At 36.6% G+C, this 49,269-nt stretch carries 43 protein-coding genes and 1 pseudogene (1 of these 44 running past the window's edge); 29 read left to right on the top strand and 15 right to left on the bottom strand.

The window, feature by feature from the left end:
• The 9 genes and pseudogenes from EGI24_RS18375 to EGI24_RS18335 form a co-directional block, all read left to right on the top strand.
• Positions 1-371, top strand: a pseudogene (locus EGI24_RS18375) (hypothetical protein); the annotation flags it as partial.
• A 97-nt stretch (positions 372-468) separates the two neighbouring features.
• Positions 469-1,149 carry a hypothetical protein gene (locus EGI24_RS18370; protein ID WP_255050021.1) on the top strand — a complete coding sequence of 227 codons (681 nt, stop codon included), beginning with the start codon at positions 469-471 and terminating at the stop codon, positions 1,147-1,149.
• Entirely contained in the window at positions 1,150-2,256 is a 1,107-nt protein-coding gene (locus tag EGI24_RS18365) for a lactonase family protein (RefSeq protein WP_255050020.1), read from the top strand.
• A 151-nt stretch (positions 2,257-2,407) separates the two neighbouring features.
• Entirely contained in the window at positions 2,408-3,763 is a 1,356-nt protein-coding gene (locus tag EGI24_RS18360) for an FGGY-family carbohydrate kinase (protein WP_255050019.1), read from the top strand.
• 133 nt (positions 3,764-3,896) lie between these two features.
• Positions 3,897-4,466 carry an RNA polymerase sigma factor gene (locus EGI24_RS18355; RefSeq protein WP_255050017.1) on the top strand — a complete coding sequence of 190 codons (570 nt, stop codon included), beginning with the start codon at positions 3,897-3,899 and terminating at the stop codon, positions 4,464-4,466.
• Entirely contained in the window at positions 4,463-5,893 is a 1,431-nt protein-coding gene (locus EGI24_RS18350; protein ID WP_255050016.1) for a PorT family protein, read from the top strand. Before EGI24_RS18355 ends, EGI24_RS18350 begins: the two co-directional genes overlap by 4 nt.
• Positions 5,894-5,952: 59 nt before the next feature.
• A complete protein-coding gene (locus tag EGI24_RS18345; protein ID WP_310586105.1) occupies positions 5,953-6,447 on the top strand; it encodes a Rieske 2Fe-2S domain-containing protein in 495 nt (164 codons plus the stop codon).
• 85 nt (positions 6,448-6,532) lie between these two features.
• The gene (locus tag EGI24_RS18340; protein WP_255050013.1) at positions 6,533-7,156 is read left to right on the top strand and encodes a hypothetical protein; all 624 of its coding nucleotides are present in this window, start codon (positions 6,533-6,535) and stop codon (positions 7,154-7,156) included.
• Positions 7,157-7,225: 69 nt separating this feature from the next.
• Positions 7,226-7,771 carry a YceI family protein gene (locus tag EGI24_RS18335; RefSeq protein ID WP_255050012.1) on the top strand — a complete coding sequence of 182 codons (546 nt, stop codon included), beginning with the start codon at positions 7,226-7,228 and terminating at the stop codon, positions 7,769-7,771.
• 4 nt (positions 7,772-7,775) lie between these two features.
• Here the strand turns inward: EGI24_RS18335 and gatC are convergent, their stop codons facing one another.
• From gatC to EGI24_RS18310, 5 genes are all read right to left on the bottom strand, one after another.
• Positions 7,776-8,063 carry an Asp-tRNA(Asn)/Glu-tRNA(Gln) amidotransferase subunit GatC gene (gene gatC / locus EGI24_RS18330; RefSeq protein ID WP_255050011.1) on the bottom strand — a complete coding sequence of 96 codons (288 nt, stop codon included), beginning with the start codon at positions 8,061-8,063 and terminating at the stop codon, positions 7,776-7,778.
• A complete protein-coding gene (locus tag EGI24_RS18325; protein WP_255050010.1) occupies positions 8,053-8,799 on the bottom strand; it encodes a 1-acyl-sn-glycerol-3-phosphate acyltransferase in 747 nt (248 codons plus the stop codon). Before EGI24_RS18325 ends, gatC begins: the two co-directional genes overlap by 11 nt.
• 1 nt (position 8,800) lies before the next feature.
• On the bottom strand, positions 8,801-9,568 hold the full coding sequence (locus EGI24_RS18320; RefSeq protein ID WP_255050009.1) for a TerC family protein: 768 nt from the start codon (positions 9,566-9,568) through the stop codon (positions 8,801-8,803).
• 70 nt (positions 9,569-9,638) lie between these two features.
• Entirely contained in the window at positions 9,639-10,673 is a 1,035-nt protein-coding gene (locus tag EGI24_RS18315; RefSeq protein ID WP_255050008.1) for a PmoA family protein, read from the bottom strand.
• 103 nt (positions 10,674-10,776) lie between these two features.
• A complete protein-coding gene (locus EGI24_RS18310; protein ID WP_255050007.1) occupies positions 10,777-11,727 on the bottom strand; it encodes a hypothetical protein in 951 nt (316 codons plus the stop codon).
• Between the two features lie 426 nt (positions 11,728-12,153).
• Here EGI24_RS18310 and EGI24_RS18305 point away from each other — a divergent pair, with 426 nt between their 5' ends.
• Positions 12,154-13,176, top strand: a complete 1,023-nt coding sequence (locus EGI24_RS18305; protein ID WP_255050006.1) for a hypothetical protein — start codon at positions 12,154-12,156, stop codon at positions 13,174-13,176.
• Here the strand turns inward: EGI24_RS18305 and EGI24_RS18300 are convergent.
• Together EGI24_RS18300 and EGI24_RS18295 are read right to left on the bottom strand one after the other, a co-directional pair.
• On the bottom strand, positions 13,173-15,248 hold the full coding sequence (locus EGI24_RS18300) for a BatA domain-containing protein (protein ID WP_255050005.1): 2,076 nt from the start codon (positions 15,246-15,248) through the stop codon (positions 13,173-13,175). The genes EGI24_RS18305 and EGI24_RS18300 overlap by 4 nt on opposite strands.
• A 222-nt stretch (positions 15,249-15,470) precedes the next feature.
• Positions 15,471-15,761 (bottom strand): hypothetical protein, encoded by a 291-nt coding sequence (locus EGI24_RS18295; RefSeq protein WP_255050004.1) that lies wholly within the window; start codon positions 15,759-15,761, stop codon positions 15,471-15,473.
• A 127-nt stretch (positions 15,762-15,888) separates the two neighbouring features.
• On the opposite strand from EGI24_RS18295, the gene lhgO reads away from it, so the two are divergent.
• From lhgO to EGI24_RS18275, 4 genes are all read left to right on the top strand, one after another.
• Positions 15,889-17,091 carry an L-2-hydroxyglutarate oxidase gene (gene lhgO / locus EGI24_RS18290; RefSeq protein ID WP_255050003.1) on the top strand — a complete coding sequence of 401 codons (1,203 nt, stop codon included), beginning with the start codon at positions 15,889-15,891 and terminating at the stop codon, positions 17,089-17,091.
• Positions 17,092-17,175: 84 nt separating this feature from the next.
• On the top strand, positions 17,176-19,317 hold the full coding sequence (locus EGI24_RS18285; protein WP_255050002.1) for an NADH-quinone oxidoreductase subunit L: 2,142 nt from the start codon (positions 17,176-17,178) through the stop codon (positions 19,315-19,317).
• Position 19,318: 1 nt separating this feature from the next.
• A complete protein-coding gene (locus EGI24_RS18280) occupies positions 19,319-20,887 on the top strand; it encodes a NuoM family protein (RefSeq protein WP_255050001.1) in 1,569 nt (522 codons plus the stop codon).
• The gene (locus EGI24_RS18275) at positions 20,887-22,332 is read left to right on the top strand and encodes an NADH-quinone oxidoreductase subunit N (protein WP_255050000.1); all 1,446 of its coding nucleotides are present in this window, start codon (positions 20,887-20,889) and stop codon (positions 22,330-22,332) included. Before EGI24_RS18280 ends, EGI24_RS18275 begins: the two co-directional genes overlap by 1 nt.
• 279 nt (positions 22,333-22,611) lie before the next feature.
• On the opposite strand, the gene EGI24_RS18270 is transcribed toward EGI24_RS18275, so the two are convergent.
• Genes EGI24_RS18270 through EGI24_RS18260 form a run of 3 tightly spaced genes read right to left on the bottom strand, consistent with a single transcriptional unit; the run spans position 22,612 to position 25,923 of the window.
• Positions 22,612-24,159: a S10 family peptidase gene (locus EGI24_RS18270; RefSeq protein WP_255049999.1), complete on the bottom strand. Its 1,548-nt coding sequence runs from the start codon at positions 24,157-24,159 to the stop codon at positions 22,612-22,614.
• Positions 24,160-24,162: 3 nt separating this feature from the next.
• Positions 24,163-24,876, bottom strand: coding sequence for a LytTR family DNA-binding domain-containing protein (locus tag EGI24_RS18265; RefSeq protein ID WP_255049998.1), 714 nt, complete (start codon positions 24,874-24,876; stop codon positions 24,163-24,165).
• A 3-nt stretch (positions 24,877-24,879) separates the two neighbouring features.
• The gene (locus tag EGI24_RS18260; RefSeq protein ID WP_255049997.1) at positions 24,880-25,923 is read right to left on the bottom strand and encodes a sensor histidine kinase; all 1,044 of its coding nucleotides are present in this window, start codon (positions 25,921-25,923) and stop codon (positions 24,880-24,882) included.
• Between the two features lie 221 nt (positions 25,924-26,144).
• Between EGI24_RS18260 and EGI24_RS18255 the strand changes: the two genes are divergently transcribed.
• On the top strand, positions 26,145-28,649 hold the full coding sequence (locus tag EGI24_RS18255) for a TonB-dependent receptor domain-containing protein (RefSeq protein ID WP_255049996.1): 2,505 nt from the start codon (positions 26,145-26,147) through the stop codon (positions 28,647-28,649).
• 69 nt (positions 28,650-28,718) lie between these two features.
• Here the strand turns inward: EGI24_RS18255 and EGI24_RS18250 are convergent, their stop codons facing one another.
• On the bottom strand, positions 28,719-29,159 hold the full coding sequence (locus EGI24_RS18250) for a hypothetical protein (RefSeq protein WP_255049995.1): 441 nt from the start codon (positions 29,157-29,159) through the stop codon (positions 28,719-28,721).
• A gap of 169 nt (positions 29,160-29,328) precedes the next feature.
• On the opposite strand from EGI24_RS18250, the gene EGI24_RS18245 reads away from it, so the two are divergent.
• From EGI24_RS18245 to EGI24_RS18190, 12 genes are all read left to right on the top strand, one after another.
• Entirely contained in the window at positions 29,329-29,664 is a 336-nt protein-coding gene (locus EGI24_RS18245; RefSeq protein ID WP_255049994.1) for a PadR family transcriptional regulator, read from the top strand.
• A 6-nt stretch (positions 29,665-29,670) separates the two neighbouring features.
• Entirely contained in the window at positions 29,671-32,100 is a 2,430-nt protein-coding gene (locus tag EGI24_RS18240) for a PspC domain-containing protein (protein WP_255049993.1), read from the top strand.
• 149 nt (positions 32,101-32,249) lie between these two features.
• A complete protein-coding gene (locus EGI24_RS18235) occupies positions 32,250-32,684 on the top strand; it encodes a nuclear transport factor 2 family protein (RefSeq protein WP_255049992.1) in 435 nt (144 codons plus the stop codon).
• A 212-nt stretch (positions 32,685-32,896) separates the two neighbouring features.
• Complete coding sequence (locus EGI24_RS18230) at positions 32,897-34,546, top strand: UxaA family hydrolase (protein WP_255049991.1); 1,650 nt, start codon at positions 32,897-32,899, stop codon at positions 34,544-34,546.
• A 20-nt stretch (positions 34,547-34,566) separates the two neighbouring features.
• Positions 34,567-35,985: a glucuronate isomerase gene (uxaC, locus tag EGI24_RS18225; RefSeq protein ID WP_255049990.1), complete on the top strand. Its 1,419-nt coding sequence runs from the start codon at positions 34,567-34,569 to the stop codon at positions 35,983-35,985.
• Between the two features lie 3 nt (positions 35,986-35,988).
• A complete protein-coding gene (locus EGI24_RS18220) occupies positions 35,989-37,023 on the top strand; it encodes a sugar kinase (protein WP_255049989.1) in 1,035 nt (344 codons plus the stop codon).
• 2 nt (positions 37,024-37,025) lie between these two features.
• Positions 37,026-37,664: a bifunctional 4-hydroxy-2-oxoglutarate aldolase/2-dehydro-3-deoxy-phosphogluconate aldolase gene (locus EGI24_RS18215; RefSeq protein WP_255049988.1), complete on the top strand. Its 639-nt coding sequence runs from the start codon at positions 37,026-37,028 to the stop codon at positions 37,662-37,664.
• Positions 37,665-37,674: 10 nt separating this feature from the next.
• Positions 37,675-38,976 carry an MFS transporter gene (locus EGI24_RS18210; RefSeq protein WP_255049987.1) on the top strand — a complete coding sequence of 434 codons (1,302 nt, stop codon included), beginning with the start codon at positions 37,675-37,677 and terminating at the stop codon, positions 38,974-38,976.
• 221 nt (positions 38,977-39,197) lie between these two features.
• Positions 39,198-39,563, top strand: a complete 366-nt coding sequence (locus EGI24_RS18205) for a hypothetical protein (RefSeq protein WP_255049986.1) — start codon at positions 39,198-39,200, stop codon at positions 39,561-39,563.
• Positions 39,560-40,810, top strand: a complete 1,251-nt coding sequence (locus EGI24_RS18200; RefSeq protein WP_255049985.1) for a hypothetical protein — start codon at positions 39,560-39,562, stop codon at positions 40,808-40,810. The genes EGI24_RS18205 and EGI24_RS18200 overlap by 4 nt, the downstream gene beginning before the upstream one ends.
• A gap of 178 nt (positions 40,811-40,988) precedes the next feature.
• The gene (locus EGI24_RS18195) at positions 40,989-41,348 is read left to right on the top strand and encodes a hypothetical protein (protein WP_255049984.1); all 360 of its coding nucleotides are present in this window, start codon (positions 40,989-40,991) and stop codon (positions 41,346-41,348) included.
• A 2-nt stretch (positions 41,349-41,350) separates the two neighbouring features.
• On the top strand, positions 41,351-42,592 hold the full coding sequence (locus tag EGI24_RS18190; protein WP_255049983.1) for a hypothetical protein: 1,242 nt from the start codon (positions 41,351-41,353) through the stop codon (positions 42,590-42,592).
• Between the two features lie 2 nt (positions 42,593-42,594).
• On the opposite strand, the gene EGI24_RS18185 is transcribed toward EGI24_RS18190, so the two are convergent.
• The gene (locus tag EGI24_RS18185) at positions 42,595-43,362 is read right to left on the bottom strand and encodes a LexA family transcriptional regulator (RefSeq protein WP_255049982.1); all 768 of its coding nucleotides are present in this window, start codon (positions 43,360-43,362) and stop codon (positions 42,595-42,597) included.
• Between the two features lie 270 nt (positions 43,363-43,632).
• Here EGI24_RS18185 and EGI24_RS18180 point away from each other — a divergent pair, with 270 nt between their 5' ends.
• Entirely contained in the window at positions 43,633-45,357 is a 1,725-nt protein-coding gene (locus EGI24_RS18180; protein WP_255049981.1) for a GMC oxidoreductase, read from the top strand.
• 2 nt (positions 45,358-45,359) lie between these two features.
• On the opposite strand, the gene EGI24_RS18175 is transcribed toward EGI24_RS18180, so the two are convergent.
• Positions 45,360-45,704, bottom strand: a complete 345-nt coding sequence (locus EGI24_RS18175; protein ID WP_255049980.1) for a Spx/MgsR family RNA polymerase-binding regulatory protein — start codon at positions 45,702-45,704, stop codon at positions 45,360-45,362.
• 194 nt (positions 45,705-45,898) lie between these two features.
• Between EGI24_RS18175 and EGI24_RS18170 the strand changes: the two genes are divergently transcribed.
• A complete protein-coding gene (locus tag EGI24_RS18170) occupies positions 45,899-47,164 on the top strand; it encodes a thioredoxin family protein (protein WP_255049979.1) in 1,266 nt (421 codons plus the stop codon).
• Between the two features lie 137 nt (positions 47,165-47,301).
• Here the strand turns inward: EGI24_RS18170 and EGI24_RS18165 are convergent, their stop codons facing one another.
• A complete protein-coding gene (locus EGI24_RS18165; RefSeq protein ID WP_255049977.1) occupies positions 47,302-47,772 on the bottom strand; it encodes a gliding motility lipoprotein GldH in 471 nt (156 codons plus the stop codon).
• Positions 47,769-49,269: the 3' portion of a stage 0 sporulation family protein gene (locus EGI24_RS18160; protein WP_409035491.1), read on the bottom strand. It continues 5 nt past the right edge of the window; 1,501 of the gene's 1,506 nt are visible here — the last part of the coding sequence; the start codon falls outside the window, past its right edge — the gene reads right to left on this strand; it ends in the stop codon at positions 47,769-47,771. The genes EGI24_RS18165 and EGI24_RS18160 overlap by 4 nt, the downstream gene beginning before the upstream one ends.

Below are 49,269 nucleotides of genomic sequence, written 5' to 3'. Positions count from 1 at the left end.
CTAAAACAGTTTTTGCCAAACAAATCATTGCCACTTCCAACATCGGTAATGTCCCATTCAACCAAATGGCTTACTTGGGAGGTCAACAAAAAATGCGGGGCATCTACGAGGGCTATTTTAGAGATAAAAACGCCATGATCCTACAGACTGAAATCAGGCAAGAAGTCTGGAAAATGTTCGGAGTAGTGGGCTTTGGTTCCATGGCATTTCTTGGAGACCAAAACGATTTATTGAGATTCAAATACCCAAAATACACCTACGGTCTAGGACTAAGAATAGCCACCAAAAATCACCTAAACTTAAGAATTGATTACGCACTTTCTCCCTACACTTCTGGCAATTTTTATGCAACTGTGGGTGAGGCGTTTTGAGGAAATTGTTGGTAAAATGACCAAATGACTTTAAATTAATTACGGAAAATCTATCATATTTTATAAATTGCATCCTTAATTCAACCTTCCTCAAATTATGAAGAACCTTCTTTTTATAGCTTACTCTTTTATCATCCTTTCCTGCTCCCCTACCCGAAAATTTCAGGAAGCAGCAAAAAGCTGGGAACCAGAAATACAGAAACTCGAAGCCAAAGACAAAGTCGAAAAAGACCCTGAAAATGCTATATTGTATGTAGGAAGCTCGAGCATAAGACTTTGGAAAAACATAGAAAAAGACATGGCACCCTACCCAGCCATTCAACGCGGTTATGGAGGTGCTAAGTTTACCGATTTATTAGTCTATGCCAAACGCATTATTTATCCACATGAGTTCAGAGCTTTGGTAGTATTTGTTGCCAATGACATCACTGGTGGAAAGGAGGACAAAACACCAAGACAAGTATTAGGTATGTTTAAATCGCTAGAAAAAATAGTCAGAAAAAAATACAAAAATCAACCTATCTATTTTATTGCCATTACACCTAACAAGTCTCGTTGGAAAGTTTGGCCACAAGCACGAGAAGCAAATGCATTGATTCAGGCTTATTGCAAAACCAAAAAGAACTTACAATTTATCGAGACTGAAGCTCAATATTTAGGTGCTGATGGTTTGCCTATAGATGAGTATTTCATCAGCGACAAACTCCACCAAACCCAAAAAGGTTACGACGTGTGGGCTTCCATAATTAAAAGTAAACTAAACGAGACACTGAAATAAATGAAAAAATCATTCGGTATTTTAATTTTAACCTTATTTTGCTCGGGTCAGCTTTTGGCTCAAAAAAGTAATGCTTATAATATATTGGTCGGAACGTATACCCAAAAGACTTCTGAAGGTGTGTATTATGTTTCTATTGATAAAGAAACGCTTTCATCAACTATAATCAGTCATTCTGACAAAATAGACAACCCATCGTTTTTGGATATTTCGAAAGACAATAAATATATATACACTGTCTGCGAAACCGATGGTGGAAGTGTACAAGTTTTAAACTTCAATCAGGATACTGGACAATTCAAACATTCAAATATTGTTAACTCCGGCGGAGCACATCCTTGTCATATAGCATTGGATAAGACAGGCAAATGGATTTTTACAGGAAATTATACCGGAGGCAGTTTGGCCGTTTTGCCTGTAAAAGCTGATGGTAAATTGGGTGAACCAAAGCAAATTATTCAACATTACGGAACTGGCCCAAATAAAGACCGTCAAGAAAAACCCCATGTACATTCGGTAAATATTTCGCCAGATAACAAAAACCTATTCGTTGCAGATTTAGGAATTGACGAAGTAGTAAACTATGCTTTTGATGCGAAAAATGGAAAACTAAAAGAGGCCCAAAGGATAAAGTTAACTGCAGGCTCTGGTCCAAGGCATTTCACTTTTCATCCAAGCTTGCCTTATGCCTATGTTATTCAAGAACTTACAGGAAAAGTCACTTTGTTTTCATACAAAAATGGGCTACTCAAGACGCTAGAAGAAGTCAGTACACTCCCCGAAGGATCTAAAGTAAACAATGCTTGTGCTGATATACACATTTCACCCGATGGCAAATTCCTTTATGGCTCCAATCGCTTTTACGATACCATTGTGACCTTTGCCATAAACCCAAAAACAGGAAAATTAAAGCAGTTAGATCAAACACCTGTGGGAGGAAAAGTACCTAGAAATTTCGCAATTTCGCCAGATGGCAAATACGTTTTTGTAGCAAACCAAAACACCGATAACATCGTGATTTTCGAGAGAAATGCATCTACAGGTTTGCTAAAAAACACTTTAAAAGAAATAAATATTTCGATGCCGGTATGTATTAAATTTCTTTGATTATTTTCACAGAAATATCTAAGGCTACAAAACGCTTTTCGAAGTTAAAAACCTAATTTATGACAAAACAAGAGAGTCAGGGTGACTATTAAAAATAGTTTTGAGCATTTTTGTATCTTGAAGTGTTTTTGAAAGAAAGTCTAAAAAATATATGCAGAACATTTGTGTTGTATTTGATATCGGTAAAACCAATAAAAAAATATTGGCTTTTAATGAAAATTATGAAGTGGTATATGAAAAAACAAAATCATTTCCTGAAATTCTAGATGACGATGGCGAAGCATGTGACGACCTGCATTCTTTGAACAATTGGCTTAAATCAGAATTTGAATTAGTAAAAAACAATCCCGAGTTCAGCATCAAAGGCCTTAATTTTTCAGGCTATGGAGCCAGTTTGGTCCATTTAGACCACCAAGGCAAAACCATAGCTCCTTTGTACAACTATCTCAAGGCATTTCCTAAAGAACTCAAAAAGACTTTTGAAGAAAAATATGGCCCATTGTCCACATTTTTTAGCGATACTGCCTCCCCAGACTTAGGCATGCTAAACTCAGGCATGCAATTGTACTGGCTGAAATATCAAAAAACTGAAGTTTTCAAAAATACCAAATATAGTCTTCATTTTCCACAATATTTGAGCTATGTGTTCAGCCAAATTCCGCAGTCGGAGTTTACAAGTGTGGGCTGCCATACCGCCATGTGGGATTTCACGAAGCAAGCCTACCACCATTGGCTCGAGAATGAACACCTCGAATCAGGACTTTTGCCGTCAGTTTCAGCCAGCCAAGCGGTTATCAAAGACGGAATACCCATTGGCCCGGGTATTCATGATAGCTCTTCGGCCTTGGTTCCATACATGAAAACCATCAAAGAGCCTTTTGTACTAATTTCAACCGGTACTTGGTGCATTAGTATCAATCCTTTCAATGAGGAACCGTTAAGCCAACGTGAACTCGAGAGTGACTGTCTCAACTTCTTGAGCTATGAAGGAAAGTCCGTTAGAGCGTCTCGCTTGTTTTCGGGCAATGAACACGAAAGACAGATCAAACATCTTTCAAGTTATTTTGAAGTAGATTGGGAATATTATAAAACCGTAAAGTTTGATTACAAGATCATTCAAATATTAAGAAAAACGCACACACAGGCCACACCAGACAAAACTGACTTGGGCCAACTCCGTGAATGCCCGTTTGTAGAGCGGAATCTCAACCAATTCAAAAGTTTCGAACAAGCCTATCATCAGTTTATTATGGACTTGGTAGCCCAACAGGTGGCTTCTACGAAGTTGGTTTTTGGAAAAAATATACCAAAGAAAATATTTGTTGATGGCGGATTCTCAAAAAACCCCATTTTTATGAATCTTCTTTCTGAAGCTTTTTTTAACTCCGAAATTTATGCTTCAGAAGTAGCCCAAGCTTCTGCACTGGGAGCAGCATTGGTGATATCAGCGTATTGGTCAGACAAAATTTTTGATGATTCTAAATTGAAATTAAGTAGATTTTTCTAAAAAAAAGACCTAAAAACTAAGCTTTTTAAATAATTATCACAAGCCATTATTTGAAAATCCAATTAATGTAACTACATTGGTATTACGGAAATTGCAACCCATTACAATTCTACTCCGTAACTATTGATGTACTATGAATCCAATTCCAGAGTCTGAAAAGCTCAGATACTTACTTGAAGGATGCCTTAAAGCAGACCGAAAGAGTCAAGAATTGCTTTATAAGCAATACTTTGGATTTGTGATGAGTATATGTTTGCGTTATTCAAAGTCAAAAGACGAAGCTCTGGAAGTTCTGAACGATGCATTCCTAAAGGTATTCCTAAAAATAAACACTTATGATTTTACGAGGCCATTCAATGTGTGGCTAAAAAGAATTGTGGTAAATACAGCAATAGACGCATATAGAAGTCAAAACAAGCACTATCATCATCTGGATATTGAGAGTGTTTACTCATTTCCGAATGAGGAAGTTAATCCTATTCAAAAAATGGGATACGAAGAGTTGTTGTTGATTGCGAAAAAACTTCCTAAAAACTATCAAATAAACTTCAACCTATATGTTGTTGAGGGATATTCGCATGAAGAAATTGCCAAAATGATGAATATTTCGGTGGGAACTTCAAAATCAAACCTGTCTAGAGCACGAGAAATGCTGCGAAATTTCCTGAAAGTTATAGAATCCCACAAAATAAAACAGCAATGAAAGATTGGAACGACATATCAGATGAGGAATTCGACGATGCATTGAGGGATATTTCCTTAAATCATAAGGAGGAAGTATGGCCCGATGCTTGGCCACTCATGGAAGAAAAACTGGAAGAAGAAAATCGTAAAAGACGTTTTTTGATTTTTTGGAGATCAGCGGCTGCCTTACTCATATTTGGAGCATTGGGGATTATTTCTACTTTATATTTTAAGAAAGAAAACCTAGAGACTAAGCATACAAATTTTGAAAATAAAAACAAAAAAAATATACCTTTAGCAGAAAATAAAACCCAAAAACAAATTGCTCAAGCGGAAAATACAAAACAAAAAAGTGTTACAAACCAAGTTGACTATTCCAAGGATTCGAATTCAATAAAAATACAAACAGGAATAAAGACAGAAGAAAAGAAGAAGACTAATTTCGCCAAAAAATACGACACTAACTCTGCCCCGATACAAGTTTTGGCAAAAGATAATTTAAAGCCTGAATTTACCCAAAACAACCAAATTCCTAATAGTACAATTCCTAATGATGAATTGTTGTCCCAAAAAATCAATAACGAGACTCAATCAACCCAAAAACCTGATTTAGAGCGAACTGAAGAAAAGACCCAAGTAGCGATATCTGAGAAAAAATCTGAGATTGGCAGTGCCAAGGAAATAGCTGCCATAAAAGCTGAACCTCAGCCACAAGAAGCTTATTTCAAGGAGGACACTGTGGTAATTTTAACTAACCAATCAAATCAAAACGTCAATCAGACGGCTTCTAACGAAATTTCAGCCGTACTCCCTTCAGAGAAAACAAACACATTCCAAAAATTCGCTTTAAATCTCGGGTTTTCGCCAGATTATAGCAAAGTGGTTGCAAGCGAATTTGGACCTTTGGGTTATAACCTCCAAGTTATTTTAGATTATAAAATAAGTCAGAAATGGGCTTTGAGAGCTGGAGTTATAAAATCTCTTAAACTTTATGATGCATACCCCGAAGACTACGCCTGGCCAGTAAAATGGGGAAAACCGTCGTCTCCACTAAGAGAAGTAGAAGCCACATGTGACATGTTAGATATCCCTATTTCACTTTCTTATCAAATCCTAAAAAAAGGTTCTAACCAACTCTACACCACATTGGGCATTACCAATTACAAAATGATCAATGAGAAATACGAATATTTCTATGAAAACGACGCCGACCCTAATTTAAAATGGCGAAAATGGGAAGGAAGTTCCGGTTTTTTTGGTGCAGGAGTAGTAAATATGTCTCTTGGTATAGAAAGAAAACTTACCAATTTCCTGAGCGTTCAACTTGAACCATTTGTAAAAATTCCCATAAAAAATGTTGGTTTTGGTAATGTTAAATTGCTAACCACTGGCCTATTTTTAAATATAAAAACACAGGCACCCAAAAAAATAATGCAACCAAAATGAATGGTTTTCCGTAGATAGATTCATAAAAATCTAAAAACTATAATTGTTGAACTATGGAAATGAACAAACAATCTAGAGGCCAGTTTCTGAAAACTTTGGGTTTATCTTCAAAAGCATTAATGGCTGTTTATTGCATTGGGCTAGTAAGTGCATGTAGCTCTGAAGAAGAGACAGTTACACCTGACCCAAACACTGGTAATACTGGAAACAACACTTCCTCCGGTGTAACTGGAACAACTACAGGAGCTTCTATTGATTTTACAATTGATCTAAAAAATGCCACCTATTCTAAATTGACTACCGACGGTGAATTTGCAGTGATTGGTGCAGTGATTGTCGCAAATGCTGGGGGGACCTATGTTGCACTCTCTAAAGCTTGTACACACGAAGGAACTACATTGGCTTACAGAAAGGACCAAAAAGACTTCTTTTGTAGCAACCACGGATCAGAGTTTGGAATTGACGGGTCTGTTCAAATATCTCCTGCAACATCTTCTCTAAAAGTTTACAAGGCCTCGTTTGATGCCACTGCCAATACTTTAAAGATAAGCTGAGGATAATTCATAAATATAAGGTGTACATTTGATGCATTAACATACCATAATCATGTTTAAATATTTCTTTTGCACAATTCTCATAGTGTGTTCTATAGTATCGCATGCTCAAAATACAGCTGCTGATAGTCTACTATTAGACCTCACAAGAGATGAAAGCTCCACTACTGAAAGTCTTTTGCCAGACAGAATGCTAATTACCCAGCGTATGCTTTGGGGTGAGCACGGATTGTATAGAAAGGTAGGTATTGCTCCAAAAGTTTTAACAAACGAAACACGTGAGCATGAATTAAAAATACGACGAACTATGTTTAGAATACATCAGGCAGTAGGTTTAGCCACAGCAGCCGGTATGTTGGCACAAGGCATTGTTGGTTCGAGACTTTACAAACCGGGTAATTATACCGACAAACTCAAAAACACGCATGAAGGAATAGCTACAGGTATAAACATCGGATACATCACCACCGCATTGATGAGCTTCACTGCACCACCTCCTATGGTTAATCGCAAAAAATTCGATAATATTAAGCTGCACAAAATATTATCCTATGTGCATCTTTCAGGTATGATTGCCACGAATGTGTTAAGCCAACAAATAGACGGCAACTCAAACCCAGCAAACATAAAAAAATGGCATCGGGCAGCTGCTTTTACTACTTTTGGTGCATATACTGCCGCTATTGCAACCATTAAGTTTGAGTTTTGAGAACACACTTTACATCTTTTATTCTTTAAAAGTCGTAAATACAATTAAGGTTAAAATAAAGATACAATAATGAAAAAAACAGTCATATTCCTTGGCTTAATTCTGATTTCTTTGGTAACAAAAGCCCAAGAAAAAAAGAAAATTGAAGCTGATAAAAAGACATCCTATGTGCAATATGCCATGAAACACCCCATGCACGACTGGGATGCTAAATCTACTGCGAATAAATGTATTATAGTCTATAACGACAAAACCTCAGCAATAGAAGCTGTGGCAGTTGTAGTACCTGTAAAATCATTTGATAGTGGCAATTCAAACCGTGACTCTCATGCCTTAGAAGCACTAGAAGCTCTTAAATTTCCAAATGTGTCCTTTTCTGCTAATAATATCCAAGAGGCAAATAACCTGCTTACTATCAAAGGAAATTTAACTTTTCATGGCGTTACTAAGCCCATAGAAGTAAAAGCAAAGAAAGCTGCATCAGGTGACAATTTAAAAATTGAAGGCAAATTTGAAATTAACATGAAAGACTACGGGGTAGAACCTCCAGGCTTGATGGGTGTTAAAGCAGACGAAAAAATAAGTCTAAGCTTCAATATGGTATTCAACTTGTAAGGGATTATTCCATCACCTTAGGTACCATTATATAATCGTCATTTTTTAGAGGGGCATTTACAAGTCCCTCTTTTTTTGTCAATTCGTTTTTGGCAATGTCTTTTCTGAAAACGTTTACTCCTTGATGCATGTGCATCAGTGGATCTACATTACTCGTATCCAGTTCATTCAACTGATTCATCCAATCCAATATCTTGGCAAAATCGCCTGACATCTGCTCTTCTTCTTCCGGCTTAAGTTCGAGCCTAGCCAAATGAGCAATTTTTCGTATCGTTTCTAAGTCAATTTCCATTTTTATAAGCGTCTAGCTCGTTTTGAATAACCTCATGAACCCGTGTTTTGAGCTCCTCTAAGTTTTCTTTTGAATAAATAGAAGTATCAATAGGCTCATGCACAATCACTTTGGGTAAACCCCAAAATATCGTTTTATCAGGCATTATTTCGTACAAATTTAAGAAAGTAATCGGAACAATCGGAACTTTAGAACCAATTGCCAACAAAAAAGCCCCGTCTTTAAAGGGCTGATGCATTTTCGGAATTTCATGACTAATGATTCCGCCCTCCGGCATTATAAAAAGACTTCTGCCTGTATCCAAAGCCCTCTTTGACCGCATCATGGATTTAGAACGACTCTCTTTATCGCTCCTGTCTACTTGAATGTGCAGTTTGGCAAACATATAACCCAGTAAAGGGATATTTTTTACAGAACTTTTGCCCATGTAAGAAAAATAGTTTCTGACTACTTTCATTCCTACCGCAACATCCAAATAAGAAAAATGGTTAGCTACAAAAACATAAGTATTATTTGCATCAGGCTTAAATCTATGCTCTATTTGAACGGGCATTCCTGAAATCAAGAAAAAAACATCTGCCCAAATATTGGTGAGTTTTGTGCCGTATCTGTTTAGCCTTTTTATTTTTATACAAGCAAAAATAAAAGGGAATAATGCCACAAAGATAATTATTAGCCAAGCAATACACCAGAAATTAAAAAGGTAGGTAAAAACACCCATACGCCTTTTTTGCATATTAATCTTCTTTCACATGGGTGTGCAACTTCACCGGCTTTTTGGAGTTTGTCCGCATTTTGATATTGAGCATTTCTACTAAAAAAGAAAACGCCATAGCAAAATAAACATAACCCTTAGGTACATGCACGTGGAAGGCTTCTGCCACCAACAAAGTACCGATCATCACCAAAAACGATAAGGCCAAAACTTTTACTGTTGGGTGCTTATCTACAAACTCTCCGACATTTTTAGCAAAAAGCAACATGGCCACTGTTGATAACACTACTGAGACAGCCATAACAGAAATAATTTGTGTCATACCGATGGCTGTTATTATCGAGTCTATAGAAAAAATTATGTTTATGACAGAAATATCGATAACTGCCTTGGTCAAACTAGAAGTAACTTTTTTAGAATTTCCTAAATCATCCTCTTTGCCTTCTAATTTGTGGTGAATCTCTGAGGTAGATTTATACAACAAAAACAAACCTCCACCGAGCAAAATCAAATCCTTACCGGTCATGCCTTCGTCTATAGGTAATCCAAAATCCGAAATATTAAAAAGCTCTTTTTCTAAACCTAAAATAAAACCCAATACAAATAAGAGGCCTATGCGAATAAACATAGCTGAAATTAGACCAATATTTCTTGCTTTAGATTGCTCTTCAGCTGGTAGTTTTCCCGAAATTATAGAAATAAAAATAATATTGTCAACACCCAATATTATCTCCAAAACAGTAAGGGTAAACACACTAGTTAGTGCTGCGGTAGTTAATAGTTCTTGCATTGTAGTTCAGTGAGTAATTTTTTTACAAAATTACCAAATTTTCAATATCTATTCTACCACTTACATATTTTTAATACCTTTTAGCGAAGTTTTGCGACATAAGCTCTATTTCCGCAGGGCTCAATTTGGTTGAACTGATGGCCAAACGATACTTAAAAGTAATGCTTTCCCCATTTGAAATTGTCTTATTGGTCTCTTTTGCTCCGTTAGTAAATGCTTTTTCGCCCAAAGGATTTACGCTGAACAGACCATAACCTCTTGAGTGCCAATATGAAGGATAATTGATATTCGTTGGGTGATCTATGATGGTTACCGAAATATCCTCTTTCTCTATATTACCTTGCAGCGTGACCCACTCTGAGCGTTTGCTCCATGTATCTTCCCCTTTTATTCCTTGTGCATTGAGGTAATTGCCAGTTACGCCATCATTATTCATAACTGGCACTTTGGTAGCCAACCCAGCAGCATCGGTAAAAACCTCAGGTTTATTACTTGGCAATTCCAATTCTCTAGCCAGACGAATCGCAAACAGACCGTCTTTTACATCTTTAAAAACTACCTTATCCACGACAGCTTTCAGAGTGGTAATTCTATCCACAATGTTAGATGTTCCGTTTCCTTCAAACACAAAATGGGTCGTTTCTTCCAGCATCTTATTGCCGTTTTTATCTAACCAATCAGCGGTAACGACCAACTCCCCTTTCTTTTTACCGGACTTTATCTTTGTTATACCCGTATGTACGATGGTTCCAAAAGTTCTTGGATCTTTGGCTTTTTCTACTTCTATGGAGTTATTCCAAAAATCATGACCATTGGCCGACTCATAATTTAGCCATACGCCCACATGATGCGGATGGTCTATACGTTCGTTTTTACGGGGATTTAAAGGCCAGCCTCTCGTGATTAAGGTTCCTTTTGGACTCAAAACAGGGTAAAGAACAGCTTTCTTAAGCACATCTTTGCCAGGATAGAAATAATTGGTAAACAAACTACCACCTATTTTTACTTCTACTTTTTTCTCCTCAGGCAATGAGGTGATTTTTACTGATTTTTGAGCAAAAGCCGTTACAGATATTAAACAAAAAACAAATGCGTATTTTTTCATAAAATTTTGGTTGAAATATGACCCAAATTTACTCCATTTAAACACAAAAAAAGCGACCCTAAGACCGCTTTTTTTAATACTTTTATTGCTAAATAACTGAAAATTACTTGATATTAAAGCTTGTTTGTCCTATTCTGAAGCCATCTGCGTAAAGTTCAATTTTGTATGCTCCTTTTTCGTAATTAGCACCTCTGTTGTAAATGTACTCTACAGTTTGACCGGAGTTGGAATACATAACAGTCTGCTTGGCAGTATAAATAGTCTCTCTTCCACCAAAACTAAACGCTCCAGAGCCAGTAGCCATATCAGAGATAACATTGCCGGTTGGGTCTATCATTCTCATGTAAATGGTTTTATTTTCCTTTTTCGTCAGAGGGTTTTCAGCCAATTTGAAAGCGATTTTCACCCTATCCACTTTACGAGCCTTAAACTCTTCTCCATCTCTTTCCTTTCCTCTAGAGTTTATAGCGGCCACCGTATAATTCATGGGTCTTAAAGCCGATGCTAAAGTAACTTTTTCTGATAACTCTCTATTCTGCACCGTAGTTTTATACACTGAATCTGAAAGTGCTTCTTTGGCTGTTCTCAAATCCGTATTTGTAGATTTCAGACCTGTATTCTCAGAATTCAATACCTGATTTTGGTTGTTCAAAACAGCATTCTCTTCTTTAAGCTTAGCTATTTCGGCATCTTTTTCAAGCAACATAGCCTCATAAGTCTTTATTTTATTTTGATACTCTTTGGCATCAAAACTCTTAGAAGACATCAAAGCCTTTTTATCTTTTTGCAATGCCGCCTTCAAAGCCTCCAACTCTTCTACTTGGCCTCCCAATGCTGAAATTTCGGCTATTTTAGCATCTAATTGGGCTGAAATAGAATCCAATTTGGTATTGGTTCTTAAAAGCTCGTTTGTTTTTTCAGTAATAGATACATTGTTTTGAGAATTCTCTTGTTTCTCATTAAAATACAAGTATCCAAAAATTGCCGCCACTGCTAAAGCCAATACAAGGCCTGCTTTTATGATTGAATTACTTCCGTTATTTGATTCTTCCATAATGTTATTTTTATAGGTATTAATGATACAAAAATATATTTTTATTTTTGTATTCAAAGCTTATTGTGGCTAATATTCAGCATTCAACCATTAAATACTAATAAAACACCCATGGTTCAATGTACAATTTATATAACGGTGATTGTTCAATTATCATATTTTATTAAAAGAATTAAGAGCAGTTTGCTTAGACTTTATAATTATATTTATCAAAAATAAAATCCCTGAAAAAGAATAAAAATAATCATTTGCAAATATTAATATATTTTAATCCATTACTAGAGGGTACATTTAGATGCAATTAAATTTCTTATCATTATTTTTACTTTTATACGCATTTTTTTATGACGTAGAAAAGCAATTATGAATCCTGATTTGAAATAAACAATATCAATTTAATCAAAAAATCTAAGCTCAGACAAACTTATGGCACTCATATCAAAGAAAAAAATACCTTTCAAAATATCCCCACTTCTCCGAAAATACCTTCGAGATACAGGCCGTGAGATAGATTCGCCACTCAAATACAGCGACCTTTTGAGATATGATAACAAAATAACGCTGTATGATAAAAATGGCAACGATACGCTTTGGGAAACGGTGTTTTATTCTCAAACCGACCTTGTAGAGATATACGAAAATCTCAAAAATATCTACGCAGACCTCAAAACCGATGGCGATGAATCTGTAATTAAACACTTGGTAGTGGACCGAGTGGATATTTGTACCTATGCCAATACGCTGCCGTTTAGAATCCGAATTAGCAACAAAGTAAACGACAACTACGACTATTTTTATATAAAAAAAGCCGATGCTTCCAGAATTTATGGACTTGAACTTGAGCATCTTTTGTCGCCCAATGTAATGTCTTATTTCACTTGTGAGGAAACTTTGATAGAAGAACACATTGCTGGTATTACGGGTGACCTTTTTATGCAAAACCACCTCAATGACATTAATCTAAATCCTATTAGGCTCACCAAAGAGTTTATAAAATTTAATGAACGTTGCTTTGTAAGGCTTTTAGGTGACATGCATTCGTCCAATTTTGTGATTATCGTAACGCCAGATTTTGAAGATTTTCACTACCGAATTCGAGCCATAGATTTTGACCAACAGTCATATGAAGCCTCCAAGTCGGTGTATATGCCGCAGTATTTTAAACAAAACAATGCCATCATAGAAATGGGGATGAAATACATGACTTCGGAGTCGGTGAAGCAATATCAAATTGAAGAAAGGTCGCTGATTGCCCACCGAATGAAAGACGAAAAAGTAAAACTACATGACCTACTAGAATGTATGAAAACAGACAAAATACACCTAGACGAAAACTTGGGTCAGTTGAGAAAAGAACTCTCCCAACATTACAAAAACAAGGCTTTTTTGGCTTGTGAGTCGATGGGCGAAGTAGTAGAAATGAGTTTGAAGATGGTCACAGCGTTTTAAGATTTCAAAAAACGAATCAGCAGAATTTCTACCAATAAAAAAACCAAGGCAGCAACTATAAAGTATTTCCAGAGTGGTTTGCCTAATGATGTGTCTCTAAAGGCTTCTATGAAACTACCGTCAAAGATATCGTCGTAAACTTCCACGTTTTTTTGATTTTCAAAAATATCTCGGAGGTTTTCAGAACTGTAATTGTCGAGTTTAGACTCTAAATGATCATGATTAAGAGCAAGCGTTTTTTCCACTTTTCCGTTTATTACCAAATCATAAAAACCTGAGCCAAAAAGTTGTCCTTCGCTAAGTTCAGAAGATTTTGGAAGTGTAAGATTGAGTGTTTTTCCCAATAACCTTTGTACCGGAATAATCTCTAACTTATCATTTTTGAGTTTATACGTTGCATTTTTAGGTGCATTTGGCATAAAAAAACTTATAGATGATTCGCTGAAATTGTATGCCAACCTATCTGATTTGCTACTCAAATAGGCCATTTTGTAAAATGTTGGCACAAAAAAAGCATGTTCTACAAAATTTCCAAATTTGGAATTGAGCGGGCTAGCTAATAAATATAATACCCCATCTCCCACTTTAGTTCTGGTAAGAAAAGCCTTCCCATTTCTGAAACTCAGTAGTTTTTCGGCTGCACCACCCCACTGCATCTTAGGCATAGACTTGGGCAAACTCACCAAACTATTGAAAGAACTTCGCTCAAAAACATCTGCATAAAAAGGGGAGGATTTATCAGGTTCGTTGATATCTACAAAGTTTTCAGGACTCGGGACTTCATTCATGACCTCAATATTTTGAAAACCATATTTACCCAAAAATGCAAGATAACTGGCAGCTTCTGGATTTTCAGAAGGACTAATAACCACACTTCCGCCAGAAGAAAGGAAATTTTCGAGTGTCAATTTTGTTTCTCCATCAATTGTAGATACGCCCTCCAAAACCACGATGTCAGCATTTTGTACCTGACCTGGGTCAAAATTGCTTATTGAATATGCATTATACTTAAACAGACTGTCGTTAGCGTACATTTTGGAAAGGTAGTTTTGGGGACTACGCTGCCCAAAAAGATGCAAAACACGAATAGTTGGCGATGCGTTTAAAACAAAATAGTAGTCGTTGTCAAATGTTATAGGCTGATCATCAAATAAAATTTTGCCTTTGTGAACACCTCGCTCCTTAACCGTAAAATTAAAAGTAGCTGTTGCTGAGCTATTAGAAGAAATATTTACCGATGAAGTTGACGCTTGCACATTGTCAATAAACAATTTTAGCGGCAATTTCTCAACTCCCTTATTTCCTGAATTATAGACTTTTACATTCAATACATTGTTCTGCATTTCTCTCACAACAGGCAAACTCAACCAAACTGAATCAACAAAAACGTTTTGAGAAGCCTTGCCAATCACCGGTATCAAATGCAGTTTATCGTTAGAATCTATCTTCACGTTTTCTAACTTACCAACTGTAGATTTCTGAAAATCAGAAAACCAAAAAAAATGATTTTGAGCAGAGGGATTATGTTTTTCTGCAATAGATTTTTGTCTTTTATATACCTGCTCAAGCGTACGAGGAATCTCAGAAAAATCCGTAGTGGTAAGTCTGTCTTTGACTTTTGAGGCGTTTGTCACAAACTGGTCTTGCCCGTCAAAATCGTTTGTGGTCATCTGTACATTAGATGATCTATTGAAAATCGAAAGCAGTTCATCAATTTTTATGATGGCCAGGTCTAAAAATCGTTTGCTTTCTGTGGTGTTTTGCATACTCAACGAATTGTCGAGATAAATACCATTAATGCCCACTGGCCTTGCATCAATGTTTGCTTTGTTTTTAAAAAATATTGGCTGAGCAAAAGCAATAATTAAACACGCTAAAAATAACATTCTAACCGCCATGATGAGCAGTTGCTTTAGTTTTCTGAAAGCTGAAGATTTTGTTTCAACAGTTTTGAGAAGAGCTACATTAGAAAAAAATACTTTTTTAGTTCTTCGAAAATTGAAAAGATGCACAATGAGTGGAATACTCAAAGCTAATAATCCCCACAAAACACTTGGAAACAAAAACTGCATATTTTCTAAAATTCAGATTTATAGCGTATCAAATGTACAATAATATTGACCAAATTAAACTCCCAAAGCCACAAATACAATCGCAGAGCGTGTTATTCATCATATAACGACAAAACTGAACTCAAAATGCGAAAGAAACCAGACTTTACAAAAAACAAAAAGTGATTTTACAAAAATCATTGTAGAATTCCTGTAAAATCACTTTGAGAAAAATATTGTCAATTAAGCACCAACCTTAGTGCTGTCTGCTACTGGAGCGGCTGCTGTAGTTTCTGCGGTTGAAGCTGGAGTAGCTGGACCGTAAAGTTTTTCACGGATCGCTGCTGTACGGGCTTCTAACTCAGGCTTAGCTGTATAGGTTACATTTAATTGTCTAGCTACTGAATCTGGGTGAACGCCATAAACGTATTCGTTGCCCTCATTTACATCATCCTGCTCAATTCGGTTGTTTTTCTGATATCCACAAGAGGCCAAAGCCACTAAACAGAAAATGAATACTATGTTCTTTTTCATTATGAAACTTATATCATTTAAATTTGCACAAATTTAAAATGAGCAATCCAAAAAGCCAAAGTTTATTTTAATTATTCGGTCCTTATTTTCAAATAGCCCTTATTAAGGGTTTTAAAGCTGTTTTTATATGCATTATGACGTGGTGGTAATTGGTGGAGGTATTGTCGGGCTGGCTACAGCTCTAAATCTAAAAAAAGCCAAACCGAGTTTGCGATTATTGTTGCTAGAGAAAGAAAATAGCCTTGCTGCACACCAAACAGGCCATAATAGTGGCGTAATCCATTCAGGATTGTACTATAAACCAGGAAGTTTGAAAGCCAAAAACTGCATAGAAGGCTACCACATGTTGATAGACTTTTGTAATGAGAATAACATAAAATACGAACTCTGCGGCAAAATAGTGGTTGCTACCAGTGAAGATCAGCTCGCAAGCCTTGAGACCCTCTATGAAAGAGGGATTCAAAATGGTCTGAAAGGTTTAGAAAAGTTGAACAAAGAACAAATGCAAGCCATAGAGCCTCATGTGGCAGGCATAGCAGGAATAAAAGTACCTCAAACAGGTATCATTAACTACACCGCTGTTTCTGAAAAATACGCCGAAAACATTAAAAACATGGGCGGAGAAATTCGTCTAGGAGAAAAAGTAAGTTCTATTTCTGAAATAAATGGAGTTTCTACCGTGGTAACAACAAAAGGAAGTTACAATACCACTTTAGTAATAAATTGTGCTGGCCTTTACTCCGACAAAGTGGCACAGTTTACGGAAAAAGAGCAAGTTAAGGTAAGAATTATTCCTTTTAGAGGAGAGTATTATGAAATAAAACCTGAGAAACAATATTTAGTAAAACACCTTATTTATCCAGTTCCTGATCCAAACTTTCCATTCTTAGGTGTACATTTTACACGTATGGTTGACGGGGGCGTTGAAGCTGGGCCAAATGCTGTGTTGGCATTCAGGAGAGAGGGTTACAAAAAGCTTTCTGTTGATTTTTCGGAATTTGGAGAGACATTGGCCTGGCCGGGATTCAGAAAAGTAGCGGCTAAATATTGGAAAACAGGATTAGGTGAATATTATCGTTCATTTTCAAAATCGGCCTTTACAAAAGCTCTTCAAGCTTTAATTCCAGAAATCCAAAAGGAAGACCTCGTGCCGGGTGGTGCGGGTGTACGGGCTCAGGCATGTGACTATGACGGTGGACTTCTCGATGATTTTGCGATTATAGAAAATAAGCAAGCTATCAATGTTTTGAATGCTCCGTCTCCAGCAGCCACTTCATCGCTTTCGATAGGTAAAACCGTAGCTGAGATGGCATTAAAGCGACTGAATTAAAGAATTTGCCTTTTAAATTTTCATTATTCCATTTTTCTGAATTATAATATTTAGTTTTGCCTTTTTAAAGCCCTCTGAAAATACATGAATCCAGAGTCTATAATTTTCTATAATTTATTCATTTATTTGGTCGGCTTTGTGTTGCTACTCAGTCTGAACAATTCTGTGTTTAAGCAGCTATCGGGTTGGATTTCAATTGTAATAAGTGTTTTGGGCATTATTTTTTCCTCAAGTTTACAAGTTCCCTCTACAGAAAACTTTAGTATCTCCTATAATTGGTTACACCTTGGTGATACCCATATAAATTTCAAAATCCTGATAGACAATCAAACCTACTTTATGTACATTTTGGTTCAGATTATTGCTTTTTTTGTAAAGCTTTTCTCTACTAAGTATCTAGAGCATGACGACGGTATCAATCGGTACTTTGCATTTTTAAACCTGTTTGTTTTTTCAATGTTAGGTTTGGTACTGGCTGGCAATCTACTTCAACTGTATCTATTTTGGGAACTCGTTGGATTTTGCTCTTACTTACTCATCGGATTTTGGTATACCAAAAAAGCTGCTAATTCAGCAGCCATCAAGGCCTTTTTAATCAATAGATTAGGAGATGCCTTTCTAATGGTAGGTATATTTATTCTCTTTTTAATTTACGGAAATCTAGATTTTGATGCTTTTACACCAGAAAACCTTAATAAATCTGCATTCGGTTTTCCATTCTTAACCATCGAAGGACTTCAAACTTTGGCTGTTTTGATGGTTTTTGGTGGAGTTGCCGCCAAATCTGCTCAATTACCATTACAAATTTGGCTTCCCGACGCTATGGAGGGTCCAACGCCAGCTTCGGCCCTTATACATGCAGCCACTATGGTGGTTGCTGGTGTATTTTTATTAGGCAGAATTTCACCCATCATCACACCCGATGCGGGTTTGGTAATTGCACTTATTGGTGGACTAACCAGTGTTTTGGCAGCAATTTCTGCAGTTTTTCAATATGATATTAAGAAGGTTTTGGCCTACTCAACCATATCGCAATTGGGTTTTATGGTAGCTGGCATGGGTATGGGAGCAGTTGGAGCATCGTTTTTTCATCTTACCACGCATGCATTTTTCAAGGCAGGATTGTTTTTGTGTGCTGGAGCAATCATCAACTATATGCATCACGAGCAAGATATGCGAAAGATGGGTAATTTATTATTAAAAATTCCTGTGGTTTTTTATGCTTATTTAATCTGTGCTGCCTCTCTAATTGGACTTCCTTTTACTTCAGGTTTCTTGTCTAAAGATTCACTGCTTAATGCTGCGGTAGCTTTCGGCACAAAAGATGGATATACAAATATAAAAATATTGGTGCCATTTATGATGGGCATTACCTCATTTCTAACTTCTTTTTACATGGTTAGGCAGTTAGTAATGGTATTCTTTCAAAGACAAGAAAGTCCGGTCGATAAAATAATAAGTTCCACAAAAAGAACATTTGATGGTGCCATAAAGTCTTTTCAAGATATCTTAAACGCCGATAACGAATCTTTGGGTGAGGAAAAAGTTATCAATTTTGTAAGAAATTTAGGCGTATTTGACGTTTCTGTTCTTGGCTTAGCCATATGTTCCACTTGGTTTTTATTCAGCTCAAATCCCTTTTCTTTTGAAGAAGTATGGTTTCTTGAAGTTTTCCCAAAAGATGAGACCCACTTTCCATGGATTCCATTGGCTGTTGGATTCTTGTTTATTGTTGCACTTTTGATAAGTTACAATGCCACTTATGAAGAACTGAGAAGATATTATCTTGGCGAAAGAAAGAGTGGTTGGCAAAGGAATATTTTCAGGATGGCTAAATCTCATTTTTATATAGATAGTTTTTATAAAAAAACATTTTTTTTGTTAATAAAAAGCAACCAATCTATTGATTCACAAAAATATAGCAATGAAATTAAGACTTCAACAATTACAAAAAGCTTGGAAATTTCGAATTTCTTTCAAAAAATCGAAAGCAATTATGTCGACAAATTGATAAAAAAAATCTCTACATTAGTTATATCTTTGTCTGAATATAGCTCTAAAATTGACGACAAAATAGTGGATGGTTTAGTCTTGAAAATTTCTTTTGGCCTTAAAAACTTAGGAAACAATATTCGAAAATCGCAGTCTGGCCAAATTCAACTGTATGTTTTAGGTATGGCAATTATCATTTTATTTATTGTTTTAGTCAAAATTATAATTTTTTAAAATGCAATCTGGCTTATTAAGTTCTCTCATAATATTACCTCTGATTGCATCAATTGTCATTTTGTTGCTACCGGAAAGCTATAAGGGTTCATACAGATGGATAGCCTTAATAGTGCAAATATTATTATTGATAAACACAGGCACATTGATTGGTGGCTTTGAAGCTAATCACACTGGATACCAGTTTTTGGAGCATTTTGAATGGATCAGACTTACTTTAGGCAAAACTTCGATACTATCCATAGACTACATAGTGGGTATTGATGGCCTCAGTCTGTCCATGGTGGCGTTGTCGGTGATTGTTTTCTTTGTTGCTAACATTTCTTCTTTCTCTATAAACAAAAAAGAAAAGGCATATTACAGTCTATTTTTGTTATTAACAGCTTCGGTAATTGGTTGTTTTATAGCAGTAGATTTCTTTTTGTTCTTTATTTTCTTCGAGTTCATGCTGCTTCCTATGTACTTTTTAATTGGTATCTGGGGTGGGCCAAACAAAGCTTATGCATCGCTCAAATTTATCATTTACACCTTAGTGGGCTCAGTTATGATTTTGGTGGTGATGATCGCCTTAGCCATGTCCAGCGTCGATGAATTTTTTACAAGTGAATATAAAAGGACGGTATTTAGTTTCGATTTCAGAATACTCAGCGACCAAGCCAATTTGCTGAAAGGCTCATTACTAAACATAGTAAATCCGATTAAAATCTTTGGTGTAAATGCCCGAGATTTTATGTTTATTTTATTGTTTATAGGTTTTGGAATAAAACTACCGATGGTTCCTTTCCATACTTGGCTACCAGATGCTCACGTGGAAGCACCGACGCCCATATCAGTTGTACTAGCTGGAATTCTTCTTAAAATTGGAGGTTATGGACTCATTAGAATAGCATTTGGTTTTTTCCCAGATGTCGCTGTTAACTATGGCTTATCAATTAACATAATGGGCTTGACTTCAATACTTTATGGAGGATTCAATGCCTTAGCACAGAAAGATTTAAAAAAACTTATAGCTTATTCTTCTATATCCCATATGGGTTTTGTTTTGCTGGGTATTGGTGCATTTAATATTGAAGGCTTTAATGGAGCCATTTTCCAAATGTTTAGCCATGGACTACTTTCTTCCATGCTATTCTTAATTGCGGGGGTCTTGTATGAAAGAACCAAAAACAGAGAAATAGAAAACTTCAAAGGCTTGGCCAAAATTATGCCTATTTTCACCGTTATGGTTGCCATAGCATTTTTTGGTTCCTTAGGCTTGCCATCCCTTTCTGGTTTTATTGGTGAATTTTTCACATTATTTGGCAGTTTCCAAGCGACCACAATTCCTAAAGTTATTCCGATTTTAGGTGTTTTGGGGATTGTCCTTTCTGCTATTTACCTACTTTGGACTTTTCAGAAGATGTTTTTTGGGGAGTTTTGGACAAAAGAAGACTTCAAAAATAACCTTGAAGACCTCAACCAAAAAGAAATCATTATGTTGGGCATTTTAGGTGTTTTAACATTGCTTTTTGGAATATTCCCCAATATTTTGTTTGACCTCGTGAATCCCACTGTAATTCAATTTTTTTAATGACAGAATTACTAGAAATACTTACCAGTTCGCAGAATATTTTACCCGAATGGATACTGATAATAGGTATTTTATTTTTGGTAGTCATTATTTCATTTCAAAAAGATGGTTCAAAATGGCCATACAGATTTTCTTTTTTGTTGGTCTTGAGTTACACATTTTCAGCTAGTTATTATTATGAAAATCTTCCAAACGAGGGAATAAAACTATTTGGAGACCTACTAATCTTAGATAAAACCAGTCTGTTTTTTAAACAATTAGTTGCTCTTTCTACCATCGTATTTCTTATTCACAGCCGCCTATTCAAATACAAATTTGATGGCGAGATTTACTTTCTGGTACTATGTATACTACTAGGCCTCAGCTTTTTAGCCATGACCACTAATTTTCTGGTTATCTATGTGAGTATTGAATTGGTTTCTATTTCATCATATGTATTAGTGGCTACCAAAAACGATAAAAAGAATTTTGAAGCTGCCATAAAATACCTAATTTTTGGGGCTACCAGTAGTGCCATCATGTTATATGGAATCTCACTTTTCTACGGTATCGGTCATACCCTAAACTTTGCCGATTCAGTTTTTTTTAAATCGATTGCTACCAATTCTGCTTTGATCATTCAAATCATTACATTTTTGTTTTTAGCTGGCTTATTCTTCAAAATTGCCGCAGCCCCATTCCAAAGTTGGGTACCAGATGTCTATGAAGCTACCTCCACGCCCATTATCTCATTTTTATCATTTGCTCCAAAAGCCGTAGGTGTTTTGGTGGTAGCAAGAGTTGTTCAGGCAAACTTTGTAAACCTGAATATGGTGCTGCTACTGATTATATTTATATCGTTGATAGTAGGCAACTTGGCAGCCTTGTGGCAAACCAACCTCAAAAGAATGTTGGGTTATTCAGGAATTGCCCAAGCTGGTTTTATACTAATAGGCGTTTTAAAAGGCCCACAGACAGATTTTTATGGAGCATTTTTTTATATTCTTACCTATTTGCCTATCACTATGGGGGCGTTTTTCTTGGCTGATTTATTGAAAAAGCAGGCCGGCAGCGATGAAATGGAGGATTTTAAAGGCATTGGGCAAAAAAATATATTTTTGGGATTAAATGCTGTTATTATCATGATGGCGTTGGTAGGCCTCCCTCCTACTGTGGGTTTTATGGCTAAGCTTATGGTTTTTTCATCTATTATTAATATGGGCGAAGACATGCACAGCTCGGCTTACTACGGGCTTTTGATATTCGGGCTTTTAAATGCCGCCATTTCTATCTATTACTACCTAAAAGTACCTTATTTTATGCTCATCAAAAAGAGCTATAATCAACCCAGGTACAATCCCGATTTCTTTCTTACGGTTGTACTAACTTACTTCAGCATAGCTTTGGTGGTATTCTTTTTGTACCCTGATTTCGGAACCGAATGGGTTAGGAAGGTTTTGTTTTGAGGCGAAGAAACATAATTGAACTTTCGGTATAACCAGTACCACTTCCTTTAACCTATTTAACCAAAATAATCTAATTTTTTTAAAGTCAATATCCAAATCTATAAGGCCGTACAAGTAACTATTAAAAGTAAATTTGAAATAACTCCGTTGTCTTAAAATTGGCTGACTCTATTAAAAAAAATATGCAATAGGTTCATTTTGGGAAACAATATTGGATAAATCTAATTGCAAAAAAAGCGACACCGAAGCATCGCTTTTATAAATATAAAACATTCAAAATCAATACTTAGCAGCCTTACCAACAGCAGGTGTACTTTGTTTTATGAATTCTCTGAGGTCTTCGTTGGCTTGTTGAAGATCTTCTCTGCGGAGATACATCATGTGGCCAGAACGGTAGCCTTTCCAGCTTAGTCTTTCTTTGGTTTTACCACTTGGATCCATTTGCCACATATTGTATTTGGCATTAAAATAATCACAAGCACCATCGTAATATCCCGATTGAGTAAGCACATGCAAATATGGATTGGCAGCCATAGCTGCTCTTAGATTTTCTCCGAGATTAACGTCATCACGCTCCCATGGGTTAACTGGGCCAAACATGTTGTATTTTAGATCAGTTTTAAATTTGAGTTCTTCACGCAAATACATGTTGATAGGTGGTGTGAATGAATGTAACCACGAACTTAACTCGGCGTTGAATTCTGGTTTTTCTCCGCCATCCTTTGAGTCAATACCCAAATATCTTGAATCAAGCCTACCAACAGTAAATCCTCTATCACGCAATAATTCTTTCCAGAAATAATTAAGAGAAATCTTCAGGTTATTTTTCATCAAAACATCCTCAGATAAACCTGAGTATTTGGACATTTTAGTCGCTAATGCTTTCTTTTCGTTTTCAGGCAAATATCCCCCTTTGGCCAACGCCGGAATCAATTGATTAACAGTAAAATCCTCCACTTCTGGCAAAAAAGCCGTCAAATCTTTGCTTTGTAAGGAGGTTTCCAAAGCTTTGTGATACCACGCCACAGCAGCAAAATACGGCAAACGCAAAGCATCGCCCATGGTTTCGTCACGTTTTATGCCTAAGTCGGTAGGAGAAACCAACACTACGCCATTCAGATACATCCAATGACTACTTTGCAGCTCAAGAGCCATTCCAGACACTCGGTTTGTACCATAACTTTCACCAATTAGATATTTCGGAGAAGACCAGCGGTTTACTCGGCTCACAAAAGTATTTAACCATTCTGAAAGATATTTTATGTCTGCTTTTACACCAAAAAAAGTAGATTTGGGTGTTTCTGGATTTACTATTCTTGAAAAACCAGTATTTACCGGATCAATAAAAATAATGTCGGCCACATCAAGAATAGAATAAGGATTGTCTTTATAACCATAAGGCTGCACAGGGTAACCTTCGTCATCGATATTTAAAACTTTAGGACCTGTGTAAGCTATATGCATCCAAACCGATGCAGAGCCTGGTCCACCGTTAAAAGAAAATATTATAGGACGGCTTGCTTTATCTTTTACGTCACTACGTTCGTAATAAGTATAAAAACAGGAAGCTATAATTTTACCTGCTTCATCCCAAACTGGTATGGTTCCGGCGGTAGTTTTATAAGGCACTTTTTGGCCTTTGATCATTACTTCGCCGTTGGTAATCACACTCATGTCTGGATTGAGTACTCTAGAACTTGAAACCTGAGGCTTTTCTTCTGCCTTTGGTGTGGCAGCAGCGATTGGAGCAGTTTCTGCCTTCTTTTGTTGAGCATTTGCAAGGACAGTTAATCCAAAACAAAGGCCCAAAAGTAAATTTTTCTTCATTTTTTATTTATTATAGTTTATTGCTTCTAAGAGGCTTTCCATGTTGCTATCGCTTACAGGGATTTCATATTTCCCAATCGTAATCCTATGATTTCTAATGGATTCAATTTTTTCAAGATTCACTATGAAAGATTTTTGAACACGCAAGAATTTTTTAGATGGTAACTTCTCTTCTATTCCTTTTAGGGTAGATTTTGTAAGAATTGGATGGACAGCATTGGTTACATAGATTTTAATATAATCTTTTAAGCCTTCAATGTGGGTTATTTGGTCAAAGTTGATCTTCACCAAAGAATATTCTACATTTACAAACATGTAGGTTTGTTCTTCATTTGTTCCTTCACTGTTCGCCAGCCTGTAATGTTCACGTGCCTTAAGGGCTGCTTTGGTAAATCTTTCGAAACTAACGGGTTTCATGAGATAATCTACTACTTGGAGATCGTAACTCTCAACGGCATATTGCTCATAGGCCGTAACAAAAATTACCATTGGCTTAGTAACCATACTTTCAAGTAATTTTGTCCCTGTCATCCCAGGCATTTGTATATCTAAAAAAATCAAGTCGATTTTCTCATTTTCAATTAGCTCAATTGCTTCAAAAGCATTTTTACAAGTGCCTACCAATTCCAAAAAAGGCAATTGATTGATATTTTCTTCTAGTAGTTTTCTGCCTAAAAGTTCGTCGTCGACGGCTATACATCTTATTTTGGAGTTCATGTCTTAGGCTTTATTCTTTAAATCTAGTTCTAAATATACTTCAAAAAAACCATTTTCTTGTTTCATCTCAAGTTTGTGTGCATCAGGATATAATAAATCTATTCTTCTTGTGACGTTTTTTATACCAATTCCAGAGTTGGGATCCTTGGTTTCTCTCCTTTCGTTGCTCGTTTGGTTTTTTACAGAAAACTCAAACTTTTCACCTTCAGAGGCTTTTATTAAAATTTCAATCTTGGGGTCTTTTACAAATCCAACGCCGTGTTTGAATGCATTTTCAACAAATGGAATCAATAGCATTGGTTCTATCATCATAGAGCCGGGATTGCCTATCAATTTTAAATCAATTTTTACATCTTCGCCAAATCTGACATTCTGTAACTTTACATAATTTTCAAGGTATCCAACTTCTTTTTCTACCAAAACTTGCTTATTTTCTGACTCATAAAGCATATACCTTATCAAGTTTGATAGCTCAAGCGTCACACTTTCCGCTTCTTTTGATTTGGTTCTGATTAAATACACGATACTGTTCAAGACATTGAAAATAAAATGTGGACTAATCTGCGAACGCAAAAATGACAGTTCTGACTTTAATCTTTCAGCCTGCTCTTCTTGGTTTTTTTTAGACTGTCCGATCATAAATATTACAAAACCATAGAGCGTACTCATAGAAATTATGAATAGAACAGGAAAAAGGGTGCGAGAGTCATAAATTCGAATGGGGTATTTGTCTACTAAATAATCCTTGAGTAAGTAAAAAGCGAACAAAAAAACCGAAAACATGACCAAAAGACTCATTATATAGCTGGTCAGCTGGCCTTTATGTAGAAACTTGCGAATTAAAAATTCGGAATTGAAGTAGAAAAAAGGCATTGTAAAAAAGCCCAATGGAAGTGTCAAAATTAACCATTCATAGCGACTTTTGTCATCATCCATGATGGAGTTGAGGATGGGTAACACCAACCAAAAAAACCAAAAAATGACATGAAATAATACCCTAAAGAGTAAATCGCTCGATATTTTTTTACTTGTGATTTGCACCGTCATAGAATTTGTAAGTATGCAATTTTACATTTTTTTCTCGAATAAAATTAAATACAAGACCAAAAATGTAATTGAATAGATTTAAGAATTATTTTCATGGTATAATCATAAAATCATCGATTATTGACCTTTTATCCTCATTATACATTCATTTATCTAATTCACGGAAATGTCAAACTTTTTGATGTTAAATTTGTTCTCGAATTATTATCAAAAACTATTTTATGACCAAATACTTCACTTCAATTTTATTTTTTATAACGACTTTTGTGTTTGCTCAAATGCCCTCTGCCACACAGGGCGGCGATGGGAAAATTTCTGGAACACTTATAGACAGTATAGCCAAAACTCCGGTAGAATTTGCTACTTTATCTTTGTACAAAACCACTGATCTAGTAAAACCAATAGACGGAACACTTACAGACGAAAAAGGCAAGTTTACAATCAAGAATGTACCAAATGGCAAGTTTGCCATAAAATTTTCTTCAATAGGCTTTAAAGACAAATTGGTATTTTTGGAAGAAATCACCGCCAAAAATAGAACGCTAACTTTGAAAGATATTTTTATTAGTACAGATGCCAAGCTACTTAACGAGGTTGTGATTACAGGACAAGGTGCTGTGATAGAAGAGAAAGTAGATAGACTAGTTTATAACGCCGACAAAGACATTACAGCCAAAGGCGGCGATGCAGCGGATATTCTAAGAAAAGTACCATTATTATCTGTTGACCTTGACGGAAACGTTTCTTTAAGAGGAAGTTCAAACATCAGAGTTTTGATTAACAACAAGCCTTCAACAATTATGGCGGCGAGTATTGCAGATGCTTTGAAGCAAATTCCAGCCGACCAGATAAAAACTGTTGAAGTAATCACTTCGCCATCAGCTAAATATGACGCAGAAGGTTCGTCGGGCATAATTAATATTATCACCAAAAAGAACAATTTAGAGGGATATAGCCTTAACACTGACATCGGCGGTGGAAATAGAGGTGCTAACTTAGGACTGAACGGAAGTCTTAGAACTGGTAAATTTGGAATGACTTTAGGTGGTTTTGGAAGGGCTAACTTTAACCCATCAGAAACTACGTTTGAACAAATCACAAAAGGTACTGAAAATACTTATCGTACGAGTCAAAAAGGAAATGCCAGAGACGAAATGGTATTTGGAAGGTACACTTTAGGTGCTGATTATGACATCTCTAAAACCAAATCACTTTCAGCAGGAGCGAGATTTGGAACAAGAAGTTTCAATAGAGACCAAGATTTGACAATCGAACGATTCCAAAACCTAACGCAGCTGAGCAATACCAACCAAAGAATAATTTCTGATAATCCATCTAACAGTTGGGATTTCAACATCGATTATTTGCACGTAATTAAACCACAAAAAGAACTAAGTATCTCGACACTTTATAGTAGAAGTTCGGCAAACTCAGATTTTACCAATACCCCTCTTGGAAATGCCGAACTTGAAAAACTGGCTCTTACCAATAGAAACGATAATATTAATCAAGAATACACGGTGCAAGTTGATTATCAAACACCTATCAAAAAGAATCAATTGGTAGAATTTGGTGGAAAAGGAATTTTTAGAGAAGTGAATAGTGACTTTAGCTATTTGGTAGGTGGTTCAGTAATAAATGATCCAAAAAGACCTAATGGATCCTTAGATTATAACCAAAACATTGGTGCTGCTTATTTGGCTTACACTTATACCACTAAAAGCAAATACACTTTTAAGGCAGGTACAAGATATGAAATCACGGATATTTTTGCAACACAAAACAACTCGACAGATATTGATATTGAGCCATATAACATTTTGGTACCGAATGTTAATATCTCGAAAACTTTTGGCGGAAAATATACAGTTAAAACAGGATACAATAGAAGAATTCAACGTCCGGGATTACAACAGTTAAACCCCAACGTGAACCTTGTAAATCCGCAAAATATTCAACAAGGAAATCCAGAATTGAGACCTGAGTTGACAGACAACATTGAGGCGAGCGTAAGTGCCAGTATCAAAAAGATTTATTTGAATATGTCGCTTTTCACTAGAATGACTGGTAATGCCATCACGCAAGTAGCTACACCGTCTGGTACAGAGAATGGGGTGGTGATAACAACTTTTCAAAATATTGGAAATGACAAAGCATACGGAGTAAACTTTTCAGGCAATTTGAGTCTTACTTCCAAATGGATGATAAACGCAGGAATAGAGTCGTTTTACAATTATATTACAGGTCAAACTACATCCGCAAGTGGGGTTTCAATACCAGTTTCCAACCAAGGTTGGAACCACAACGGACGTTTAATGACATTCATTACACTAAAAAAAGGATGGCAGGTACAAGCATTTAGTTTTGCAAGAGGTAGCAGAGTATTGCCAATGGGACGCCAAGGAGGCTTCGGTTTCTATTCACTTGGTACGAGAAAAGAATTTAAGAATAAAAAGGGAAGCATCGGCGTTTCAACGCAGAACTTTCTTCAAAATTCTATGAAAATAAAGACTACAATGGAATCACCTTTATTTACGCAAAACAGTGTAAATTATATGTTTAACAGAGGAGTAAGTGTGAATCTTTCATACAAATTGGGTAAAATGGGCGTAGATGCAATGATGCCGAAGAAAAGAGCAAAAGGTGTGAAAAATGATGACGTAAAAGATGGTGGCGGTGAGACCACTGGTCAGCAAGGTGGTGGAGCACCGGCTGGTCGCAATTAAGATGTACTTAATATAGGTTTTAGGTTAATAGATGGAGAACTTGCCAAGCTTTTGGCAAGTTTCTTTTTTTTAAACAAACCAACTTTTAACAAAATAAAAAAACCACGTTTGCACAGCTCCAGCAAACAATGCACACATCAACATCTTCCAAAGTATTTCTACCTTGTTAAATCTGAAGTGTAGGGCTAAGAAACTTCCCAAAATTGGAGTGAAAATAAATGGAGTAAGTAATGCTATGCCCCACAAACCCAATTTTGATTTTACTTTTATGGCTATACGTGTGGTTCGGCTAAATATCTTTTTGGGTTTATTGCCTCTAAATCTGGTGATGAGTTTGGTGATGATTTCGCCACCATAAACTACCAGAAAGACCGTAAGCATCATGCCCAAAGACGAAAAAATACTAGTCTCCCACCAGCTAAGTTTAAATGCCACTCCTGCCAATGGGCCACCTACAAACTTTATTGTGGCTGCTAAAGCAACCGCTAAATACTCTGAAATTTTCAACATATACCCTTACCAACAACTAATTTGGCCCACATATTACAAGTTTTTTAAAAAAAATTTAAAATATTTCATATAGTATCTTGCATAACAAAGTACTATACTATATATTTGCATCATCAATTATGAAAAAGCTATAATTTCTTTTTAAGAAAATGACTAAAACAACAAGATTATGAATTTAGAAAATGCACAGGTACAAATGCGGAAGGGCATCTTGGAGTATTGCATTTTGCAGATTATATCTAGAGGCGAAGTTTACGCCTCTGAGATATTGGATGAACTGCTCAATGCAAAAATAATGGTAGTGGAAGGAACGCTTTATCCATTACTAACTAGACTCAAAAACGCCGAACTATTGGATTATCAATGGAAAGAATCAACTTCGGGACCGCCTCGTAAGTATTATATTCTGACCGAAAAAGGAACGAATTTCCTTGAAGGCTTGGATGATACATGGATAGAACTTGCAGAGTCAGTTAAATCTATCATTGCCAAAACTCAAAAATAAACAAATATGAAAAAGACATTACAAATAACAATTGGTGGGCTCATTTTTAACATAGAAGAAGATGCCTACGACAAACTTAGCCAGTATCTCGAAGCCATAAAAAAGTATTTCTCGAGCTACGAAAGTTGCGATGAAATCACCCAAGATATTGAGGCTAGAATTGCAGAAAAATTCTACGAAAAAAATCAAAACGGTGGTGCGATAGAAATTGACGATGTAGACAAAATCATCAAGTCTATGGGAACCGTTTCTGACTTCGAGGCCATTAAGGAAGACGAAGATTTGTCTAAAGAAACCACTGAAGATACTTCTTTTGGTAAAACAGAACAGCCAAAGTCTGAAGAATCACAAAAAACCGAAACAGGAATTCCTCCAACTAAGTTTTACCGCGACAGCAAACATAAAGCTCTTGCCGGCGTGTTGGCAGGACTTGCACACAGATTTGAATTCGACGTGGTTTGGGCAAGAATACTGTTTATAGTTCTAGGCTTCGGTTTGATTGACTTGGGCATTGGATTCTTCATTTTCATAGCCTATTTCGTTTGCTGGATAGCATTTCCAGAAAGAAATGACTTGGATGAAGTTAAAAATGTAAAGAAATTCTACCGAAATCCCGAAAACAAAGTTCTAGGTGGTGTTGCCACAGGACTTTCTTCTTATTTGGGAATGGATTTGGTTTTGGTACGTGTTCTTTTTGTAGTAAGTGGATTTTTCTTTATAGGCATAATTTTGTACATCATATTCTGGATTGTAGCACCTAACGCTGTTACAATTACACAGAAAATGGAACTCAAAGGACAGGCCGTAACCATTGAAAATATTGAATCTTCTATCAAAACAAACAGCCTTTCAGAATCACCTAGACAAGAAAGTGTATTTGCTAAACTTTTACTATTCCCATTCAGGTTGATTGGAATAATCTTGAAGGCATTGGGTAAAATTTTGGGGCCAATTGGCACTTTGGTGAAAATGTTCATAGGCTTATTACTCATGATAATAGGTGCTTCGTTTGGCTTTGCAGCCATTGTTACTACCGGAGTTTTTTACGGATTGATATCGAGCAAAGATTGGATTTCAGGCGATCATGTGATAGGAATGTTGAGCAGAGACTTGCCTCCTTTGGGTGGTTTCTTCGGATTCCTTGCCCTATTTATCCCAGCAATTGCGATTGTCTTGATAGGTATAAAACTTCTGACTGGACAATTGAGCGGACAAAGGAATTTCTGGTTGACCATGTTGGCACTTTGGCTAATGGGTGTGGTAGGAATAAGTGCAGTTGGTTCGAAATATGCCCTAAACTTCTCCAAATTAAATGGTTATACAGATGAAACCACCTTGACATTGCCGAATGGCACACTTTATTTGGATGCCCTTGAAAGAGATGAAGATGAAGACGATGTGTTCGATACAAGGGTTGTTCTTGAAGCTTCTGAAAATGCAAGTCTGACTTTAAAAACCAAATATAGCTCGCATGGAAGATCAAAGGAACAAGCATTGTCTTTGGCCAAAGATATTTCATATTTGATTGCACAAAGAGATTCAGTGATTATTTTCCCAGAAAACTTCACCATGAAAGACAAAAATGTATTTCGTGATCAGAAAGTGGAAGCCACTTTGTTTATTCCGAAAAACAAAAAGTTTAAAATGTCTAGAGAGTTTGCTAGAAGAGTGTATAGTCAATCATGGAATCTCGACGCTAAGTTTGGAATTGACAGCGACAATATTGAGAAATACACCTTTTTGATGGATGAAAGTGGTGAAATTGCTTGTGCGGATTGCCCAGTTTTGACCGAAGATGAAAGAGAAGCTTTAGACAGAAATGGCAGCAATGGCTCTTTTGGAGGAGAAGATTTCAATGACCATGGTGAGTTTCATAAATCTGTAACTGTAGAAAGCTTTAAGAATATTGATTTTGGTTCAAACTTTATTGTGACCATCAAACATGGAGATAAAACTTCGGTGGACATTTACAGCAACGATCAGAAAGAACTCGATAACATCGAGGCAAAGGTAAAAGGAACTACTTTGGAGATAGAGTATGATGATCCGTTCAGAGATCATGACTCAGAAGTTCATATTTACATCGTGACCAATACCCTAGAAAATCTTGATATTTCAGGTGCTGCAAAAGCAAAAATATTGGGATTTGAAAACCTTAACGATTTGAATGTTGAATTATCTGGAGCATCACAGGTGGCCATGGATATAATATCTAAAACACTAGATATCAATGCTTCAGGGGCATCTCAACTGATTACAAAAGGTTCAGCAACTGCTTTAAAAGCCAATCTTTCTGGAGCATCGCAATTAGATGCAAAAGGCTTAAAAGTAGAAAAAGCAGATGTTGAAGCACACGGTGCAAGTGTAGCTAAACTAAGTAAAATAAAAGACTTGAGGTCTGACACCAGTGGCGGAAGCGTAATAGAAAGAGATTAGAAGTTACTTCTTATCTTTAAAAAACCTCGGAGTTTCTCTTCGGGGTTTTTTATTTTATAACGATTGCATAAATATTTTGGATGTAATTATTGATACCATCAAAGTTTCAGATTAGCTTCGGCTATTAATTCAATTAAACCTTAAATAAAATGAAGTCTATTCTGGCAATTTTTCTATTTTCTGTTTTAACCTCAGCAGCATCGTTTGGTCAAAACAAAGATGTATTAGCCGTTCAAAATGCATTAGAAATCTTGAGGATTCAGATGCTAAACCCTACTGAATCGGGCTTAAAATCTATATCACATCCCAATTTAACTTATGGTCATTCAAATGGGAAAATAGAAAACCAAAAAGAATTTATGGACGCATTTTTGACCGGCGTATCTGACTTCACTTCTCTTGATTTTTCGGATGTAAAAATTGAAATCGTAGATAAAACTGCAGTAGTAAGGCATCTACTTATAGCAGAGTCAATGGACAAAGGAAAACAACCTGCCAAGGTGAACATTAAAGTAATGTTGGTTTTTACAAAAGGTAAAAATGGTTGGTTGCTATTGGGCAGACAAGCCGTGAAGTACCTTTAAATTTTTTCTTTGAAATATTCTATTAAATAATCCTTTTTTACTAGATTTTAAACTAAATGACACTAGAATTCCACCTTTTTGATTAAAGTTGTCAAAATAGTATTAAAAAAAGAATCGCATTGGAATTTTATTTTAAATAATCTGCATAGATTTGAGTTTCCAAAAATTAGGCAATAAAATAAACATATATTGCTAAAAGGAGACATCAAAATATGAGCAATAGAGTATTAAAAGTTCACCCAAATGACAACGTAATCGTTGCCTTGAGCGACATCAAGAAAGGAGAAATTGTAGAATACAACAAAAAACCTTACGAGCTAACGAGTGATATCCCAGCCAAACACAAGTTTGCAGAATCAGATTTTGAAGCTGGTGAAGAGATTTATATGTATGGCGTTTTGGTGGGTAAAGCCCAACAAAAAATCAATAAAGGTGAGTGGATAACAACTTTTAATGTTAAACATGCCGCAAGCGAGTTTAACTTGGGTGAAAGACATACCGACTGGCAGATACCTGATGTAAGTGAGTTTAGCAAACGTACTTTTATGGGTTATCACAGAGCCAATGGCGAAGTTGGAACTGCTAACTATTGGATTGTATTGCCGATGGTTTTTTGTGAAAACCGCAACCTGGACATCATGAAATCAGCGTTGGTGGATGACTTGGGTTATAGCAAAAAGACGAAATATAAAAACTACGCCAAAAGTTTAATAGACCTTTATTCTGCAGGTAAAAATATAGAAGAAATACTATCCGTAGAAATAGATGGAAACGAAAACTCGGCCTCCGAAAAAATATTTAAGAACGTTGATGGAATAAAATTCTTAACCCACGACATGGGCTGTGGCGGCACACGTCAAGACGCTCAAGCTTTGTGTGGACTTTTGGCGGGATATATAACACATCCAAATGTGGCAGGTGCAACGGTTTTGAGTCTGGGCTGTCAAAATGCACAATATTACATGTTGCAAGAAGAAATAGAAAAACGTGGTGGAATGAACCAGAAACCTATTTACTTTCTAGAACAACAACAACTGGGTACTGAAGAACTTTTAGTAAGCAATGCCATAAAACAAACTTTTGCCGGACTCATAGAGGCCAATAAAATACAAAGAAAACCTGCATCGTTAGACAAATTAGTATTGGGCCTTGAATGTGGAGGTTCTGATGGTTTTTCAGGAATTTCTGCAAATCCAGCCATCGGCTATACATCTGACCTTTTGGTGGCTTTGGGTGGAACTGTGATACTATCAGAGTTTCCCGAATTGTGTGGTGTGGAACAAGAACTCAGCGACAGATGTATGATAACCGAAAACGCTGAAAAGTTTAATCATTTGATGACCACTTACAATAACAGAGCTAAAGCAGTAGGATCGGGATTTGACATGAATCCATCACCGGGAAACATCAAAGATGGTCTTATAACAGACGCCATAAAATCTGCAGGAGCAGCAAAAAAAGGTGGTACCTCGCCAGTAACCGATGTTTTAGATTATCCTGAAAAAGTTACTAAAAAAGGCTTAAACTTATTGTGCACACCAGGAAACGATGTAGAATCCACAACTGCAGAAGTGGGTTCGGGTGCAAATATTGTACTTTTCACTACGGGTCTTGGTACACCTACAGGTAATCCGATAGTACCAGTAATAAAGATATCAAGCAATACCAAGTTGGCCGAAAAAATGGCAGACATCATTGATATAAATACTGGCTCGATTATAGAAGGTAAAGAAACCATTGAGCAGGCAGGTCGTCGAATTTTAGATTTTGTCATTAATGCCGCAAATGGTACACAAGAAGTAAAAGCAGTTACAAACGGACAAGATGACTTTATTCCTTGGAAAAGGGGAGTAAGTTTATAATTAAAAAATTAGATACGAACATGGCAAAAGCTTTTTTAGACGAAAACTTTCTTTTACAAACCAAAACGGCAGAAATACTTTATCATGAATATGCTAAAGAAATGCCAATTATCGATTATCACAATCACCTTCCTCCTGACCAAATACTAAACGATATAAATTTCAATAACCTAACACATGCTTGGCTTTATGGGGACCACTACAAATGGAGAGCCATGCGTACAAACGGCATAAACGAAGCTTATTGCACTGGAGATAAAAGCGATTATGAGAAGTTTGAAAAATGGGCAGAAACCATTCCAAATACCATGCGGAATCCACTTTATCATTGGTCTCATTTGGAATTACAACGTTATTTTGATATAAAAGAAGTGCTTAATCCTGCTTCGTCAAAAGCAATTTATGACAATTGCACCGCCAAACTTGCCACAAAGGAATATGGGGTTCGTGGATTATTGAAAAAGATGAATGTTACGACTGTTTGCACGACAGATGACCCGCTTGATTCTTTAGAACATCACATAGCTTATCATAAAGAACTGGCCACCAAATCTGCTGGCTCCGAGGTAGCCATGTTGCCGGCGTTCAGGCCTGACAAATTTATTTTGATAGAAAATCCAAACTTTGCCTCATTTATTGAAAAACTTGGAGGAATAGTAGGCTTTGAAATCAAAGATTATTCGGATTTAAAAAAAGCACTTAAATCAAGAGCAGATTTCTTTGCGGCAAACGGCGGAAAAGTATCAGACCACGGTTTGGAGGAAATATATGCAGAAGATTTTACAGAAGAACAGGCAGATGCCATTCTGAAAAAAACATTAAATAAACAAGAAATTTCAGTTACTGAGGCTGTCATTTTCAAATCAGCCATGTTGCACTTTTTGGGCACAATGTATGCTGAACTGGGCTGGATTCAGCAGTTTCACCTCGGTGCTTTAAGGAATAATAATAAAAAAGCGATGAGAACTCTCGGACCTGACACAGGCTGGGATAGCATTGGAGATTGGTCACAAGCCAAAGCATTGTCAAAGTTTTTGGGGAAATTGGGCGAATATGACCAATTGACCAAAACGATAATTTATAACTTAAATCCTGCCGATAACGAATTGATGGCCACCATGATAGGGAATTTTAATGACGGCTCTGTAGCTGGAAAAATTCAATGGGGGTCTGGATGGTGGTTTCTTGACCAAAAAGATGGCATGGAAAAACAGATAAACACATTATCGCAAATGGGTCTATTGAGTCAGTTTGTGGGTATGCTTACTGACTCCCGTAGTTTTCTTTCGTTTCCACGTCACGAATATTTCAGAAGAATATTGTGCAATATTTATGGGAATGACATTGAGAATGGAGAACTTCCAAATGATCAGGCATTCATAGGAAAAACCATTCAGAATATTTGTTACAACAACGCCAAAACGTATTTTGGATTCTAAGAAATGAGGAAATCGATTCTGACATTTGGCGAAATTTTGCTTCGGCTCTCTCCCGAAATGGGAGGTGAATGGATACGAAAAGCAAGTATTCCAACCTTTGTAGGAGGTGCCGAACTTAATACCGCAATGGCTTTGGCTAGCTGGACTATACCCGTGCAATACTGTAGTGGGTTACCAAAAAATGCACTGGCTGAAGAAATAGCCCAATATTTAGAGTCTAAAAATATCGATACTTCCAAAATGCAATGGTGCGGGGAACGAATCGGAATTTATATGTTACCTCAAGGTGCAGATTTGAAAAATGCTGGAGTAATTTATGACCGAGCACATTCTTCGTTTGCATCTATACAAACTGAACAAATAAATTGGTCAGAACTTTTAAAAGACATAGAATGGCTCCATGTAAGTGCCATAACGCCTGCTCTGAGTAAACAAATGGCTGATGTATGTCTAGAAGCCGTAAAAGAAGCTAAAAAAGCAGGTGTGAAAGTATCTGTTGATCTCAACTACCGCTCTAAACTTTGGAAATATGGCAAAGAACCTATAGAAATAATGCCAGAAATAGCCCAATACTGTGACCTCATTATGGGTAATCTTTGGGCCGCAAATAAACTGTTAGGTACTTCGATTAATCCAGAAGTAGAAATAAACAATGCCTCTAAAGAAGATTATTTAGTAGAATGTGAAAAGGTTTCAAGAGAAATTTTGCTAAAATTTGAAAATTGTAGATTTGTAGCCAATACTTTTAGATTTGACTACCAAAATGAGGGAATAGAATACTATACAACTATATTTACGGAGAATAACCTATATGTTTCACCACATTTTAAGGTTAAAAAAGTAATAGACAAAGTAGGAAGCGGCGACTGTTTTATGGCAGGCTTGTTGTATGGACTTTACAACGAACAATCACCACAAGAAATCATAGATTTTGCGGCCGCGGCGGCCATCGGAAAACTAAATGAATATGGAGATGCCACTCAACAAAAAGTAGAAGATGTGATTCAAATTTTAAATGCCCTTTTGGTAAATCAATAATAATGACAAAAGAAGAAATATTACAACTTGTCCTTGAAAAACCCCTAGTACCAGTTTATTACAATGCCGATATAGAAATTACAAAAAACATTGTAAAAGCGTGTTATGAGGCAGGAATTAGAGCATTTGAGTTTACCAATAGAGGAAAAAATGCCGCTGAAGTATTTTCAAAAATTCAGCCATTTGTTCGTGAAAATTGTCCTGGTATGATATTGGGTATAGGTACAATTGTAGATGCCGAAACCGCAGAAAAGTACGTAAAATTGGGTGCCGATTTTATTGTTCAACCTGGCACAACTAAAGAAGTTGGCGAAGTTTGTAAAAAACATAACATAGCTTGGGTGCCAGGTGTAATGACTCCTACCGAAATCTACAGTGCATTATCTTTGGGTGCGTCAATGGTGAAGATTTTTCCAGGAAATATAGTTGGCTCAGCATACGTAAAAGCACTCAGAGGCCCAATGCCAACTGTCAAAATAATGGTAACCGGTGGAGTAGAACCTACAGAAAGTAGCCTAAAAGAATGGTTTGGGGCTGGGGCAAATGCAGTTGGATTGGGTTCTCAACTTTTCAAAGACATGGACGACATAGAAATATTCAAAACCAAAGTGAAAGGACTGTTTTCTTTCATTCAACCTTAACCCTAAAAAAATGGAGAACAAAATCGGAAACTATCGCTGGACCATCTGTGCCCTCGTGTTTTTTGCGACCACCGTAAACTACCTAGATCGCCAAGTAATCAGCCTTTTAAAATCAGTCCTCTCTGACGAACTCAAATGGGACGATGGTGACTACGCCAACATCGAAATCGCTTTCAAACTATTCTATAGCTTTGGAATGCTCATAGCAGGTCGAGTAGTAGACAAGCTAGGAACAAAAAAAGGCTACGCAATGGCCACAGGATTATGGAGTTTGGCAGCCATAGGCCACGCATTGGCCAATTCTGCATTTGGTTTTATGATAGCCAGAGCATTTTTAGGGGTAACAGAAGCAGGTAACTTCCCAGCCGCAATTAAAAGTACTGCTGAGTGGTTTCCTAAAAAAGAAAGAGCCTTGGCTACGGGTATTTTTAACTCAGGAACAAACATCGGAGCCATAGTAGCACCCTTAACAGTACCGTTTATAGCAGCTGCTTGGGGTTGGCAATGGGCATTTATTTTGACAGGATTGATAGGCTTTATTTGGCTGATTTTGTGGCAAAAACACTATACTTCACCCAAGGATTCCAAAAAACTCAGCCAAGCCGAATTTGATTATATACACTCAGATAAAGAAGATGAAAATATTGAAAAAGTAGTAGAAAACGAGAAAGTTTCTTGGTTTAAACTCTTGACATTTCGTCAAACTTGGGCTTTTGCAATAGGAAAATTCCTGACTGATCCAGTTTGGTGGTTCTACCTTTTCTGGTTGCCTGACTTTTTGCAAAGCGAATATAAACTTACACTTACCGAAATCGCCATTCCTCCTGCAGTAGTATATATGATTTCCACAATTGGTAGTGTTGGTGGTGGTTATTTGCCAATGGCCTTTATAAACAGAAATATGCCGGCATTTAAGGCCCGCAAAACCTCAATGTTTATTTTTGCGTTGTGTGTATTACCGGTGGTGCTTTCGCAATATGCTGGTAGAATAAATATGTGGCTGGCGGTTCTGGTGATAGGAATAGCTGCCTCGGCACATCAGGCTTGGTCTGCCAATATTTTCACTACAGTGTCTGATATGTTTCCAAAAAAAGCCACTGCCTCAGTAACAGGCATAGGCGGTATGATGGGAGGCTTAGGAGGTATTTTGCTAACATGGGCTGTGCAGAAAAACATGTTTGTGTACTACAGAAGTATCAACCAAATAGAAACCGCTTACTTCATCATGTTCTTAATTTGTGGTGGTGCATACTTATTGGCTTGGCTAATTATGCACCTCTTAGTGCCAAAAATGAAGAAAATTGAGTTGTAAAAATATTCTAAAATAGTCTTAAAACTAAAAATCAATTTTATAATTCCTATGAAGATAGAATTAAGAGCAATCTTAGTTCTATCTTTTTTATGTGGCATCATGACGTCAAATGCTTAACCGTTCAATAAAAAAATAGTAAAACTCAAAAAGGAAAGTTAGTATGAATAGACTATATTTGTCTTCAAAAAACTGGATTACGGATATTGCATTTGCAAAAATTTATGAAATTTTGTTTGATTTTGACCCTTTCCTTTTTCACGATTTGTTGTAAAAACCAAGAAAACACATTCGAACTAGAAGGAACATGGAAAGATGTGTCCTGCCAAGATAAACCCGAAAACTGCGAAAGTAGATTCCCAATAATTATTATAGACACCAGTTTTCAAGACTCTATAGAAGTTAGAACCAAACTAGGCTCTACTAAGAAACTTTGGACCAATAAAAAATACCAAGCAGCTAGTATAACTTTAGAAAATAACTACGAATCGCTTTTGTTTCCTATTTATAACAAAAACACTTTGGCTTATTACGACAACACCGAGGATCGATTTGTGTATTACAAAAAAACAAAATCAGATCTTAAATGAAATTTTCAAAAGACCTTAAAATATTCACTTTTTATACTTTTATTTTTATAATTGGATGCTTTTTAATGCCCAAAACATATGTATGGGGTTATAATGACCGCAACTGTTGGGTAAGTTGGTGCAACTATATTTATCATTTTGGGATTCAAAACATTTACAAACTTAAAGTAGATTACCCCCCACTGATTCACTATTTCTTGTGGTTATTAGCCAAAATCCTCGGAAGTTCAGAGAATATTTTCATGAACATATATAAACTAAAATACATGGTGCTTTTGATAGAAACCATAAGTATTTTCTTTGTGTATAAAATTTTAGAACTGAAGAAAATAAAATATGCCCATTTATTGCCACTATTCATCTTGTTCAACATTGCGTTTTGGTACGACAATGCTCTATTTGGGCAAGTAGATGGCGTTTACACGGCATTTGCATTTATTTCTTTAAGCTTTGCTATCCTTAAAAAACCGAGCCTTAGTCTAGTATTTTTTGTTTTTTGTGTAAATTTCAAGCTCCAAGGAATCATATTTTTACCTGTAATCGCTATTGTATTATTTAACGAAATTAAGCGTTACAGCATATCAAAAATAGCTCTCACGGTATTACCAACTATCATTTTGCAGTTTCTAATCATGTTTCCTTTTATATATGTGGGTGACTTAAAACTGGCATTGAATTCGTTCTCTGAAAGCATGGGTCGATATCCAATGGTAAGCATGGGAGCTTACAATATTTGGTCGCTGATTTTTGACTCTCCACAAATTATGAATGACAACATGGGAATATTCCATTTTAGTTATAATTCATTTGGGCTCATTGCGTTTTTTGGTCTTTCAGGCCTTGTTCTTTTGCCTTTTGCATTTAAGAGCTTAGGTTTTTTTAATAAAACGCTGAAACTTGAATTTAACTTCGAAAACATGTTATTGGTTTGTGTTTTGATTATACTGTTCTTTACGTATTTCAATACACAAATGCACGCAAGATATTCACATCCAATAATACTATTTGCAGGTACATTGGCTATTCTTCGTAAAGATTATATGAGATTTTTGCTGGTGAGTTTGGCCGTATTTCTTAACATGGAAGGGGCGTCAAAAATCCTAAAAGGAAACATTGCAGACTTCAAAACGTTTTGGTTTCAGCCCTGGTTTGTGTCTTTAGTGTTTTTGGCTATAATAGTATTGTATTTCTACGACTTTGTGGTCCTGTTGGTAAAGAGTACTAAAAAACTCAGGTCGCTTAACTGATAAATTTCAGAATGAGTAATTGCCCAATTACTTTAGACAAAAAAGAAATATTTACCTACTCTTTACCGCTACATAAAAAACTAACAATTTTAATGACATTCTAATCTCATTCCAATGATGCCATCGGATACAATAAGTAAATTTGATCGCAAATAGCTTTAAATAGCATCCCTTTGAAATGTCCCTTAGAATTCTACTTACATTAACTACACTACTAAGCAACTGCCAATCACGCGAAAATACATTTGTGCTTGAAGGTAGATGGCAGGACACATCTTGTTTAAATTCTACCGAAAATTGCAAAAGTAGATACCCAGTGATTTTGATAAAATCAGAAATCACTGATTCACTTGACGTAATGGATCACAATGGTGAGTGGAAAAAAATATGGACAAACAGTAAGTGGCAATCTTATTCTATAAAACTAGAAAACAGTTATGAATCATTGCTATTTCCAAGCTATAAAACGAATTCTTTACAATACTACGACGACGTAAAAAAAGAATTTGTTTACTACAAAAAATTGCCTAATGAATAAAAATGCAAATTTCTAGAGAGCTCAAAACTATTATAGCATATGCATCAATTTTTATTATAGGATGCCTTTTAGCACCAAATATCTATGTTTGGGGAAACAATGATAGAAATTGCTGGATTACTTGGAGCAATTATATCAACTATTTTGGTATTCAAAATGTCTATAAATTAAAAGTAGATTACCCTCCACTTTGGCATTATTTCCTTTGGTTTTTCAGCAAAACAAACACAAGCCCTGAAAGTATTTACATGAGGGTATATCATCTTAAATATTTGGTTTTCTTTATAGAAATCATTAGCCTCTTTGTTGTTTACAAGATATTGGCTATAAAAAAAATAAAACATGCCCAAGTTCTTCCATTTTTGATTTTGATAAATATTGCATTTTGGTATAACAACTTCCTATTTGGTCAAATGGATGGAGTTCACACAGGTTTTGCATTTATTTCTATTATACTGGCTATATTTAAGAGACCTACGGTGAGCTTACTCTTCATGGTATTGTGTATAAACTTCAAGTTTCAAGGAATTATATTTTTACCCATCATTTTTCTCCTAATATTTGATGAAGTAAAAGGCTACGCTAATTTAAAGAAACTAACTACCATAATACCTGCAATACTATTACAAACAATGATTTTTATGCCATTTATCTTGTCTGGAGATATAAAGCTAGCTATAAACTCATTCACTGAAAGTGTTGGTAGATACCCATTCGTAACCATGGGAGCCTATAATGTATGGTCGTTGATATTTGAAAAACCCCAACTCGTCAATGACAATTTGGGCATCTTCAATTTTAGTTATAACTCTTATGGACTTTTGGCCTTCTTCGGACTCTCCGCAATTGTCTTATTACCGTTTGCATTAAAAAGTCTGAACATTTTCAGCAAATACAATAAACTGAACTTAAATTTAGAAAATACACTATTGGTTAGTGTTTTGATTATTCTATACTTCTTCTATTTCAATACTCAGATGCACTCTCGCTACTCGCACCCAATAGTGCTATTTGCAGGAACTTTGGCCATACTTCGCAAAGACTACGTAAGGTTCTTGCTTGTGAGTTTAGCTGTGTTTCTCAATATGGAAGGGGGGTCAAAAATCCTAAAGGGTAACATAATGGATTTTGAAACGATTTGGTTTCAGCCATGGTTTGTGTCTTTGATATTTCTAATGGTCATCATACTTTACAGTTTTGATTATGTTATGTTGATTAAGAAAAACATAAGTTGGCATTCATGAATTTAGCCTAACCTACTCTGTCTCAACTCCGCCACATCAGCTTGAATACTTTGCATGGTGTTATATACCAAGTCTGAAATAGGCCTATCAGTAGGATTAAGCGTACATACAAAACTCCAAAGCTCAAAAACTTCCTCTGGCTTTATTTTATAAGGATAATAGGTTTTGTTATCTGAGTGAAGATGTATCGTACCGTCCTCTTCTATTTTGTTAAATAATCGCTTATATACCAAACCGTCATTCTGTGTCAATACCACGTAAGTTTTACCATCCTTTATATCGTTGATGTCTTCTACGTATTTGCCCACTACATAGGCTCCAGTCTCCAGCGGCGGCATAGAATCTCCCTGAATAGGAAACCCCCGAAACTTACCTGCATCAGTAAAGGGCAATGAAATACGAGGTAGACTCTCTATAAAATTCTCATCGCTAAATCCTTGCAAATACCCCGCCGACGCTCTGATAGGCACAAGTTCTACCAAGTCTTTGCCGTCGCTATCTACCATTACTGGAAACAAAATCCTATTGCCCCCAATCTTAAGTAGATCTCTTAGGTCATTCACCTTTGTTAAATCTATTTTCAAAAGGGAGTCTATGGAGACCGTAAAATAATCTGCTAACTGAACTATTAAGTCTATTGGTGGCTCGGCTCTATGCTCTTCCCATGAACTCAGCCTCGAACGAGTGATATTCAAATCATTGGCCAAGGACTCCTGAGAAATACCCCTCAAATGGCGTAAATGAGCTATATTTTTACTTATTTTTTTCATTGCTAAATATTTTATCATAAAATTGGTAATTTTTTAAGTAAAATACAACATCTATCCTTCACAAATCTGATATTGCTAATTTTTTTATCATTTCCCCACGCCTATGTTTGTGTCTACATAAATATCACCGAGATACACATGCGTCTCGTCTGTGAGGAAACAGAGGAGGACGACAAAAAACATCAAAAAACTACCCAAATCAGGTAGCCACTAAATATAAATAAAAGAGACATTTGATTATCTTTGAAACAAATTTTTCAACCTTTAAGAATGAATCTCAACCTCAACAGTAAACAAAATAATACCTACGACGCCATTGTGGTAGGATCGGGTATAAGCGGTGGCTGGGCAGCCAAAGAACTCTGCCAAAAAGGTCTTAAAGTATTACTACTAGAAAGAGGCAAAGACATAAAACATATAGAGGACTATAAATCTGCTATGAAAGCCCCATGGGAGCTTGAGCATGCCAATAGGATAACGCAAGAAATCAAATCGAAATTTCCAGTACAGACATCCGAAGGCAACTATCCCATCAATGAAGCCAATCAAGATTTTTGGTTACCTGAAGATACCAGTCCGTATATCAGCAAAAAGCCATTCGACTGGTACAGAGGAGCAGGAGTTGGAGGCAAATCGTTACTTTGGGGAAGAATGGTGTTCAGATGGAGCGACTTCGACTTTGAGGCCAACGCCCGCGAAGGTATAGCCATAGACTGGCCCATCAGGTACAAAGACATAGAACGTTGGTATGCCTATGTGGAAAAATTTATCGGTGTAAGCGGTAGCTATGATAATATCTCACACATGCCAGATAGCGTATTTCAACCAGCCATGGGCATGAACTGCGTAGAAGCTAGTTTTCAAGAAAAAATAAAAGCCAAATATGGCAACGACAGAATAGTGACCATCGGTCGGGTAGCACATATCACCCAACCTACTGCTGAACAAACGTCCTTGGGAAGGTCATCATGTCAATATCGCAACGCTTGTTCGTCAGGCTGTCCGTACGGAGGGTATTTTAGTACACAAGCCGCCACTTTGCCTGCAGCAATGAAAACGGGCAACCTCACACTCAGGCCTTTTTCAATAGTATCAAAAGTACTTTTCAATGAAAAAACACAAAAAGCCGACGGCGTAGAAGTTGTTGATGCGATTACCAAAGAAGTGACCGAATATTATGCAAAAGTAATCTTTATTAATGCTTCAGCCATGGCCACAACGGCCATCATGCTCAACTCAAAGTCTGAAAGATTTCCAAATGGACTCGGTAATGACAGTGGGCAATTAGGCAAAAACCTCATGGATCATCACTCGAGGGTTGGAGCTTCGGCTTCAGTAGACGGTTTTGAAGATAAATACTATAGTGGCCGCAGAGCAAATGGGATTTTTATGCCTAGATTTAGAAACATCGGCAACGACAAAAGAGATTATCTACGTGGCTTTGACCTCCAAGGCGGAGCTGGACGAGCTAGCTGGACGAAATCATTGCCTGGGGATTTGTTTGGTGCTGAACTAAAAGAACAAGCCGCACAAGTGGGTGGCTGGAGCATAAACTTAGGCTCGTTTGGTGAATGCCTTCCTTATGAAGAAAACCAGCTATATCTACACGATACAGAAAAAGATCAGTTTGGTATACCAAAAATAGTCTTTGATGCTGAAATAAAACAGAACGAGCACAAAATGCGAATAGATATGCAAAACGATGCCGCTGAACTTTTAGAAGCCGCTGGTTATAAAAACATAAAATCGTATAATAAGGCTGATTTTCATTTGGGCTTATCGAAACACGAAATGGGAACCGCACGCATGGGAAGAGACCCCAAAACCTCTGTTCTTAATGCCAACAACCAAGTGTGGGGTTGCAAAAACGTATTTGTAACAGATGGAGCGGCTATGACCTCTTCCAACTGTGTAAATCCGTCGCTTACTTACATGGCACTTACAGCACGAGCATGTGATTTCGCTGTTAAAGAACTCAAAAAGAGGAATTTGTAGACTTAGAAAAGCTGTTCGTAAAGTACCTTATCAAAACCAACAGCCACAATTTTTTGATCTTCTATAATGGGGCGTTTGATTACAGATGTGTGCTGCATAATGACTTCAATAGCTGACAGTGGTGTATCGAGTGCGTCTTTTTCGGCTTGACCAAGGTCTTTAAAAGTCGTGCTACGCTTGTTCACAATCTTATCTAACGGAACCTGTTGCAACCATTCTTCGAGCTTATCTCTGGAGATTCCGTCTGTTTTATAGTTGTGAAATGTAAACTCTTCGCCTCTGTTTTTTAGAAAATCTAAAGCCTTTTTTACTGTGTCGCAATTGGGAATACCGTAAACTGTTAGCATATACTAATTTTAATTTCAGACAAATTTAAGACATTTTGAAGCTTTGACAGAGCATAAATTGCTTTAAATTCTACAATATCTAACATTAGCAATTTGGCTTAGTATTTGCGATTAACTCAATATTAACAAGCAATTATTTGTTTTGAACTTAATAATTTTCAATTTTTACGAGCATTTTCAAAAAATAGCATAATATGATTTTAACTCCAATGAATATCTTTAAAATTACCAGCATAGCTTCGGTTTTGCTTTTTGCAAGCTGTCAGTCTAAATCCCAAAACGGCAATGCACAAGCGACAGCCTCCACCGAGAATATCGACAAAAACCAAGTTACATGGAATCCAAGTATTGACGACGCACTCGCACAAGCCAAGGCTTCTGGCAAACTACTTTTTGTAGAATGCTACTCCCCTACTTGTCCGGTTTGTCAGAGTATTGAGCCTTTTTTCAAAAATCCAGAAGTGGCCACGAAATACAACAGCAGCTTTATCAATTATAAACTGGATGTGGGCAATGCAGAACAAGTAAAATTCCTAAATGCAAGAAACATATATTTGCCAAGTTTTCCGCAGTTTTTGTTTTTTGATGGCGATGGCAAAATTGTGCATCAAGCAGAAGTAACTCCTGACTCAAAAACCATTGTAGCGGCGGCAGAGACAGCTCAAAACACAGAGAAAAGAGCATCTAACTTTAAAAACAGATACGATAAAGGAGACAGAACCTTGGATCTCCTTGTTCAACTTGCCGCTTATGCACGTCTAACAAAAGACACAACTTTAGCCGTAACCACAGCTGAAGAAGTTTTTAAAATATACCCTAAAGACCAACTGAATAGCGAAACCAGCTGGAAACTGACAAAAAAATGTGTGACTGACATGGAAAATGGTTTCGCTGTACACTGGTTCAACAATGTGGCAACAGCAGCGGCATTTGAGAAAAAGGATGGACATGCCGGCAACGAAAACAATATCTTGGGAGGCATCATACAGTCCTCTCTATACAGTAAAAGAGGCCAGAACTATGGAACTGCTAAATTGAATTTGGTTAAAAAATATATGAACCTCACTGGAGCTGGACAATACATAGAAAACGTAACTTGGGAGTTTGATGTAAAAGCACTCATACGTGAAGGCAAGCCTGAGCAAGCCTTGGTTATTGGAGAAAGGATAGCAGCCAAGTTTTCTACAAATGGACAATCTTTGGTTTATATTGCTCGGGTTTTTAATGATTATTATCCAAACAAAAACTACGCTCCTAAAGCCTCAGCATGGCTAAACAAAGCCAAAAGCCTTTTGAAAGAAGACCAATATTTGGCGGAATATTACTTTGAATCAGCAAAACTAAATCAGAAAACCGGAGACATCGCCAAAGCAAAAGCAGACGCACAACAAGCTCGTAACTTGGCCTCAAAAGCTCAGGTAGACCTAACTAAGTTTTCAGCTTTGATTGAGAAATTGTAAGAACGGTGATCTGATTTCCCTAAATCATCTAAAACCAAAAAGGCACAATTCTCTCGAATTGTGCCTTTTTGCTATCTAAATCAATATTTCTCTTGCGTATTCCACCTATAGATTATGTGCAATTTAGGAAAATTACACTATTTGCCCAATACCTCCGCACCGATAGACATCATACCTTGTAATGGGTCAGGACGCATGTTGTGGCCGATTGTCCATTTATATTTACCTGGCTTAGCAAACTTGTATTTTTGTAGTTTTGGTGCCGCTATTCTGTTGTCAAAAATATCTCCCATTCCATCGCCATAAGGCTTACCAGTTTTTTGGTTGAAGAGAATCACTTCGTCCATTGAATTCACCAATACTTTTCCTTTATCGTCTGTTAAAGTTTGGTTCAAATACAAATTGTAATATGGATATGAAACCGTGTTTCTTACCAAATAATTAAAATCATAGACTTTCTGAACATCTTTCACCTCAAACACAAAAGTCTCTTTTTTAGCAATGAACCACTCCGAATCCTTAAAATCACGGATTTCTTTCAAATCAGAACTTCCTTTACAAGCCAATAGGACGCTCAATAATACAAAAGTCGCTACTTTACTTCTCATATTGCCGGTTTATCTGGTCGGTTATTGTTGTTTCTGTTTTTCTTTCTTTTCTTGTTGCGGCTTTTGTTTTCCGTACTCCCCTCTGCCGTTCCTGCCGGATTTCCGCCAGTTTGTGCTGGAATTGAAGAAGCGGTTCCTCCTTCTACCAGCGGCGGACGAGGTTGATTTGGCCTTGTTTGTTGCTGAGGCGGCCTAGGCTGGTTTGGTCTAGGTTGTTGAGGATTGGCTGGTTTTGCAGCATTTCCTTCGTTTCTAACGTTTGGATTATTCGGTTGGTTTGGTCTTGGTTGTTGATGGTTCTGAGGATTAGCAGGTTTAGCAGCATTACCCTCATTTCTTACATTTGGATTATTCGGCTTTTTAGGTCCGCTTTTCTTTTTATTTTGATGGTATTTTTTATCCAAACGCTCCAAATCATTATTAATGCTGGTCGGTTTTGCCGAAACAAATTCAGATATTTCTACCAAATTTTCCAAGCCAACTGGCTTTTTACCAGCCGCATTCATTTTCTGAATTTCGGCCACTTGTGCACAATTTATTGGATACCAGTTGGTTTCGTTGGGATAACTAAACCACATGATTCTTCTGAAAATATCTGTCTTCTGGAGCGTAGCGTCACCTTTTTCGGTTTTTAGCGACCTGTCTACCACTGGAATGTCCCTTATGGCATCGATATAAGTCTCTAGCTCGTAGTTCAAACAGCATTTCAACCTTCCGCACTGACCTGAAAGTTTAGCTGGATTTAATGATAAATTCTGATATCTAGCTGCCGCTGTTGGGATGGTTTTAAAATCAGAAAGCCAAGTTGAACAACAAAGTTCTCTACCACATGATCCTATTCCACCCAGTCTTCCTGCCTCTTGGCGTAGGCTTATCTGACGCATTTCTATACGTACTTTAAACTCGCCCGCCAACATTTTGATAAGTTCTCTAAAATCCACGCGATCGTCTGCAGAATAGAAAAACGTGGCCTTTGAATTATCTGACTGAAATTCAACTTCTGAAAGTTTAAGATTGAGTTTGAGTTCCTTGCAGATTTCTCTGGTGCGGTACATGGTCGGCAAGTCTCTATTGATGGCTTGGCTGTGTTTTTCAAGGTCTTTTTCAGTTGCCAAGCGATGAATTACTGCCAGCTCGTCTGACTCTTTGATACCTTTTTTGATCATCTGCAAACGCACCAATTCGCCCTGCAACGAAACCGAACCAATATGAAAACCTGTGGGCATTTCGCACACCACAAAGTCACCAGTATAAAGATCTAGATTGCTTTTATTTTTGAAATATTCTTTCCTTCCACCTTTAAATTTGACCTCAATTACACCAAATCTGCTACTCTTTGGCGACTCCATATTTGAAAGCCAGTCGAAAGAATTCATTTTGTTGCAACCACCTGTCGAGCAGCCTCCCGAACTACATCCTGCCGTAGTTTTGTGATTGGATTTTTCTTCTGCTACGTTTTTTATATTGCCGCATCCACCGGATGAGCACTGTCCACAC

Origin of the sequence: Lacihabitans sp. CS3-21 (assembly GCF_024343675.1) — a bacterium.
Lineage (GTDB): Bacteria > Bacteroidota > Bacteroidia > Cytophagales > Spirosomataceae > Leadbetterella.
Note: the sequence above shows the minus strand (reverse complement) of the source record. Positions and strands in the feature narration are given on the sequence as shown.

Coding starts and splice junctions, on each gene's coding strand:
- EGI24_RS18200 (WP_255049985.1), top strand. CDS start 39,560: ATGAAATTTTCAAAAGACCTTAAAATATTCACTTTTTATACTTTTATT.
- EGI24_RS18370 (WP_255050021.1), top strand. CDS start 469: ATGAAGAACCTTCTTTTTATAGCTTACTCTTTTATCATCCTTTCCTGC.
- EGI24_RS18305 (WP_255050006.1), top strand. CDS start 12,154: ATGGCACTCATATCAAAGAAAAAAATACCTTTCAAAATATCCCCACTT.
- EGI24_RS18235 (WP_255049992.1), top strand. CDS start 32,250: ATGAAGTCTATTCTGGCAATTTTTCTATTTTCTGTTTTAACCTCAGCA.
- EGI24_RS18265 (WP_255049998.1), bottom strand. CDS start 24,876: ATGAACTCCAAAATAAGATGTATAGCCGTCGACGACGAACTTTTAGGC.
- EGI24_RS18295 (WP_255050004.1), bottom strand. CDS start 15,761: ATGAAAAAGAACATAGTATTCATTTTCTGTTTAGTGGCTTTGGCCTCT.
- EGI24_RS18280 (WP_255050001.1), top strand. CDS start 19,319: ATGCAATCTGGCTTATTAAGTTCTCTCATAATATTACCTCTGATTGCA.
- lhgO (WP_255050003.1), top strand. CDS start 15,889: ATGCATTATGACGTGGTGGTAATTGGTGGAGGTATTGTCGGGCTGGCT.
- EGI24_RS18365 (WP_255050020.1), top strand. CDS start 1,150: ATGAAAAAATCATTCGGTATTTTAATTTTAACCTTATTTTGCTCGGGT.
- EGI24_RS18355 (WP_255050017.1), top strand. CDS start 3,897: ATGAATCCAATTCCAGAGTCTGAAAAGCTCAGATACTTACTTGAAGGA.
- EGI24_RS18255 (WP_255049996.1), top strand. CDS start 26,145: ATGACCAAATACTTCACTTCAATTTTATTTTTTATAACGACTTTTGTG.
- EGI24_RS18165 (WP_255049977.1), bottom strand. CDS start 47,772: ATGAGAAGTAAAGTAGCGACTTTTGTATTATTGAGCGTCCTATTGGCT.
- EGI24_RS18175 (WP_255049980.1), bottom strand. CDS start 45,704: ATGCTAACAGTTTACGGTATTCCCAATTGCGACACAGTAAAAAAGGCT.
- EGI24_RS18310 (WP_255050007.1), bottom strand. CDS start 11,727: ATGGAAGAATCAAATAACGGAAGTAATTCAATCATAAAAGCAGGCCTT.
- EGI24_RS18205 (WP_255049986.1), top strand. CDS start 39,198: ATGAAATTTTGTTTGATTTTGACCCTTTCCTTTTTCACGATTTGTTGT.
- EGI24_RS18300 (WP_255050005.1), bottom strand. CDS start 15,248: ATGCAGTTTTTGTTTCCAAGTGTTTTGTGGGGATTATTAGCTTTGAGT.
- gatC (WP_255050011.1), bottom strand. CDS start 8,063: ATGGAAATTGACTTAGAAACGATACGAAAAATTGCTCATTTGGCTAGG.
- EGI24_RS18260 (WP_255049997.1), bottom strand. CDS start 25,923: ATGACGGTGCAAATCACAAGTAAAAAAATATCGAGCGATTTACTCTTT.
- EGI24_RS18245 (WP_255049994.1), top strand. CDS start 29,329: ATGAATTTAGAAAATGCACAGGTACAAATGCGGAAGGGCATCTTGGAG.
- EGI24_RS18270 (WP_255049999.1), bottom strand. CDS start 24,159: ATGAAGAAAAATTTACTTTTGGGCCTTTGTTTTGGATTAACTGTCCTT.
- uxaC (WP_255049990.1), top strand. CDS start 34,567: ATGGCAAAAGCTTTTTTAGACGAAAACTTTCTTTTACAAACCAAAACG.
- EGI24_RS18350 (WP_255050016.1), top strand. CDS start 4,463: ATGAAAGATTGGAACGACATATCAGATGAGGAATTCGACGATGCATTG.
- EGI24_RS18180 (WP_255049981.1), top strand. CDS start 43,633: ATGAATCTCAACCTCAACAGTAAACAAAATAATACCTACGACGCCATT.
- EGI24_RS18170 (WP_255049979.1), top strand. CDS start 45,899: ATGATTTTAACTCCAATGAATATCTTTAAAATTACCAGCATAGCTTCG.
- EGI24_RS18335 (WP_255050012.1), top strand. CDS start 7,226: ATGAAAAAAACAGTCATATTCCTTGGCTTAATTCTGATTTCTTTGGTA.
- EGI24_RS18285 (WP_255050002.1), top strand. CDS start 17,176: ATGAATCCAGAGTCTATAATTTTCTATAATTTATTCATTTATTTGGTC.
- EGI24_RS18325 (WP_255050010.1), bottom strand. CDS start 8,799: ATGCAAAAAAGGCGTATGGGTGTTTTTACCTACCTTTTTAATTTCTGG.
- EGI24_RS18210 (WP_255049987.1), top strand. CDS start 37,675: ATGGAGAACAAAATCGGAAACTATCGCTGGACCATCTGTGCCCTCGTG.
- EGI24_RS18240 (WP_255049993.1), top strand. CDS start 29,671: ATGAAAAAGACATTACAAATAACAATTGGTGGGCTCATTTTTAACATA.
- EGI24_RS18345 (WP_310586105.1), top strand. CDS start 5,953: ATGAACAAACAATCTAGAGGCCAGTTTCTGAAAACTTTGGGTTTATCT.
- EGI24_RS18275 (WP_255050000.1), top strand. CDS start 20,887: ATGACAGAATTACTAGAAATACTTACCAGTTCGCAGAATATTTTACCC.
- EGI24_RS18185 (WP_255049982.1), bottom strand. CDS start 43,362: ATGAAAAAAATAAGTAAAAATATAGCTCATTTACGCCATTTGAGGGGT.
- EGI24_RS18360 (WP_255050019.1), top strand. CDS start 2,408: ATGCAGAACATTTGTGTTGTATTTGATATCGGTAAAACCAATAAAAAA.
- EGI24_RS18315 (WP_255050008.1), bottom strand. CDS start 10,673: ATGAAAAAATACGCATTTGTTTTTTGTTTAATATCTGTAACGGCTTTT.
- EGI24_RS18220 (WP_255049989.1), top strand. CDS start 35,989: ATGAGGAAATCGATTCTGACATTTGGCGAAATTTTGCTTCGGCTCTCT.
- EGI24_RS18320 (WP_255050009.1), bottom strand. CDS start 9,568: ATGCAAGAACTATTAACTACCGCAGCACTAACTAGTGTGTTTACCCTT.
- EGI24_RS18250 (WP_255049995.1), bottom strand. CDS start 29,159: ATGTTGAAAATTTCAGAGTATTTAGCGGTTGCTTTAGCAGCCACAATA.
- EGI24_RS18215 (WP_255049988.1), top strand. CDS start 37,026: ATGACAAAAGAAGAAATATTACAACTTGTCCTTGAAAAACCCCTAGTA.
- EGI24_RS18190 (WP_255049983.1), top strand. CDS start 41,351: ATGCAAATTTCTAGAGAGCTCAAAACTATTATAGCATATGCATCAATT.
- EGI24_RS18195 (WP_255049984.1), top strand. CDS start 40,989: ATGTCCCTTAGAATTCTACTTACATTAACTACACTACTAAGCAACTGC.
- EGI24_RS18230 (WP_255049991.1), top strand. CDS start 32,897: ATGAGCAATAGAGTATTAAAAGTTCACCCAAATGACAACGTAATCGTT.